General features: G+C 66.9%; 56 protein-coding genes and 6 pseudogenes. 36 read left to right on the top strand and 26 right to left on the bottom strand.

Annotation, left to right across the window (positions count from 1 at the left end; translation table 11 throughout):
- Nucleotides 1-101: 101 nt before the first annotated feature.
- From EV644_RS30275 to EV644_RS30285, 3 genes are all read right to left on the bottom strand, one after another.
- Nucleotides 102-1,019: an NADP-dependent oxidoreductase gene (locus tag EV644_RS30275; protein WP_132192392.1), complete on the bottom strand. Its 918-nt coding sequence runs from the start codon at nt 1,017-1,019 to the stop codon at nt 102-104.
- A gap of 224 nt (nt 1,020-1,243) precedes the next feature.
- Nucleotides 1,244-2,086 (bottom strand): 3-oxoadipate enol-lactonase, encoded by an 843-nt coding sequence (gene pcaD, locus EV644_RS30280; protein WP_132192393.1) that lies wholly within the window; start codon nt 2,084-2,086, stop codon nt 1,244-1,246.
- A 5-nt stretch (nt 2,087-2,091) separates the two neighbouring features.
- A complete protein-coding gene (locus tag EV644_RS30285; RefSeq protein ID WP_132192395.1) occupies nt 2,092-2,943 on the bottom strand; it encodes an IclR family transcriptional regulator domain-containing protein in 852 nt (283 codons plus the stop codon).
- A 118-nt stretch (nt 2,944-3,061) separates the two neighbouring features.
- On the opposite strand from EV644_RS30285, the gene EV644_RS30290 reads away from it, so the two are divergent.
- From EV644_RS30290 to EV644_RS30350, 13 genes are all read left to right on the top strand, one after another.
- Nucleotides 3,062-3,640: a flavin reductase family protein gene (locus tag EV644_RS30290; protein WP_132192397.1), complete on the top strand. Its 579-nt coding sequence runs from the start codon at nt 3,062-3,064 to the stop codon at nt 3,638-3,640.
- Nucleotides 3,637-5,235 carry a 4-hydroxyphenylacetate 3-hydroxylase family protein gene (locus tag EV644_RS30295; RefSeq protein WP_132192399.1) on the top strand — a complete coding sequence of 533 codons (1,599 nt, stop codon included), beginning with the start codon at nt 3,637-3,639 and terminating at the stop codon, nt 5,233-5,235. The genes EV644_RS30290 and EV644_RS30295 overlap by 4 nt, the downstream gene beginning before the upstream one ends.
- A gap of 22 nt (nt 5,236-5,257) precedes the next feature.
- Nucleotides 5,258-6,109 carry a catechol 1,2-dioxygenase gene (gene catA / locus EV644_RS30300; protein ID WP_132192401.1) on the top strand — a complete coding sequence of 284 codons (852 nt, stop codon included), beginning with the start codon at nt 5,258-5,260 and terminating at the stop codon, nt 6,107-6,109.
- The gene (locus EV644_RS30305) at nt 6,106-7,260 is read left to right on the top strand and encodes a muconate/chloromuconate family cycloisomerase (protein ID WP_199240069.1); all 1,155 of its coding nucleotides are present in this window, start codon (nt 6,106-6,108) and stop codon (nt 7,258-7,260) included. The genes catA and EV644_RS30305 overlap by 4 nt, the downstream gene beginning before the upstream one ends.
- A 4-nt stretch (nt 7,261-7,264) precedes the next feature.
- Nucleotides 7,265-7,546 carry a muconolactone Delta-isomerase gene (gene catC, locus EV644_RS30310; RefSeq protein ID WP_132192405.1) on the top strand — a complete coding sequence of 94 codons (282 nt, stop codon included), beginning with the start codon at nt 7,265-7,267 and terminating at the stop codon, nt 7,544-7,546.
- Between the two features lie 181 nt (nt 7,547-7,727).
- Nucleotides 7,728-8,225: a Dps family protein gene (locus tag EV644_RS30315; protein ID WP_158292964.1), complete on the top strand. Its 498-nt coding sequence runs from the start codon at nt 7,728-7,730 to the stop codon at nt 8,223-8,225.
- Entirely contained in the window at nt 8,225-8,824 is a 600-nt protein-coding gene (locus tag EV644_RS30320; protein ID WP_241999004.1) for a sulfite oxidase-like oxidoreductase, read from the top strand. Before EV644_RS30315 ends, EV644_RS30320 begins: the two co-directional genes overlap by 1 nt.
- Before the next feature lie 373 nt (nt 8,825-9,197).
- Nucleotides 9,198-9,971: an SDR family NAD(P)-dependent oxidoreductase gene (locus EV644_RS30325; RefSeq protein WP_132192409.1), complete on the top strand. Its 774-nt coding sequence runs from the start codon at nt 9,198-9,200 to the stop codon at nt 9,969-9,971.
- Nucleotides 9,972-10,112: 141 nt separating this feature from the next.
- Nucleotides 10,113-11,057 (top strand): NADP-dependent oxidoreductase, encoded by a 945-nt coding sequence (locus tag EV644_RS30330; RefSeq protein WP_132192411.1) that lies wholly within the window; start codon nt 10,113-10,115, stop codon nt 11,055-11,057.
- A 256-nt stretch (nt 11,058-11,313) separates the two neighbouring features.
- Nucleotides 11,314-12,753 carry an NAD(P)/FAD-dependent oxidoreductase gene (locus EV644_RS30335; protein WP_132192413.1) on the top strand — a complete coding sequence of 480 codons (1,440 nt, stop codon included), beginning with the start codon at nt 11,314-11,316 and terminating at the stop codon, nt 12,751-12,753.
- Nucleotides 12,754-12,952: 199 nt separating this feature from the next.
- On the top strand, nt 12,953-13,588 hold the full coding sequence (locus EV644_RS30340; protein WP_199240070.1) for a TetR/AcrR family transcriptional regulator: 636 nt from the start codon (nt 12,953-12,955) through the stop codon (nt 13,586-13,588).
- A gap of 186 nt (nt 13,589-13,774) precedes the next feature.
- A complete protein-coding gene (locus EV644_RS30345) occupies nt 13,775-14,551 on the top strand; it encodes an SDR family NAD(P)-dependent oxidoreductase (protein ID WP_158292965.1) in 777 nt (258 codons plus the stop codon).
- 213 nt (nt 14,552-14,764) lie between these two features.
- The gene (locus EV644_RS30350) at nt 14,765-15,628 is read left to right on the top strand and encodes an alpha/beta fold hydrolase (protein WP_132192417.1); all 864 of its coding nucleotides are present in this window, start codon (nt 14,765-14,767) and stop codon (nt 15,626-15,628) included.
- A gap of 902 nt (nt 15,629-16,530) precedes the next feature.
- Here EV644_RS30350 and EV644_RS30355 read toward each other — a convergent pair.
- Entirely contained in the window at nt 16,531-17,199 is a 669-nt protein-coding gene (locus tag EV644_RS30355) for a sigma-70 family RNA polymerase sigma factor (RefSeq protein ID WP_199240071.1), read from the bottom strand.
- A 562-nt stretch (nt 17,200-17,761) separates the two neighbouring features.
- Between EV644_RS30355 and EV644_RS30360 the strand changes: the two genes are divergently transcribed.
- Both EV644_RS30360 and EV644_RS30365 read left to right on the top strand, forming a co-directional pair.
- Nucleotides 17,762-18,352: a uracil-DNA glycosylase family protein gene (locus tag EV644_RS30360; RefSeq protein WP_199240072.1), complete on the top strand. Its 591-nt coding sequence runs from the start codon at nt 17,762-17,764 to the stop codon at nt 18,350-18,352.
- Between the two features lie 226 nt (nt 18,353-18,578).
- Nucleotides 18,579-19,577 carry a GNAT family N-acetyltransferase gene (locus tag EV644_RS30365; protein WP_132192419.1) on the top strand — a complete coding sequence of 333 codons (999 nt, stop codon included), beginning with the start codon at nt 18,579-18,581 and terminating at the stop codon, nt 19,575-19,577.
- Nucleotides 19,578-19,777: 200 nt separating this feature from the next.
- Here EV644_RS30365 and EV644_RS47890 read toward each other — a convergent pair whose 3' ends face one another.
- The 3 genes and pseudogenes from EV644_RS47890 to EV644_RS30380 all read right to left on the bottom strand — a co-directional run bounded on the left by EV644_RS47890 (nt 19,778) and on the right by EV644_RS30380 (nt 21,023).
- The gene (locus EV644_RS47890; protein ID WP_132192421.1) at nt 19,778-19,945 is read right to left on the bottom strand and encodes an RpiB/LacA/LacB family sugar-phosphate isomerase; all 168 of its coding nucleotides are present in this window, start codon (nt 19,943-19,945) and stop codon (nt 19,778-19,780) included.
- A gap of 9 nt (nt 19,946-19,954) precedes the next feature.
- Nucleotides 19,955-20,103: pseudogene (locus EV644_RS48185) on the bottom strand (IS256 family transposase); the annotation flags it as partial.
- A gap of 233 nt (nt 20,104-20,336) precedes the next feature.
- Nucleotides 20,337-21,023 (bottom strand): TetR/AcrR family transcriptional regulator, encoded by a 687-nt coding sequence (locus EV644_RS30380; RefSeq protein WP_132192423.1) that lies wholly within the window; start codon nt 21,021-21,023, stop codon nt 20,337-20,339.
- Nucleotides 21,024-21,160: 137 nt separating this feature from the next.
- Between EV644_RS30380 and EV644_RS47895 the strand changes: the two genes are divergently transcribed.
- On the top strand, nt 21,161-22,156 hold the full coding sequence (locus EV644_RS47895; protein ID WP_132192425.1) for an NAD-dependent epimerase/dehydratase family protein: 996 nt from the start codon (nt 21,161-21,163) through the stop codon (nt 22,154-22,156).
- Nucleotides 22,157-22,193: 37 nt separating this feature from the next.
- Here EV644_RS47895 and EV644_RS30390 read toward each other — a convergent pair whose 3' ends face one another.
- From EV644_RS30390 to EV644_RS30400, 3 genes are all read right to left on the bottom strand, one after another.
- Nucleotides 22,194-22,946, bottom strand: a complete 753-nt coding sequence (locus EV644_RS30390) for an aminoglycoside phosphotransferase family protein (protein ID WP_132192427.1) — start codon at nt 22,944-22,946, stop codon at nt 22,194-22,196.
- Nucleotides 22,947-22,962: 16 nt separating this feature from the next.
- A complete protein-coding gene (locus tag EV644_RS45555) occupies nt 22,963-23,229 on the bottom strand; it encodes a hypothetical protein (protein ID WP_199240073.1) in 267 nt (88 codons plus the stop codon).
- 255 nt (nt 23,230-23,484) lie between these two features.
- On the bottom strand, nt 23,485-24,207 hold the full coding sequence (locus EV644_RS30400) for a hypothetical protein (RefSeq protein WP_132192429.1): 723 nt from the start codon (nt 24,205-24,207) through the stop codon (nt 23,485-23,487).
- Nucleotides 24,208-24,760: 553 nt separating this feature from the next.
- Here EV644_RS30400 and EV644_RS30405 point away from each other — a divergent pair.
- From EV644_RS30405 to EV644_RS47270, 6 genes are all read left to right on the top strand, one after another.
- Entirely contained in the window at nt 24,761-25,036 is a 276-nt protein-coding gene (locus tag EV644_RS30405) for a helix-turn-helix domain-containing protein (protein WP_255511371.1), read from the top strand.
- A gap of 68 nt (nt 25,037-25,104) precedes the next feature.
- Nucleotides 25,105-25,686, top strand: coding sequence for a dihydrofolate reductase family protein (locus EV644_RS30410; protein WP_132192431.1), 582 nt, complete (start codon nt 25,105-25,107; stop codon nt 25,684-25,686).
- Between the two features lie 411 nt (nt 25,687-26,097).
- Nucleotides 26,098-26,529: an ATP-dependent DNA ligase gene (locus EV644_RS30415; RefSeq protein ID WP_132192433.1), complete on the top strand. Its 432-nt coding sequence runs from the start codon at nt 26,098-26,100 to the stop codon at nt 26,527-26,529.
- A gap of 304 nt (nt 26,530-26,833) precedes the next feature.
- A complete protein-coding gene (locus EV644_RS30425; RefSeq protein WP_199240074.1) occupies nt 26,834-27,784 on the top strand; it encodes a GNAT family N-acetyltransferase in 951 nt (316 codons plus the stop codon).
- Nucleotides 27,785-28,244: 460 nt separating this feature from the next.
- Entirely contained in the window at nt 28,245-28,838 is a 594-nt protein-coding gene (locus tag EV644_RS30430) for a hypothetical protein (RefSeq protein ID WP_132192435.1), read from the top strand.
- A gap of 802 nt (nt 28,839-29,640) precedes the next feature.
- Nucleotides 29,641-29,775, top strand: a complete 135-nt coding sequence (locus EV644_RS47270; protein WP_255511368.1) for a hypothetical protein — start codon at nt 29,641-29,643, stop codon at nt 29,773-29,775.
- An 8-nt stretch (nt 29,776-29,783) separates the two neighbouring features.
- On the opposite strand, the gene EV644_RS30435 is transcribed toward EV644_RS47270, so the two are convergent.
- Genes EV644_RS30435 through EV644_RS30445 form a run of 3 tightly spaced genes read right to left on the bottom strand, consistent with a single transcriptional unit; the run spans nt 29,784 to nt 33,720 of the window.
- Nucleotides 29,784-32,522, bottom strand: coding sequence for a helix-turn-helix transcriptional regulator (locus EV644_RS30435; RefSeq protein WP_132192437.1), 2,739 nt, complete (start codon nt 32,520-32,522; stop codon nt 29,784-29,786).
- 59 nt (nt 32,523-32,581) lie between these two features.
- The gene (locus tag EV644_RS30440) at nt 32,582-33,286 is read right to left on the bottom strand and encodes an alpha/beta fold hydrolase (RefSeq protein ID WP_132192439.1); all 705 of its coding nucleotides are present in this window, start codon (nt 33,284-33,286) and stop codon (nt 32,582-32,584) included.
- 5 nt (nt 33,287-33,291) lie between these two features.
- Nucleotides 33,292-33,720 (bottom strand): tautomerase family protein, encoded by a 429-nt coding sequence (locus EV644_RS30445; RefSeq protein WP_132192441.1) that lies wholly within the window; start codon nt 33,718-33,720, stop codon nt 33,292-33,294.
- A 105-nt stretch (nt 33,721-33,825) separates the two neighbouring features.
- Between EV644_RS30445 and EV644_RS30450 the strand changes: the two genes are divergently transcribed.
- The 3 genes from EV644_RS30450 (at nt 33,826) to EV644_RS30460 (ending at nt 36,010) form a co-directional block, all read left to right on the top strand.
- A complete protein-coding gene (locus EV644_RS30450) occupies nt 33,826-34,212 on the top strand; it encodes an alpha/beta hydrolase family protein (RefSeq protein ID WP_132192443.1) in 387 nt (128 codons plus the stop codon).
- Between the two features lie 169 nt (nt 34,213-34,381).
- Nucleotides 34,382-34,702 (top strand): helix-turn-helix domain-containing protein, encoded by a 321-nt coding sequence (locus EV644_RS30455; RefSeq protein ID WP_132192445.1) that lies wholly within the window; start codon nt 34,382-34,384, stop codon nt 34,700-34,702.
- Nucleotides 34,703-34,738: 36 nt separating this feature from the next.
- On the top strand, nt 34,739-36,010 hold the full coding sequence (locus tag EV644_RS30460) for an NAD(P)/FAD-dependent oxidoreductase (RefSeq protein ID WP_132192447.1): 1,272 nt from the start codon (nt 34,739-34,741) through the stop codon (nt 36,008-36,010).
- A 189-nt stretch (nt 36,011-36,199) separates the two neighbouring features.
- Here the strand turns inward: EV644_RS30460 and EV644_RS30465 are convergent, their stop codons facing one another.
- Together EV644_RS30465 and EV644_RS47275 are read right to left on the bottom strand one after the other, a co-directional pair.
- On the bottom strand, nt 36,200-36,421 hold the full coding sequence (locus tag EV644_RS30465; RefSeq protein WP_132192449.1) for an ester cyclase: 222 nt from the start codon (nt 36,419-36,421) through the stop codon (nt 36,200-36,202).
- Nucleotides 36,408-36,530: a hypothetical protein gene (locus tag EV644_RS47275; protein ID WP_255511369.1), complete on the bottom strand. Its 123-nt coding sequence runs from the start codon at nt 36,528-36,530 to the stop codon at nt 36,408-36,410. The genes EV644_RS30465 and EV644_RS47275 overlap by 14 nt, the downstream gene beginning before the upstream one ends.
- Before the next feature lie 123 nt (nt 36,531-36,653).
- Here EV644_RS47275 and EV644_RS30470 point away from each other — a divergent pair, with 123 nt between their 5' ends.
- Nucleotides 36,654-37,505: an alpha/beta fold hydrolase gene (locus tag EV644_RS30470; RefSeq protein WP_132192451.1), complete on the top strand. Its 852-nt coding sequence runs from the start codon at nt 36,654-36,656 to the stop codon at nt 37,503-37,505.
- 423 nt (nt 37,506-37,928) lie between these two features.
- Here the strand turns inward: EV644_RS30470 and EV644_RS30475 are convergent, their stop codons facing one another.
- Nucleotides 37,929-38,897: a GlxA family transcriptional regulator gene (locus tag EV644_RS30475; protein WP_132192453.1), complete on the bottom strand. Its 969-nt coding sequence runs from the start codon at nt 38,895-38,897 to the stop codon at nt 37,929-37,931.
- Between the two features lie 70 nt (nt 38,898-38,967).
- Here EV644_RS30475 and EV644_RS30480 point away from each other — a divergent pair, with 70 nt between their 5' ends.
- The gene (locus tag EV644_RS30480) at nt 38,968-39,552 is read left to right on the top strand and encodes an HD domain-containing protein (RefSeq protein WP_132192455.1); all 585 of its coding nucleotides are present in this window, start codon (nt 38,968-38,970) and stop codon (nt 39,550-39,552) included.
- Nucleotides 39,553-39,726: 174 nt separating this feature from the next.
- Nucleotides 39,727-40,000 (top strand): annotated as a pseudogene (locus tag EV644_RS46645) (IS1380 family transposase); the annotation flags it as partial.
- Nucleotides 40,001-40,138: 138 nt separating this feature from the next.
- On the opposite strand, the pseudogene EV644_RS46650 reads toward EV644_RS46645, so the two are convergent.
- The 6 genes and pseudogenes from EV644_RS46650 to EV644_RS30510 all read right to left on the bottom strand — a co-directional run.
- Nucleotides 40,139-40,657: pseudogene (locus EV644_RS46650) on the bottom strand (helix-turn-helix domain-containing protein); the annotation flags it as partial.
- A 181-nt stretch (nt 40,658-40,838) separates the two neighbouring features.
- Nucleotides 40,839-41,213: pseudogene (locus EV644_RS48190) on the bottom strand (hypothetical protein); the annotation flags it as partial.
- A 163-nt stretch (nt 41,214-41,376) separates the two neighbouring features.
- Entirely contained in the window at nt 41,377-41,778 is a 402-nt protein-coding gene (locus EV644_RS45560; protein ID WP_199240075.1) for a hypothetical protein, read from the bottom strand.
- A 35-nt stretch (nt 41,779-41,813) separates the two neighbouring features.
- Nucleotides 41,814-42,158: an MFS transporter gene (locus EV644_RS45565; RefSeq protein WP_199240076.1), complete on the bottom strand. Its 345-nt coding sequence runs from the start codon at nt 42,156-42,158 to the stop codon at nt 41,814-41,816.
- A gap of 170 nt (nt 42,159-42,328) precedes the next feature.
- A pseudogene (locus EV644_RS30505) lies at nt 42,329-42,687 on the bottom strand (Na+/galactose cotransporter); the annotation flags it as partial.
- A 292-nt stretch (nt 42,688-42,979) separates the two neighbouring features.
- Nucleotides 42,980-44,434 carry a hypothetical protein gene (locus tag EV644_RS30510; protein ID WP_132192461.1) on the bottom strand — a complete coding sequence of 485 codons (1,455 nt, stop codon included), beginning with the start codon at nt 44,432-44,434 and terminating at the stop codon, nt 42,980-42,982.
- A gap of 292 nt (nt 44,435-44,726) precedes the next feature.
- Between EV644_RS30510 and EV644_RS30515 the strand changes: the two genes are divergently transcribed.
- The 6 genes and pseudogenes from EV644_RS30515 (at nt 44,727) to EV644_RS30540 (ending at nt 49,442) form a co-directional block, all read left to right on the top strand.
- Nucleotides 44,727-45,701, top strand: a complete 975-nt coding sequence (locus EV644_RS30515) for a hypothetical protein (protein WP_132192463.1) — start codon at nt 44,727-44,729, stop codon at nt 45,699-45,701.
- 321 nt (nt 45,702-46,022) lie between these two features.
- A pseudogene (locus tag EV644_RS30520) lies at nt 46,023-46,244 on the top strand (pyridoxal-phosphate dependent enzyme); the annotation flags it as partial.
- Nucleotides 46,241-46,588, top strand: a complete 348-nt coding sequence (locus EV644_RS30525) for a RidA family protein (protein WP_132192467.1) — start codon at nt 46,241-46,243, stop codon at nt 46,586-46,588. The pseudogene EV644_RS30520 and the gene EV644_RS30525, both read left to right, overlap by 4 nt.
- Nucleotides 46,585-47,367, top strand: coding sequence for a cysteate racemase (cuyB, locus tag EV644_RS30530; protein WP_132192469.1), 783 nt, complete (start codon nt 46,585-46,587; stop codon nt 47,365-47,367). The genes EV644_RS30525 and cuyB overlap by 4 nt, the downstream gene beginning before the upstream one ends.
- 68 nt (nt 47,368-47,435) lie before the next feature.
- Nucleotides 47,436-47,828, top strand: coding sequence for a hypothetical protein (locus EV644_RS30535; RefSeq protein WP_132192471.1), 393 nt, complete (start codon nt 47,436-47,438; stop codon nt 47,826-47,828).
- Between the two features lie 51 nt (nt 47,829-47,879).
- Nucleotides 47,880-49,442, top strand: a complete 1,563-nt coding sequence (locus tag EV644_RS30540) for an ATP-binding protein (RefSeq protein ID WP_199240077.1) — start codon at nt 47,880-47,882, stop codon at nt 49,440-49,442.
- 45 nt (nt 49,443-49,487) lie between these two features.
- Here EV644_RS30540 and EV644_RS30545 read toward each other — a convergent pair whose 3' ends face one another.
- From EV644_RS30545 to EV644_RS30560, 4 genes are all read right to left on the bottom strand, one after another.
- Nucleotides 49,488-50,243 carry a hypothetical protein gene (locus EV644_RS30545; RefSeq protein WP_132192473.1) on the bottom strand — a complete coding sequence of 252 codons (756 nt, stop codon included), beginning with the start codon at nt 50,241-50,243 and terminating at the stop codon, nt 49,488-49,490.
- A 406-nt stretch (nt 50,244-50,649) separates the two neighbouring features.
- Nucleotides 50,650-51,768 carry a hypothetical protein gene (locus EV644_RS30550; protein ID WP_199240078.1) on the bottom strand — a complete coding sequence of 373 codons (1,119 nt, stop codon included), beginning with the start codon at nt 51,766-51,768 and terminating at the stop codon, nt 50,650-50,652.
- Between the two features lie 65 nt (nt 51,769-51,833).
- Complete coding sequence (locus EV644_RS30555) at nt 51,834-52,109, bottom strand: hypothetical protein (protein WP_132192475.1); 276 nt, start codon at nt 52,107-52,109, stop codon at nt 51,834-51,836.
- Nucleotides 52,110-52,266: 157 nt separating this feature from the next.
- Complete coding sequence (locus EV644_RS30560) at nt 52,267-53,109, bottom strand: SDR family oxidoreductase (protein ID WP_132192477.1); 843 nt, start codon at nt 53,107-53,109, stop codon at nt 52,267-52,269.
- A 150-nt stretch (nt 53,110-53,259) separates the two neighbouring features.
- Here EV644_RS30560 and EV644_RS30565 point away from each other — a divergent pair, with 150 nt between their 5' ends.
- Together EV644_RS30565 and EV644_RS46655 are read left to right on the top strand one after the other, a co-directional pair.
- A complete protein-coding gene (locus EV644_RS30565; RefSeq protein WP_132192479.1) occupies nt 53,260-53,556 on the top strand; it encodes a hypothetical protein in 297 nt (98 codons plus the stop codon).
- Nucleotides 53,557-53,904: 348 nt separating this feature from the next.
- A complete protein-coding gene (locus EV644_RS46655) occupies nt 53,905-55,299 on the top strand; it encodes a replication initiator (RefSeq protein WP_241999030.1) in 1,395 nt (464 codons plus the stop codon).
- Nucleotides 55,300-55,342 lie beyond the last annotated feature (43 nt).

Below are 55,342 nucleotides of genomic sequence, written 5' to 3' on the forward strand. Positions count from 1 at the left end.
GCAGCAACGCCAGGCGATCACCCACGCCCACCCTCCCAAGCAGTACCGTCAACGAGATCCACGAACCACAATCTGCCCATCGGTGGATCGAGGCTAAGTCGTCACGGACGAACGCGGATGACCGTCTTCCCCTTGACTCGCTCGGTCGGGTTGAAGGCGGCGACGGCGTCGTCGAGGGTAGCGACTTGGCCGATGTTCGTCCGCAGTCGTCCGTCCCGCACCCGCCGGGCGATCTCACCCAGTTGGCGGCGATCAGATTCGACAACGAAGTCGATCGCTAGTCCGTCGGCGGGCCGCGCCTCGGGTGGGCCGGCGATGGTCACCAGCGTTCCGCCGGCCCGAACCAGACCCGCGGAGCGCTGCCCGATGTCGCCACCGAAGACGTCGAAAACCAGATCGACTCTGCCGACGTCTTCCAGAGAGTCGTTCTCGAGGTCGACGAACTCCTGCGTCCCGAAGCCGAGCGCCGTCTCACGGTCGCCCGCACGCCCGGTGCCGATGACGTAGGCGCCCGCCTCCCGGGCGAGCTGCGTCACCATCGATCCCACTCCACCGGCCGCGCCGTGCACGAGGACGCTCTGCCCCGCCCGGAGGCGGCCGTGCTCGAACAGCCCCTGCCACGCGGTCAGACCCGAGATCGGCAGGCTCGCGCCCACCGTGAAGTCGAGGTCGCCCGGCAGCGGCGCAAGGTTGCGCGCCTCGACGGCCACGTACTCCGCCAAAGTGCCGTCGCGAGTCCAGTCCGTGAGGCCGAACACCCGCTGCCCCACCGACAGCCCCGTCGTGCCATACCCGAGAGCGCTGACCACCCCGGCCAGCTCGTGCCCGGGGATCGACGGCGTCCGGTCACGGCCGAGGCGATCGGTCCAGTTCGAGGGCCATGACAGCTCACCCGGGGTGAATCCCGACGCATGAACCTCAACGAGGACATCGTTCCCCGCCGCCTCCGGCTCGGGCCGCTCCACCAGCGTCATCCCGGCCGTCCCCGCGGCCTGATCCGTCACCACAATCGCCTTCATCCGGCACCTCCCTGTATCAATTCTCGCCTCTATGATCTTTTCGGTTCACCAGTGTTTGTGGCACCAGATCTCGGCGTCTTACCCACGCTGATCAGTAGCTGTTGTGATCCAATGCCAACGTCGTTGACAGCTGGTCCAGGTTGCCATCCCCGCCGGGCCCGTCCGCCACTCCTAAGATCGTCTCTCCCCGTACGCCACGAGAGCCGCCATCCATGTCGGTGGGGCTAGGGCCTCGGCGCGGCTTGGTGTCGCCGCGCGGTGTGGCTCAGAGCAGTATCTCCAGGGCCTCGCGCAGCGGGGTGAAGGCACGGACCCCGCAGGTGGGCGAGGAGGGCCTCGATGATGATCTCGGGCTGTTCGTCGTTGGCGAGATGCGCAGACTGCGGTACGACGAGGAGCTGACCGTCCTGCACTGATTCGGCAATCGCCTGAAGGTGGGGGACCGGCGTCGCGGGGTCATCGGCGCCTGCGATGGCCAGAGTCGGGGTGCTGATCGAGGGCAGGTCGGCTCGCAGATCCATGGTCGCGATCACCTCGCAGCACGCCGCATAGGCGTCCGCTGGGGTTGCGGCCACGGTTTCGACCGCGGCTTGGATCCGTTCGGGTTCACGGTCGTGGAAACCTTCCGTGTACCAGCGACGGACGACCGCTTCGGCGACTGCACCCGTTCCTTCGGCGCGCACCACCGTCGCGCGCTCGCGCCAGGCCTTCGCCGGCGGCAAATGTGCCGAGGTGCAGAGCACCGCGAGCCGATCGACGCGATCAGGATGCGTCGCCGCTAGCCGGAGTCCCGTCATTCCGCCCAGCGAGAGTCCGATGAAATGAACCCGACCGAGCCCGAGGGTGTCTAGCAAGGTGACGACATCGCCGACAAGATCGTCGATGGTGTCCGGACGAGTTGAGGGCACCGAGAGCCCATGGCCGCGCAGGTCGTAGCGGAGTACGGAGAAGTGCTCGGCCAGTGCGTCGACCTGACGCTCCCACATGCTGAGCGTCGAACCGAGCGAGTTGGACAGGACGACAGTCGGTGCGCCCTCGGGGCCAGGGATGAGTTCGTGGTGAATCATCGCGGTCAGAAGAAGCCGTCGCGCGGTACGGATCGGGTGCCCGCAACACGATGCTCGACCAGGTCCGCCGAGATCCCGTCGGCTGCTTCGAGCATGAGTGGGACGACTTCGCCGGTCACCTGGGCCAGCGTGCGCCGGCCGACCGAGGTCGAGTAGGCAAGGGCGGCGACGACAGTTCCGTCGGAATCCCGCACCGGCACGGCCGCGGAGAGCAATCCTTCTTCGAGCTCTGACTCGACCACGGCGTACCCGCGTTGCCGCACCTCGTGCAGCGAATCGCGGAGCCGCACCGGATCGGTGATGGTCTTCGCGGTCAGCGGATGGAGCCCGGCTTCCACCACTCGTTCCACGATCGACGGCGACGCCCAGGCGAGGAGCACTCGCCCCATCGAGGTGGCGTGGGCGGGCACTCTGGATCCGACGTCGATGCTGATGCTCATCACCCGGCGCACCTGGACGCGGGCGACGTACACGACATCGGTGCCGTCGAGTTGGGCCAGTGACGCGGACTCGTGGGTGGCCTCGGTCAGCCGCAAGAGGTGCGGCTGGGAGATCTCCACCACGCCGTGGGTGGCGGCGAAATGCTGGCCGATGGTCAGTACCCGCGGGGTCAGACTCCATCGCCCTCCGGAGCTGGTCAGATAGCCGAGCCGCTGCAGCGTGAGCAGGATTCTCCGTACCGCGGGGCGTGAAAGGCCTGTCCTGGCAGCGACTTCGGCGAGTGAACCGCTCGGCAGGTCGGCATCGAAGGCGAGCAGTACGGCGAATCCGCGCTCGATGCTCTGGATGTAGTCCCGCTCGTTCTCGCCGGACTCCGCCGGGCCATCGCCGGATCCGTCTCTCGCCGTCGCGCTCATGATCCTCATCCTTACCACCGACCTCTTGACAGCCTCCGATGCCGCACCGCACAGTGGCCTGAACGCACAGCGTACCAAATGTACGCACAGCGTACAAGCAGATTCGGAGGTGACGGTGATGGACCCTCGCGAACTTCGCAACGCGTTCGGACGTTTCGCCACCGGCGTGACCGTGGTGACGTGCCGCAACGCGACCGGTGACCCGCACGGCGCGACGGTGAACGCCTTCACGGCCGTCTCGCTCGAACCGGCGCTGGCCCAGGTGACGCTGGCCCGGACCTCGAAGGCCTGCCAGTTCCTCGACGGGCGGCCGTTCGGGATCAACATCCTCGCCGCGGACCAAGGACACGTCGCCTGGCACTTCGCCGGCCGCCCGGCAGACCAGCCGCCGGCCTGGCTCGAAGGCCCGACAGCACCACTCGTCGAAGGGGCGGCGGCGACGATCTCCTGCCGTCCTTGGCGTACCTACGACGGCGGTGACCACCTGATCGTCATCGGCGAGGTCGCGAGCGTGGACATCACCGACGTCGACCCATTGCTCTTCCACTGCGGCACGTTCCGCCACCTCCGGCCGCTCGAGACCGGCGCTCACTGGTTCGGTTCCGCGGACTGCCCCGAGCGCGGCTGGTTCGACGCGGCCACTACGTTCGCTCCCTTCTCTCCTCGTGCACGACAAACCACCAAGGAGTTCGCATGACCACTCAGGAAGCGCCTGTCGCAGCGACTGCCGGCCAGGTCCCGGCCGCTCCCATCGAGGCGACCGCGAGCCAGCCGATGACCGGCGCGGAGTACCTCGAGTCCATCCGCGACGACCGCGAGGTCTGGATCTACGGCGAACGTGTCAAGGACGTGACCGAGCACCCGGCGTTCCGCAACCCGGCCCGGATGGTGGCCCGGCTCTACGACTCCCTGCACGACCCGGAGAACAAGATCACCGTTCCCACCGACACCGGCAACGGCGGGTTCACCCATCCGTTCTTCCGAACCCCGCACAGCTCGGCGGATCTGCTGCAGGACAAGGCCGCGATCGAGAACTGGGCCCGGCAGACCTGGGGCTGGATGGGCCGCAGCCCGGACTACAAGGCCAGCTTCCTCGGGACGCTGGGCGGCAACAGCGAGTTCTACGCGCCGTACGAGGAGAACGCGAAGCGCTGGTACAAGGAGAGCCAGGAGAAGGTTCTCTACTGGAACCACGCGATCATCAACCCGCCGGTGGATCGCAACCTGCCGCCGGACGAGGCCGGCGACGTCTTCATGCGGGTGGAGAAGGAGACCGACGCCGGGGTGATCGTCTCCGGCGCCAAGGTGGTCGCGACCGGCTCGGCCATCACCAACTACAACTTCATCGCGCACTACGGACTCCCGATCAAGAAGAAGGAGTACGCGATCATCTGTACGGTGCCGATGGACTCACCGGGCGTCAAGCTGATCTGTCGGCCGTCGTACGCGATGCAGGCTGACGTGATGGGCAGCCCGTTCGACTACCCGCTGTCGAGCCGGCTGGACGAGAACGACACCATCTTCGTCTTCGACAAGGTGCTGGTGCCGTGGGAGAACATCTTCCTGTACGGCGATGTCGACCGGATCAACGGGTTCTTCCCGCAGTCCGGGTTCATCCCGCGGTTCACCTTCCACGGCTGCATCCGGCTCTCGGTCAAGCTGGACTTCATCGCCGGCCTGCTGATCAAGGCGCTGGAATGCACCGGCAGTAAGGACTTTCGCGGTGTCCAGACCCGGGTCGGCGAGGTGATCGGCTGGCGCAACCTGTTCCGCGCCCTGTCCGACGCGATGGCGATGAACCCCGACGAGGGACCTAACGGCAGCGTGCTGCCCAAGCTCGACTACGGCCTGGTCTACCGCCAGTTCATGATCCAGGGATATCCGCGGGTCAAGGAGATCATCGAGCAGGACGTCGCGTCCGGACTGATCTACCTCAACTCCAACGCCGTCGATTTCAAGACGCCCGAGGTACGGCCGTACCTCGACCGCTTCGTCCGCGGCTCCAACGGCTACGACGCGGTCGAGCGGACGAAGCTGATGAAGGCCTTGTGGGACGCGGTCGGCAGCGAGTTCGGTGGCCGGCACGAACTGTACGAGCGCAACTACTCGGGCAACCACGAGAACGTCAAGGCCGAGATCCTGTTCGCCGCCGAGGCCCAGGGCCAGGTGGACCAGATGAAGGGGTTCGCCGAGTCGATGCTGAACGAGTACGACCTCGACGGCTGGACCGTTCCCGACCTGATCAACCCCACTGACGTCAGCCGCATCGCCAACCGCGTCGTCGACCTCTGACCCAGAGCAGGAGGAGCCAATCATGACCACCACCCAGGATTCACCCACGGCCGCTGGTTCAGGTGCCAGCGCCAGTGATGCCTTCAAGGCCAGCAAGGAACGCCGCGGTGACGCGGCCGTCGCACCCGAGCGTGTCGATGCTGTCGTCTCGGCCATCCTCAAAGGCGTGCACGACACCATCCGCGAGCACCAGGTCAGCTATCCCGAGTTCCAGGCCGCCAAGGCGTGGCTGATGGAGGTCGGCGAGACGGGCGAGTGGCCGCTGTTCATGGACGTCTTCGTCGAGCACGTCATCGAGGAGGTCGCTGCCGAGCAGCAGCAGGGCACCAAGGGCTCCATCGAAGGCCCGTACTACCTGCCTGGCCAGGCGAAACTCGGCTCGGCCTGCACCCTTCCCTGTCGCGACGACGAGAAGGGGGACCCGTTGGTATTCGAGGGACAGGTTCGCGCCCTCGACGGTACTCCGCTTGGCGGTGCCGAGGTCGACATCTGGCATGCCGATGCCGACGGCTACTACTCCGGCTTCGCGCCCCACCTGCCGGAAGGCAATCTCCGTGGTGTCGTGATCACTGATGGGGACGGGCGATTCACGATCTCGACCGTGCAGCCCGCGCCGTACCAGATCCCGACCGACGGTCCGACCGGCAAGCTCATCGAGGCCGCGGGCTGGCACCCGTGGCGCCCGGCGCACCTGCACGTGATGGTGCGGGCCGAGGGATATCGCACCGTGACGACGCAGCTGTACTTCGCCGGCGGTGAATGGCTCGACTCCGACGTCGCCGAGGCGACCAAGCCCGAACTCATCCTCGACCCGGTCGACGACGGCACCGGAACCCGCCGTTCGTCGTACGACTTCAACCTCGAGGCGCTGTGACCGATCTGGCCCGGGCTGACGAGTTGGTCGTCGAGAGGATCGAGACCGTCATCCTCGACGTCCCGCTGCGGCGGCCGCACAAGTTCGCCCGGGTCACCACTGATGTGCAGCCGATCCTGCTCGTCTTCGTCCACACCGGTGGCGGCGTCACCGGTGTCGGCGAGGGTGTCGTGCCGGGTGGGCCTTGGTGGGGAGGCGAATCGGTGGAGTCGATGAAGGTGACCATCGACACCTATATGACTCCACAGGTGCTCGGCCGCCAGGTCAATGACATCGAGAACATCTGGCGAGACATCTGCGATCAGGTCAACGCCAACCTCTACGCCAAGACCGCCGTCGAGGTCGCCCTCCATGACGCGTGGGCGCGGTCCCTCGGCGTACCGGTCCACACCCTCCTCGGCGGTCTGTCCCGCGACAGCATCGACGTCACCTGGGCACTCGGCGCCGAACGGGAGGAGGTGGTGATCGAGGAGATGCAGCGAATCCTCGAGGCCGGGACCCACAGCAGCTTCAAGCTGAAGATGGGTGCGCTGGACCCGGTCGCTGATACTCAGCGGATCGCGGCCATCGCCGAGAAGATGGCCGATGCCGCGAGCTTGCGAGTGGATCTCAACGCCCGTTGGGATCTCGAGACCTCGCGCGAGTTGCTCCCACGGCTGGCCGCAGCCGGCATCGCGCTGATCGAACAGCCTGTACCTGGGGAGCAGTACGAGGCACTCGCCGAACTCAACGCCTTGCTCCCGATCCCTGTCATGGCTGACGAATCTCTGCGTACTCCGGTCGATGCCGAACGCCTGATCCGGCTGCGGGCCGCCGACGTCTGGTCGATGAAGCTGACCAAGGTCGGCGGCTTCCGCCGCGCCCGCGACATCGTCGCCATCGGCGCGGCCGCCGGGATCCCCAGCCACGGCGGCACGTCGATCGAGAGCACCATCGGCACCGCCGCTTCCCTGCAATTGGCCTGCGCAGCTCCCGGGGTGACCTGGGGGAGCGAGCTGTTCGGGCCGCTGCTGCTCGCTGAGGAGGTTGCACTAATCCCGCTGTCGTACTCCGGGGGCCGGCTACTGCTACCCGACGGCCCCGGCATCGGCGTCGAACCAGACCCAGCCGTCGTCTCCGCGTTGCGCCGACGACACCTCACCAGGGACTGATCGGATGTTGTTCCACGTCAGAATGGACGTCACGATCCCACCCGAGCTCGACCCCGACGTCCGCACCCGCCTGGTCGCCGAAGAGCGCGAACGCGCCCTGGACCTGCAACGCTCAGGCGTCTGGCCACAGCTGTGGCGCATCGTCGGCAAGTACTCCAACATCAGCATCTTCGACGTCACGACCGGCGACGAACTCCACACCCTCCTGAGCTCGCTACCCCTCTTCCCGTACATGACCATCGAGGTCACCGCCCTGGCCACCCACCCCTCCAAGCTGATGCCCTAGGGATGGCTGGAGCGGCAGCGGGCGGCCTAGCGGATCAGCCCCCTCGGTTCCGAGGGCCCACGCGGTAGACAACGACGGGTGGTCGCGGGCGAGGCATCGAGATCGGCTCTGCGTCTGGTGGGCGCATGCGTCGCCTGGAGGAAAGGTTCGGTGGCAACGGCGACACAGGGGTGGTATGTCGATGGAATCTGTTGCTAACTCGGTACAACTACCGCCACTGGACAACCCGCACGAGCGGCAGGCGGTGGGTGGTGAACTAGAGGTTGTGTTGCAGGAGCTGATCGGTCTGTCGCTGATCGGGAAGCAGTTGCACTGGAGCGTGATCGGGCCGGCCGCGCGCAGTGTGCACCTGTTCCTGGACGAACTGGTGGGGGAGTGGCGCGAGCTGGCGGATGTCGTCGCCGAACGCGCGGTGACGCTCGGGTTTGTCCCGGACGGTCAGGCCTCGGCGGTGTCGGACGGGTCGCGGGTCGAGCCGGTGCCGGTGCGTTCGGTGGTCGATCACGCGGTGATCTGGGAACTGGCTCGGCGGGTCGCGGCGGCAGCCGAACGGGTCCGGGAACGGCTGGCCCGAATCGGGGCGGCAGATCTGGTGACGCAGGACGTTCTGGTGGACGTGGTCCGCAAGCTCGAGCAGCAGCAGTGGTTGCTGCGCGTGCAGCTTGGGGACAGGGCCTGATGGCTGTCACGAGAGGCTTCCAGGGCCGAGGCGCCGGGGTGGATCCGTCGCGGGTGCCGCCTGGACAGTACGTGACGAAGGACTTCCCGGTGCTGTCGGCCGGGCCGACACCGCAGGCGTCGCTGGATTCGTGGGAGTTCACGATCCGGGACGCTGTGGACGAGCCGGTCTCATGGTCGTGGGCGGAGTTCCGGGCGTTGCCGCGGGAGACGTTCACTGTCGACATTCACTGTGTGACGAAGTGGACGAAGGTCGATACCACGTGGTCCGGCGTATCGCTCGACACTTTGCTCGCGGCGGTCGGCACGGCAGCGTCGTACGCGATGGCGTTCGCGGACGGTGGCTACACCGCGAACGTGCCGCTCGACGATCTGCGCGGTGGGCGGGCGTGGGTGGTTGACGAGTACGACGGAAAGCCGCTGGCGCCTGAGCACGGCGGACCGGCCCGGCTGCTGGTGCCGCACCTGTACTTCTGGAAGAGCGCGAAGTGGGTGCGGGGGCTGGAGTTGCGTCCGTTCGACCAGGCCGGTTTCTGGGAGATGTTCGGCTATCACAACTACGGAGACCCGTGGAAAGAACAGCGCTACAGCGGCGACTGACGTGGCAGACGGGCATGGTGGTCGACACGGTGCAAGAGACGCCGCGGGCCAGGCCGGTTGTATTGCCGTGAGCCCGATCTCTTATGGACTATTACGTCCGGAGATGAGGTCTTGTCGCGCGCGCTGGGGTGCCGCGTTGCGCTAGAATTCTTGGCGTATGCCGCCTCCGAGGTTGCTAGTCCGATCCAAAAAGTGGACTTGACCGACCAGTTCTGCGCGACTAGGTTCGGGGCGTCCGACTGGGACGCGTCTGCTGGCGACGAACTGTCCGACTTGGACCAGCCGGCGCCGAGTTCCACGGACGTCGAGCCAGTCCCGGGGAACCGGCTTCTGTCAACACAAAATCGCGATTCGGTGGGAAGGAACAACTGTCATGAGTGAGAGCTTCGAGGGCCGCAAGGTGGTGGTCGTCGGCGGCAGCAGCGGTATGGGTCTCGCCACAGCCCAGCAGGTGGTCGCCGCGGGCGGCACCGCCGTGATCACGGGCCGAGACCAGGACAAGGTCCGGGCCGCGGTTGAATCGTTGTCGCAGAACGGAAAGGCGTGGGGCATCACCGCGGAGCTGACCGACCGTGACCAGGTCCCCGAGGTCCGAAAGCAGCTCGCTGCCGAGCACGCTGACGCGACTCTGCTCGTCAACGCCGCGGGTTTCTTCATCCCGAAGGCGTTCAGCGAGTACGACGAATCCTTCTATGACTCGTACAACGAACTGAACCGCGCGCTGTTCTTCATCACGCAGACCGTCGTCGCGAGTATGGTCGCCGGGGGCCAGGGTGGCGCCATCGTCAACATCGGCTCGATGTGGGCGCACCAGGGCATTGCGGCGACGCCGCACGCCGGCTATTCCGTGCAGAAGGGCGGCATCCACTCGCTCACCAAGGCGCTCGCGGTCGAGCTGGCGCCGCACGGTATCCGGGTCAACGCGGTCGCGCCCGCGGTCGTGAAGACACCCTTGTACCGGGGCTTCGTCCCAGCGAACAAGTTCGATGAAACCGTCGACAGCTTCGACAGCTTCCACCCGCTGGGCCGGGTCGGCAGCCCGGAAGACATCGCGAATGCGGTGTCGTTCCTGCTGTCGGACAAGTCGAGCTGGATGACCGGCGCCATCGTCGACGTCGACGGCGGCATCATGGCCGGCCGCAACTGACCCTCGAAAGCGTAACGCCCGAATTGCATCGGCGGGGCTGCGGACCTGACCGTACGCGTCTGTAGCCCTGCCCGCGGGGAAACCAATGCCGGTGAACCGAACATGCTGTGCAGGCGAGGATTGGATACCTGGAGGTGCCAGATGAAGGCGATTGTGGTGACGGATCGGGCCGCGGGGACGGCCGGGATGACGCTGGTGGAGCGGCCTGAGCCGGATGCGGCGAGGCTCGCCAGCCTTGAGGGCGCGAACTACGGCGACGTCGTCGTGGAAGTTCATGCGTCGGGATTTACCGGGAATGAGCTGGAGTGGCCCTCGACCTGGACCGATCGCCTCGGCCGTGACCGGACGCCGTCGATCCCCGGACATGAGCTGGCCGGAGTGGTCACTGCGCTCAGCTATGGAGCGACGGGGCTGTCGGTGGGGCAGCGGGTGTTCGGCCTCACGGATTGGACTCGCGACGGCACGCTCGCGGAGTACGCAGCCGTCGAGGCGCGTAACCTCGCGCCGCTGCCGGGCGACGTTGATTTCACGGTGGGCGCGGGCGTCGCGATGACGGGTCTGACCGCGTGGCAGGGGCTGTTCGAGCATGGCCGCCTCCGGGCGGGGCAGAGCGTCCTCGTGCACGGCGCGGCAGGCGCAGTCGGTTCGATGGTGACGCAGCTCGCGCGGGAGGCCGGCGCCTACGTCATCGGCACCGGGCGCGCTGCTCACCGGCAGCCGGCGCTCGACTTCGGGACGCAGGAGTTCGTCGACCTCGAGAACGACGCGCTGGAAGACGTCGGCGGAGTCGATCTGGTTTTCGACGTCTTCGGTGGCGACATCGGGAGGCGGTCCGCGGGTCTGGTTCGGGCCGGCGGAACGTTGGTGACCGTCGCCGGGCCGCCCGAGGCGCGGCCCGCTGATGGCCTGGCGATCGACTTCGTTGTCATGTCGGATCGTGCCCAACTGGGTGAGATCGCCCGGCGGGTGCGGGACGGACGACTGCGGGCGAACATCGGCCAAGTCGCCACCCTCGACGACGCCGTCGCCGCCTTCAACCCGACTGCGCGGATCCAGGGAAAGACGGTCATCCGCGTTCGTCCGTGAGAACTCGGGGACAGCGAGCGGTCCTGCCCTCCTTGTGGACCGGCGTCAGCCGCGTGGCCAGGTCGGGCGACTCACACCGGCAGACGTCATCGGACTGGTCCGCTACCGACTCTCGAAACGTATTGCCGGAATCATGCCGCCGGCATGGGGACGTTCCTGGGTCCGCAGCCCCGCGCCCGCGGGGAAAACTACCGGGCAATGTCGGCGAGACCGTGGCTCGGCCGACCCGTACGCAGTCGTGCTCGAGGAGGCAGTGATGCGAAAGATCCTGGTCGTGGGCGGCGGCTATGCCGGCTTCTACACCGCTTGGAAGTTGGAGAAGAAGCTGCGGACCGACGAGGCGTCGGTGACGCTCGTCGATCCGCGGCCGTACATGACCTACCAACCGTTCCTGCCCGAGGTGACGGCCGGCTCCATCGAAGCCCGGCACGTCGCAGTCTCGTTGCGCCGGCACCTGCCGCACACGCACCTGATCGTCGGCAGCGTCGTCCACATCGACCACGCGGACCGGATTGCCACCGTCCGGCCCGCCGACGGCCCTGAGCAGGAGCTGCCCTACGACACCATCGTCATCACCGCCGGAGCAGTGACCCGGACCTTTCCCATCCCGGGTGTCGCCGACGATGCCATCGGGATCAAGTACGTCGAAGAGGCCGTGGCGACCCGCGACCGGCTGCTGACGGCGTTCGAGCGGGCGGCCACGCTGCCGCCCGGCCCGGAGCGGCGCAAGCTGCTGACGGTGACCGTCGTCGGCGGCGGTTTCACCGGCGTCGAGGTCATCGGCGAGATGCTCTCGCTGGCCACGGCCCTGCTCAAGCACTACGCCGAGCTGAGCGTGGACGAACTCGACTTCCATCTGGTCGAGCTGCGCGACCGGATCCTGCCCGACGTCGCCGCCGAGCCCGCGCGATGGGTGGTCCGGCACCTGGAGAAGCGCGGGGCCCGGGTCCACCTCGGCGCGAGCCTGGTATCCGCCAAGAACGATCACATCGTGCTGTCCGACGGCACGGAGTACGACAACCACGTGCTCGTCTGGGTCGCCGGCAACCAGAGCAACCCCGTCGTCGCCCGGCACACCGACCTGCCAGTCGACCGTGCCGGCCTGTTCCGGGTCCGCACCGACCTGCGCATCGGCACCCCAGACGCCGCCATCCCGGATGCCTGGGCGGCCGGCGACAACGCTGCTGTCCCCGATCTCGCCTCAGACATCCCCGGCGGCTCGTTCGCCGTCCCCAACGCCCAGCACGCGGTCCGGCAGGGCAAGCGGCTGGCCAAGAACATCGTCGCCGACCTACGAGGCCGGAAGGTGAAGCCGTACAAGCACCACAGTCTCGGCACCGTCGCCACACTCGGCCTCGGCAAGGGGATATTCCAGTACCGCCGGATCGTCATCAAGGGCCCGCTCGCCTGGCTCATGCACCGCGGCTACCACGTGCTGGCGATCCCGACGTGGGAGCGCAAGGTGCGGGTGGCACTCGTCTGGGCGGCGGCGCTGTTCTACGGGCGCGACATCGTGTCGCTACTGTCGGTACAACACCCGCGGGCCGAGTTCGTCGCCGCCAGCCTCGGCGCCCGTCAGCGGAGGGAGGCCGGCGAGCCCACCGAGCCCTTGGCGGCGGGCGCACCAGCGCAGTCGGCTGCGTCGTCCGGTACCGACAAGGCGACCGCCGCGGCACCGCGAGAACGATCGGGGTGACTAGCCGCCGCGTATTCCCCGCCCAGGTACCTGACGCGCATGAGCTGACCGGCGATCACATCGCTGGCGCCCGGAGTCATCCGGGCTAGAAGGAGTGTGTCCTTCCGGCTGTTCGACAGCGGGACGTCGCCGTTGCGCGACTGCGTGGCTGGGACCTGATCCACCGCCAACTGTGGGGCGCACCGATAAGCTCTCCCCCGTGCCCGAGACACAGAACGAGCTCGACCGCCGCCTGACTGCCCGCGGCGCGGTCACCCGAGCCCGGATTGTCGCAGCCGCGGACGAGTTGATGTCCCTCAAGGGTGCCGCAGCCACCACCCTCGACGAGGTGACCGCAGGGAGCGGGACGAGCAAGTCCCAGTTCTACCGCCATTTCAGTGACAAGAGCGCGTTGGTGCAGGCGGTCATCGCGCTCCGCGGCAGTCGCGTCATGGAGCGAGAGGAGCAGTATCTCCGCCGCGTCGACTCGCTCCGCGGCCTGGACAGATGGCGCCGAGCCGTCATCCAGCGGGTCACGGTGCGCCGAGGCGCACTGGGGTGCGAGCTCGGGTCGCTGTCGACTGAGCTGTCCGATCGGGACGAAGACGCCCGGATCGACCTCGACGCTCATCTGACCGCCTGGATTTCGTTGCTGGCCGACGCCCTGGAGCGAATGCGGGCCAACGGTACCCTCCGACCAGAGGCAGACGCGCAGGCACTGGCAACGGGCATCATGGCCGCACTCCAAGGCGGCTATGTCCTCGCTCAGGCGGCCCGCGATCCGGGTCCAATGGAGATCGCGCTCGAGCTGGCAATGGCTTCAGTCCAGGCACAGGCCACTCGATCCAACATATGAGGTCGTACGCCGACACGCGGCATCGTTCAGGTCTGTCGATTGGATCCCGCATCGAGGTTCATCGCAGTGTTGTGGGATCTGCCAGCAACATTGCATCGATGACTGCCTGATATCTCCCCCCAGATTGACCGTTCGCTCGAGTAAGAGACGGCGATCGTGCTGACTCCAACAAATATGCTCGCGCTCTTGAATCTCCCGAAGCCTCTCGCGGGCCGAGTTGCCCTGGTGACAGGCGCCGGGGGTGGGATCGGGCGGGCGATTGCCGAGGAACTGGGGGCAGCTGGTGCAGCGGTCGCCGTTGTCGTGAGGCCGGAGGCCGACGCCGGCGCCACGGTGAATGCTATTCGGACGGCTGGTGGCCGCGCCGTACAGTTCAGTGCTGACCTGTACGACCTCGGTTCGGTGCCGCCTCTCATCCACGGAATCGAGCGCGAGCTCGGCGAGGTTGACGTTCTGGTGAACAATGCCGCGACAGTCATGCCGCTAGGCCCGGTGACCGGGGTGCGCCCGGAGGCGGTGCTCCGTGCTCTCACCATCAATGTGGGCAGCGTGATGACACTCTCGGGTGCCGTGATCCCGGCGATGGGCCGGCGCGGCTGGGGACGGATTACCAACATCTCCGGCGTCTTCGGCAACTTGGCCTCGATACCTGGTGGCAACGTATACGCTGCGTGCGTAGCCGCGCTGGAGACTCACACCTTGAACCTGGCAGCGGAGCTGGCTGGGACTGGCGTGACAGTCAACGCGTTGCGCGTGCAGAGGATCTGTACATCCCTGCGTGCCTGGCTCAAAACCATTGATCAGGATCAAATCGAAGACCCGCTGATCCGTCGCTTCGTCAACAGTCAGATCGACGTCGCTGTGATCGACTCGGTAGGCCTTGCCAGGACACTGCTCACACAGGTTCTCGGCACGGAGTCCGGCCATATCTGGGACACGATCCATCCCGATCCGGTGCAGTAGTCCGATCCGTCTCGGTCTCACTGCAGGCCGGACCATGACGGCGTCAACCGGTCGGTTTGGTACGAAAACCCCCGCTCCGACGTAAGACGCCGGAGACTCCGGGAGGCTAACTCGATACGAGTGCCAACATCAGACCGGATTCCGGTCGTCCCGGCTGAAGCGCCGGCGAACAGACGCTCACCCCAGACCTTTGAAGATGAGCATGGAGTGCCCATGACGAGATTTCGTACTGTGTTCGCCGGTGGGTTGGAGGTCTTCTATCGCGAGGCGGGCGAGCCCGGCGCGCCGAAGCTCCTGCTGCTGGGTGGATTCCCATCGTCGTCGCACCAATTCCGGAACCTGATGCCGGCCCTCGCCAACCGATTTCACCTCGTCTCGTTTGACTATCCGGGGTTCGGGAACACCGAGATGCCGGATCCGCGAGAGTGGGACTACACCTTCGACCACCTCGCCGAGATCGTCGACGAGGCACTGCTGGCGATCGACTTCACCGGCCCGATGGGACTGTACATGCAGGATTACGGAGGCCCGGTCGGCAACCGGCTGATATCCCTCCACCCGGACTGGCTGCGGTGGCAGATCATCCAGAACGCCAACACGTACGAGGAGGGGTTCACCGAAGCGTGGGACAGCATCCGTCATGTCCTCTGGTCGAACCGCACTGCCGACACCGAGGCTCTGGTGGAGGCATTCCTGGAACCCGAGACGGTGAAGGCGATCTACCTGTACGGTCACTCAGACCCGACAAGGATCAGCCCTGACAACTGGAACATAGATCTGCACTTCCTGGCCCGACCGAACGCGCATCGGGTGCAACTGGACCTCTTCTACGACTACCGCACGAACGCCGAGCGGTATGTGACATGGCAGGCGCGGCTGCGACGCGACCAACCGAAGACGCTGATCTTCTGGGGCCAGGGCGACATGCTCTTCAGCCCTGCCGGCGGTGAGGCGTACCTCCGTGATCTCCCTGACGCCAAGCTCGTGCCGTTGGCTTCAGGGCACTTCGCGCTAGAAGACTGCCTCGCCGATATCGTTGCCGGCATCAACAGTTTCTACGATGAGAACGTCAAATAGCGAACCAGCCAAGCAGATACTTGTCCATCACCCCGGGCCGCGGTGGCAGCTGTATGAGATGACGACGCACTTCCTCGGATCCGAGCACGCGTACAACCCCGTGCCTCTGGTGAAAGAAGTGGGCCGAACACCGTAGCGACCTTCGTCGTCGATCGTGCACACCGGCTGACCTTGCTGGACCGGACCGCAACCGGACAGACGGCCACCTGCAGGGATCGTTGCTGACGGCACCCGGTCCTATGTCTCCAACGCCGGTAGTGGCTCACTCTCCGGCTTCGTGGCGACCCGCGCTGGTGGTCCTGTCGCGCTGGGCGACACATCGGCAGGGCCGTCGTTTCGCTTCCAATGGTCCACCGCGCCCGAGGCAAGGCCGACGCTGGTCACCGACACAGAGGACAGCAAAGGCAATCGACGCCGCATGGTGCTATCCGGCGCCCAAGCGATCCGCCATCGAAACCGTCGGGCATGGCTTCACCGGCTACATTGCTTTCGACACAGACCGGATCACCGTCTCCTGACCCGGGCAGAATCTGCGTTATCAGTCGAACCCTCACTGCCCCAAGATCCAGTCGTAGTCCTACTCTCACGGGAGGGAGTGCGAAGGTTGTGGTAGCCGAGGTCCCAGCCGAGTCCCGCAGATACGGTCACATCTCTGCGACCGCGCAGCCGACCTGCGGGGAATACAGATGTGACGAGGAGCCCGCCGATTCGTCGTGCAGAACGCCCAGGTCCTTGGCTCCCGTGTTGATGCACGGCCTAGCTGTCACAATCACCAATATCCTCGCAGACCAGCGTGCTTGCGCAACGATGGCACCGCGAGTTACGTGGTCGGCACACACGTCGGTTCCCATCACCGCGCCGCAAACGCGGTCGAGTAGATCTGTGCTGAGGAAGGTCCTAATTCAGCTGACCTTCCGTCCCGGAAGGTAGCCGGCGTCGACCAGCGCAGTTCGCAACTTCCGGCGTGCGTCGAACATCACCTTGTAGATCGCGTTATGTGTTGCGCCCATCTGGTCTGCCAAGACGTCCGTCGGCATCCCATTCAGCAGAGCAACGAAGACGAACCGTTGCTTCTCTGTCAGCTTTTCGTCGACTGCACGGTGCACTGCATCCATCAGATCTCGTCCCTCGGCGTGGGTCTCGGGCTCGAGACCACATGCTGCCGGTAGACGATCCCAGTCTTCCTCCTCGAACGCGATGCTGGCGCCGGCGCGCTGCCAGAAGTGACGACTGACCTTCGCGGTGACGTCGAAGACGACGAACTTGTACGCCCACGTCGTGAACTTGCAGTCCCCGCGGAATGTCTGAACCTTGCGACAGATCGTCAGCAGTGCGTCGGCAGCGGCCTGGTGCGCGATGTCATCCAACTCTGGGCCAGCCAGTCGCAAGCGTGAGGCCCGCCGCGCCACCTCCGCCCTCGCCGCCCGGAGCAGAATTTCATGCAGCCTACGACTTGCTGTTTCGCCACGAGCGCCACCGACACTCAAGTCGTGAACCCAGGCACGATTCTCTACCGCCACCTCCGTGGAGACTCGCACCTGCGAGCAGGGCTCGAAAGCATCGCCGTCCACAGGATCTCCCCGCGATCAATTGCGCTGAAGTCATCGCTCTCCCGATGACAATGACCAGGGGCCTGGCACCTCCGTGTCGACCCGGTGAGGCAGTCTACATGGACGATATCGTCCATTATCTGGTCGAGTCCAATCGGCTGAACCTGCGGCACAACGCAGTGGGTGGCACAACATATCGCTCGTCGCCTCACGATGCCCTTGAGTCTGTACTGATCTATATCGTCCTCTTCTCCGTCTCGAGTATGCGTCGGCAAGACCAGGCGCGCGATCGGCCACTGTCTGTTATGGCGCAACAGACGCTTGCCGCCTCGGGCCGCTGTCGGCCATCCCACTCCACGCAAGCACCCCGAGTACGAGTCAATCGTCGATTCCACCAGGCCGGAAGGCGACGCGGGCCGGCTCGATCAGTCAGCCGTCGCCGGTCTCAGCAGAACTTGATGCGAAGGTGGTAGCCGCATCCGGACGCACTCCGGCCGGTTGCCCCTACTGACGTAAGAGCGACGATGTGTCGGCGCACCAACGTCGTACAACGATCAGACTTAGAGAACGGATCGGGCCGAGTGTGGACGAACTCACCGCGATTCACGATGAAGTAGTCCACGACGCGGCGAATGCCTGGGCGACCGAACGTGGGTACGAGCCTGTCTACTCCGTGTCGCCACGATCCAGGATCGTGATCATTGGCCAAGCACCCGGCAAGCTCGCGCAGGATAGCCAGATCCCTTGGAATGATCCAAGCGGAACCAAGCTACGGCGATGGCTCGGTGTCACTGAGGAGCAGTTCTACGACCCGGACATGCTCGCGCTACTGCCGATGGACTTCTACTACCCGGGCAAAGGTGCCCATGGCGACCTTCCCCCACGACCTGACTTCGCACCTACGTGGCACCCGCGCATCCTGAAACAACTGACAGAACTGCGCCTGATGATCCTCATCGGAAGCTACGCGCAGAAGCACTACCTCGAGGCCGCCGCCAAGCAGACCTTGACCGAGACGGTACGCGCCTACCGTGACTATTTGCCCGAGCGGATTCCACTGGTGCACCCCTCGCCTCTGAACTTTCGATGGCAGTCCAGGAATCCATGGTTTCAGGCAGAGGTGATTCCAGCGCTCCGGCTACTCGTCCAGGCAGCGATCGCAGGATCCAACTGATTGCGGATCCACCACCAGACCTCAGGCCGAGGATCACGTCGTTGACAGGTCAGAGGTGCCCTGAGGTTCCCGGACAGCGACTCAACTTCCTCACAACCACGAGGGACTTGACCTGGAGGACTGAATCTCGGCGACAGGCGCTTGGATGGACCGAGGTAAGAACCTCCCCGGCCGACGGCACTGAACCACGGTACGGTCACCCTCGGCGTGCAAGGAGCTCTGCCAAATGACTATCCTGATGGACGACCAAGACGGCCAAGTTCTCGTCGTCGAGGACTCTGACCTGGCCTATTACGAGCTTCGGCTCGAAGGCGCGGCAGTCGGCACACTGGACTTCCGAGACATCGAGGGTCGCAGAGTCCTTGGGTTGACCGAGATTCGCCCTGACCTTCGTGGCCGCGGTCTGGCCACGACGTTGATCCACGTTGTTCTTGACGACCTGCTGAGGCGAGGCATCCAGATCAGCAACTACTGCCCCGCGGTCGACCGATTCCTCCGGACGCACTCGGAGTACAACGTGGTGGTCGACCCCGCAAGGCCAGGGATGACAGACAGCCGGACGCTGCACAAGGCCGGTCCAGCTGAATCCGCGTTAGACGCCGCGATGCGCTCGGAACATGCGAGGCTGCGCGATTTGGTCGACGAGTCTCGGACTGGCGAGACTCCGCTCACACGCCGCAGGCACGACGCCGACTTGTTCTCGGCCTACGCGGCACAGCATTTGGCCGCGGCGACGGAACTCCTCCTCAGACACGCCAGCAGTTGGCCGGCCGACGACGTATCCGCCTACCTGGGCAACACAAAACAGCTCGAAAAATCTCTCCGCGTGCTCAAAGGACGCCAGTACGGTGACAGCCGATACCTCCATCTTCGATTTGGCGAAGTCTGGGAGGTCGTGATCCGGCTGCTGTCCGAGCACGAGGAACTCGAGAATCGCGTGACGGCTCGGATCCAGGACGAGTTCGATCAGGGCATCATCAAGTCCCTGGCCGAAGAGCTCCTGCTGAAGCAGGACAAGTCACCAACTCGTAGCCATCCATCGTCGCCGCACATGGGAGTCATCGGCAACGTCGCACGCCGGCTCTGGCGCATCGCCGATACCACGACGGACGACCTCGAAGGTCGCCTCGTTCCGACGCGCTATCACCGGCATCCCAAACGTGACTCCTCGTTCTCCCATTACCTTCGCGGCACCCCGATCGATGGTGACGACGCGGCGACATGATCTGACTCCGGCGCTGTCGGTCAGCATTATCAGCTAGCAACGGGCGCGATCGATCACAGGTGCGAGCGCCGGGAACAGCAGACCTTGTGGCTCCGTGACGTGCCAGGACAGCCCGATGCGTGCGTAGTTGTCGGGGTCATCGATGCGGGTCTGATCGACGAGTTGCGTGCGCAGGTTCCGCTGACGACCTCCAGCATGTCCTACCTCCCCGAGCAGATCGTCAGCGCTGCCTTCTGGACGCGGTGCGCGACGATCGCCACGCCGAGACCGGTCCCACAGATCAGCAGGCCCCGGTCCGCGCGGCCCTCTGCAATCAGCCGGGCTGGCCTCACCGCGATGTGGGGATAGGCAAGGTTTCCAGCTGCCAACTAGAGATTTGACTCGATCGGGTTGGCGGTGCGCAGGTGGATCCAGTGCTCGGTGGGTAGTCGTAGAACGCGCTCAGTAGGTGGAGGTCGTCGACAATCTTGGCCACTGCCTTGTGCCACTTCGCCCCGTACTCGGTCGCGAAGGTGTGGGCGGCCACCGCGACGAGGCCTGTTCAAGATCCACTGAAATGGCAAGTGACACCGAACGGATTCCCGCCCTTGCGGCCGAACCACCTGACACCCCGCAGCTCACCCCGGCCTCACACTCGCCGACTGCTCGCGGGGCAGACACCGCGCCCTTGCACGACGTCCGACGCCTGGGTGACGTTCCCAGCACGCGGTAGGCGACTGCGTAGAGGAGACGTGGTTGCGCGGCGAGGTGCCTGGTCCGTCACTGTGGAAGGCCGGTGAGGTCGGCCATGAGGGCCATGTGGTGGTCGAAGTACTCGGTGCGGGCTTCGATCATGTCGTTGAGGCGCCCGAAGACTTCGAAGTTGAGTACCCCGTAGAGGTGGGTCCACGCGACGAGGACGCGGTCGAGGCGTTCCTCCGGGAGGTCGCCCTGACGCTCATTGATGAGGCGGCGGAGGTCGGCGCGGAGGGGGAGCGCGATCGGGGAGGCCGTCAGTGGTTTGAGTCGGTCGCCGGCGTCGATGACGACGCCGGCGAGCAGCATGATGACCTTCGACGCCGGCTCGACGGTGTCGGGCGGGGCGGCATAGTCGGGGACCGGGGCGCCGTAGATGAGGCCGTACTCGGCGGGGTGCGCGAGGGCCCAGGTGCGTACGGCGCGGCAGACGGCCAGCCAGCGGCCGCGGAGATCGTCGCGTGGTACGGCGGCGTCCGCCTCGGCGGCGGCCGCGGCCAGGGCGTCGTACGCGTCGATGATCAGGGCGCTGAGCAGGGCGTCGCGGCTCGGGAAGTAGCGGTAGAGGGCCGAGGCGACGATGTCCATGTCCCGGGCGACGGCGCGCAGGGACAGGTTCGCGCCGTCCGTGGCGAGGCGCCGGCGAGCGACGGCCTTGATTTCCTGGCTCATCTCCGAGCGGACCCGGGCGCGGAGTGACGGTGCGGACATGCCCTCAGTCTGACACAGACTCGAGAACACTGACACGTGGCGAGAACAGTGTTCTTGACTGCCGAGTCGCGTACTGCGTACAGTGAACCTATTCGAGAACACTGTTCTCGCCAAATCTGAAAGAGGAGTCACCCGCCATGTCCCTGCACGTCATCGTCGGAGCCGGCCCGGTCGGCTCGGCCACCGCGCGGCTACTCGCCGCCCACGGCGAACAGGTCCGCCTGATCACCCGCAGCGGCAGCGGCCCCCAGTCGGGCGTCGGCGGATCCAGGCCGAGCGACGGTGGCTTCGCGCGGGGCGGCGGGGAGGCTGGCGTTGGGGGCATCGAGTGTGTTGCTGCGGATGCCAGTGACGCCGAGGTGTTGTCTCGACACACCGAGGGCGCCGTGGCGCTCTACTCGTGTGCGGGGCCGGCTTATCACCGGTGGCCTACTGACTGGCCTCCCATGGGAGCGGCGTTGGTGCGGACGGCTGAGGTAAGCGGAGCCGTGCTGGTGACTACCGCGAACCTCTACGGCTATGGCGAGGTCGACGGGCCGATGACGGAGGAGACCCCCTTGCGGCCCAACTCGGTCAAGGGTCAGGTTCGGGCCAAGCTGTGGGAGGACGCGCTGGCGGCCCATGAGGCGGGGCGGATTCGGACTGCGGAGGTGCGCGGGTCGGATTATCTGGGTGCGCGGACGGTCTCGCCGTTCAGTGTCATGGTGTTGCCGAAGGTGCTGACTGGCGGACGGGGTTCGATGCCGGCCGACTTGGATGCGCCGCACAGTTGGACATACGTCGGTGATGTCGCGCGGACACTGATCGCGGTTGCCGCCGATGAGAGCACGTGGGGTCGGCCGTGGCACGTGCCCACCCCCGAGGCGATGTCCGTCCGCGCGCTGGCCACACGCGCCGCCGAGCTTGCGGGAGCGCCGGTCGCGCGCGTCAGCAAGATGCCGGCGGTCGCCTTGCGTCTCGCCGGTCTGTTCAACCGGGATGCGCGCGAGATGATCGAGACGCAGTACCAGCGGCAGCGCCCGTTCGTCCTCGACTCTACCGCCGCAACCGTTGCCCTCGGCATCGAACCGACCTCCACCGACGAGGCTCTGCGCGAGACCATCGACGGCATCCGCACCCAAAGCGCCACCTGAAGCCTGGCCGCGCGCTGCCGCTAGCATGCCGTGCGCCCTACAACGCTCGACGCAGAGCCGGCGTGATCGAGTCCAGCCGCCGCAGCTCACCGGCGAGGAACTCCAGCGAGCCGGCAGCTCCGGCCGCGTCGATCGGCCAGTGCTGCACCTGCTCGACCATCTTCAACTTCGCCTGCTGCAGCGCGGGGATGATCGTCGGCCGGTCGGTGAGTCCGTAGGCGTCGACAAACACCCGGAGCCGGTGGGGCACGTCGGGCAGCGGATCGAAGCCGGTCTCGGCGAGCTGACGGTCGGACTCCAGCGGCAGGAAGGCCCAGGCTGCGGATGCGAGATCGAGCAGCGGGTCGATCGGCCCGGCTGCATCCCAGTCGATGAAGGCGACCGGCACACCAGCTCGATAGACGGTGTTGCACGGGCCCAGGTCGCCGTGCGACACGATCTCGCCGGGATTGGGCGCGTGGGGATGGAAGCGGTAGCCGGTGTGCTGCGGCTGGAAGCTGCGGGACGCCTCGTGCAGGTCGCGAAGCAGGTGCCCTACGGCGGTCAGTGCATCGTCTGTCCGGGCGTACGCCGGGAGTGGGTTACCGCGCCCCGGCTCCCACTCCGGATCCGCGAGTATGTCGCCTTCGAGGAACGTCAGCACCTCATGGTCGCCCTCGATGCCGACGACCCGGGGTGCTCCGTGGAAGCCGACTGACTCGAGGTGCTTCAAGTACTCGTGCACGGCCGGCATCCACGGGCCGACCGGGCGGAGCAGGTCGGAGCCGCGGCGCTCGAGACCGCTCGTCATCCGGCCTCCCAGGAGCTCATCCAAGACTCGGTGGCCCCAGCTTGATGCGGGAGGTCGCGAGCGCTGCAGCAGTCGCCACCCAGCCGACCGTGTGGGCGTCGGCGAAGTCACCGAAGTTCGGGATGTTGATCGAGAATCGCATCGTCGCGCCCAACCGTAGTAGGACGAACTGGATCGTGTCGCCCGGGAGCAGGTCCGTCTCCACTTCGACGAATCCGTGCCAGCTGCTCGGCGTACTCGAGTTGGTCGACCAGGTCGACTTCGATGGCGGGAGCGTATCCATGCCAGGACCGCAGGCCCGGCCGCCGGCGGGGCCAACTCATCGGTGCCTAATCGCTCGGCTTACCAGTTACGCGGAATAGTGCAGATTCCAATAACGCCTACTCCCACCGTCTCGAGCGGAACTACTGCCGGAGGACGTTCCGCCAGCGGTTAGGGAGACCTGCCGCCACGTCTCCCATCTACCTCATCTAGTACAGCCGGCAGGCTCCGCGCACATCGGCGTAGAGCACGGCGAAGGTGCCGCTGTGGTGACCGATCAGCCAGCGGCCTTGAGGAGATCCTGCTGGAGGTTCGAAATGGTGGCGGCCAGCCGGGTGTCGGGGCGGAGGCCGTCGAGGGTCTGGCTTGACTCGGTCACCGTCACCTGGGCGAGGACGTTGCCGACGACAAAATTCACGTTCGCACCTGCCGTGAAGCGCGTGGGAGACGACTTCTTTGTCAGTCCTGAGTCCGTCCAGGTGCGCGAGATGCCCCGGACCGTGAACGTGTCGCCGTGCTCGTACTGTCCCCAGAAACGGTTCTGGAGCGTCACAGCGCCCTGATGAGAACGGAACCGGTACAGGCAGACAACCAGTCGTCGGTCGTCGGACGACATGCGGATGCTGACGTACCCGCGGACGAATCCGGTCCGGGCGAGCAGTTGGCGATCCTCCTGCGGGGTCCCGGACAACTTGCCGACGAACCGCTCCACGTCGAACGCACCGACCCGTTGCCGATCCCAGTCCCGGGACGACGTTCGAGTGAAGGTGGCGGATCGGACCACCAGCCGCGCGAGATCGGCCTGCCGTGGCGTGGCAGTCGGCGCGGTCGGCCGCGGCGATACGGCTCGTGACGGTGTCGCCGCAGGAGCCGACGCCCGTGGTGCGGGAGTCACCGAAGCTGTCGCCGATACCGTCGGTGGCGGCGCGCTCAGCTCGGAGGAGCCGCCGCAGCTGACCAGCAGTGGCACAGCAAGCAGGGCAAAACCGGCGCGCATCATCTTGTGTTCCTTCCTCTCCGCCGGACTCGCTCGCCCGGCCGAAAGCAGACCCTACCCAGAGACAGGGTGCTTGTGCGCACTCGCGCGACGCGGGTAGTGGAGCCGGAACCAGGTGGAGGCGTAGAGCGCCGGACCCCGCTCGACGATCCTCAGCAGCGCGACCAGGCGCCACTCGGTCTCAGCGTCATCCTCCGATCCCTCCGCCCGGTGTATCGCTCACCGGGGCGCCGCCATTGCCGCAGTACAGGTACGGACCGGCACGAGCGGGCTCGAACTTCGCTCCTGGCAGGCTTAGCGCAATGCAGTCCCCGACCGTCAGCCCGCACTCGCTGGGATCGCGACCGGGTGCCGCCGACGATCGGATCTCGACCGCGTAGGCTGCCGAGATCCTCGGCGTCGACCGGGACAAGGTGTACCGGTTGATGGCAAAGGGCCGGCTCCGCACGCATGGGCAGCCGCACATGTTCAACCAGCTTCGAGGTGGTGACGTCGAAGAGCACCGGGATCGCGGCGAACCGATCGCGCTGGCTGTGGCAGCCCGGATCCCACTCATCTGGCACAGCGGTTCAAGGAGCTCATCGGCGTCACGCCGAAGCGGCTGGCCCGCACCTGCCGCTTCGCCGCCACCGTGTTCGCGATCAACCCCGCCGGACCGATCGACTGGGGCGACCTCGCCGCTGGCGCAGGCTACTTCGACCAGGCCCACTTCGGGCACGAGTTCCGGGCGTTCACCGGGCTCACCCCGACCCGGTACGTCGAAGTCCGGCGGCGGTTCCTGCGCGAACATCCCGGCCACGCGCTGGACAGCTGGCCGCTGCCGGCCGATTGATTTCTTACAAGAGCGACAGCTCACGACACGCTAATTTGGGGGGGCACCCCAGAGCAAAGGAGAGCCCCGTGGGCAAGGTAGTCATGTACAGCTCGGTGTCGGTGGACGGCTTCGTCGCGGACAAGAACGATCAGCCCGGACCGCTGTTCGATTGGTTGTCCAACGGTGACGTCCCATTGGACGAGAGCGGAGAGCTAAAGGTGTCGCAGGTGTCCTACGACTACACCCGGGCGTACTGGGACCAGATCGGGGTGACACTCGTCGGCCGCCACGTCTTCGACATGACCGACGGCTGGGACGGGAAGCCTCCGGGCGGGATCGACCACGTGGTCGTCGTGACACACCGGCCGAAGCCCGAGGGCTGGGACCCAGAGGCGCCGTTTCACTTCGTCGACGGCGTCGAGGCAGCCATGGCCAAAGCGCAGGAGCTTGCCGGTGACCGCATAGTCGAGGTCGCCGCTGGCGAGGTCGGTGGCCAGGTGCTTGCCGCAGGTCTGGTCGACGAAGTGCGCATGGACGTCGTACCCGTCGTGTTCGGGTCCGGCAAGCGCTACTTCGGGTCAGTCGACGCGCAGCACCTGTTGGAGGAACCTGACGTGGTGATTCAGGGCAACCGGGTGCTTCACCTGCGCTATCGGGTGCGCCGTTGACCGATCTGAGCGGGTACGCGAAGAAGTCCACTGCGAACGGTGACACAAGATCGGGCCTCCGGCTGCGTTTGCGCATCGCCGTCCCTGGTCGGGCAGCCGACGCCGATCCACCCCAGCACCTCACCTGCGGCAAGTTCAACTCAAGATCACTGGTTGCCGGTTTCCGTCGTATCTTGGCCGACCCCTCCCCGAGGCTTGAGCTCGCCGAGCCAGGCGCGGTCCTTGGCTTCGACGAGTCGCGCCTCGGCGTTGCTGGTCATGTCCTCGACGGGAGAACACGCGCCACCGCAGCCCCCACCTGAACTCCAGCACCCGGCCCAGATCCACTAACGACACCGGCACACCCTCTCCAGCCACACACTGGCGCGCCACCCGGCGCGCTGAAGAGTTCAGTCAACTAGTCGCTGCACCATCGTTCGGCGCGGTGACCAAGCGAGGCTGTGGTCACGGCAGCGCAAAGACCTGACCGATCGGTTCCCCGACGTCGAGGCCGCCGCCGCACGGCAACTGCCCGACGGCGTCGTACTGGACGGCGAGTTGTTGATGCTGGTCGACGGCCGGCTGTCCTTCGACGCTTTGCAGCGCCGCATGGTCACAGCACCGGCCAAAGCGAGGGAGCTGGTCGCCGCCGCACCGGCGTCGTACGTCGCGTTCGACCTGCTCGCGGTGGCCGGGGTCGAGCTGCGCACCCAGCGGTGGATCGTACGCCGCGGCCGATTGGAGCAGCTCGCCACCAGCTTCTCGCCCCCGCTGCAGCTGACACCGGTCACCGCGGACCTCGAGGAAGCCCGGGAGTGGTTCGACGTATTGCCCGCGGCGAAGGCGTCGAGGGTCTGGTCGTGAAGGGCGCGGCCACCGGTACGTCGGCGGCCGCCGCGAGTGGCTGAAGGTGAATTCTGTCGGGGTCGGCGGTGTCCGCCAGCTGGCCTGCGCACTAACCGGCCTGGTCAGGCGCTGGATTGTGGTGGTTCGCACGTGCACGACACTTGTCGTCGATGACAGGTCGACGCGCACTCAGACAAGCCCTTAGAGCCTGTTCAGAAGTTGGTCGGGCAGATCGATCCGGCCGTACCTGGCGGTGGCACGCAGCCAGGCGCGGCGGTGAATGCGGAAGCGGTACGCCCGGAATGGGGCCTAGCATCTGGCCATGGATCATGAGTTCATCGGCGAGGTCATCGAGTGGCGTGGTCCTGCGCCGTACTACTTCGTCTCCGTGCCGGAGCAGGAAAGTGTCGCGCTGCGGGCCACGGCCTCCGCCGCCAGCTACGGGTGGGGGATGCTCCCGATCCGCGCTCGGATCGGCAACACCGAGTGGAAGACGTCGCTGTGGCCGAAGGACGGCGGCTACCTGCTCCCGCTGAAGGATGCCGTGCGCAAGCCCGAAGGACTGGACGCAGGCGACACGGTGGACGTTCGGCTCACGTTCGACGCGCTGCCCCGTAAGCAGAAGCAGCAGAAGCTGCCTTCGGTCAAGGGGGTTCCCGTTCCCCGCCCAACGGGCTCGCGGGACCCGGTCACCGCCGAGCGGCTCACGATCGTTCCGGCCAACCAGGCGGCTTGGGAGGACCTGCGGGCGGTCTTCGGCACATCCGGCGACACCGCACGGTGTTGGTGCCAGCGGTTCCGGATGCTGCCCAAAGAGTCCTGGGCGTCTGAAGGTCCCGAGGAGCTCGCTGCCCGTCTTCGCGACCAGACCGCCTGCGGAAACCGAAAGGCACGGGCGACGAGCGGCCTGGTCGCGTATCTCGACGGTGAGCCCGTCGGCTGGTGCGCCGTCGCGCCGCGGGCGGATCACCCGAGGCTGCTCCGCGACTACCGCGTCCCCTGGCTGGGCCGCAACGAGGACAAGGCCGACACCACTGTCTGGGCCGTGACCTGCTTCGTCACCCGCGTCGGCTACCGGCGCCGAGGGGTCAGCCGCGCACTCGCCCGCGCCGCCGTCGGGTTCGCCCGTGAACGCGGCGCCCGCGCGGTGGAGGGCTACCCAGACGTCGTGGACGGCGGGTCCGTCGGCACTCTCGCGATGTTCGCCGATGCCGAGTTCGTCGAGGTGAGCCGGCCGGGCAAACGCCGCGCCGTCATGCGTATCGACTTCTGACCCTTCTGCGCTCTGTTCGTCCACGACCCGCCGCAGGCGTTGCTTCCGGAGCGGCACCGCCCACTCTGCGCTAGCCCGCGGCAGGGACGAATCCTCGCCCGTTCTGGAGGGACCAACTGCAGCGATCGGTCGGCCGGGCCGTTGAGCTGGGTCATCAACTCGCGATTGGCCGCGCGGTGGCGGTGCGTTCCTCGAGTTGACGGCATAGCTCGAGGACTGTTGCTGATGTCGTGCACGGGTCGATGACCTGCCCCAGCACGACAGTCTTCCTGGTGGGCGCCCGGGGCGTTGTAGCGTTGCGCGCGGTGGTGCGGCGTTGATTGGGGAGGCTCGAGTGCCTGAGCGGTTTGTGGGTCGGTTGGTTACGGCCGGAGTCCTGTGCGTTGTGCTGGTTGCTTGTTCCGGTGGGGAGCGTGCGGAGCCGGTGCCATCGCCGCGGTCGACTGTTTCTGGTTCGGCTGTGGACAAGGCCGCGGTGGCGCAGGCGTTCTCCTCGTACCGTGAGGCCCTGCTGGCGAAGGACGGCAGGACGGTGGCGGCGTTGCTGACGGCGGAGAGCATCGAGTACTACGCAGGGATGAAGAAGCTGGCCTTGACCGCGCCGGAGTCCTATCTCAGGCGAGCCAGGATGAGCGACCAACTGGCCGTGATCCTCCTGCGAGCGACGGTTCCGGCCGAGAACATCCGGAGCTGGTCGACGACTCAGTTTGTCATTGATGCGGTGCGGCGGGGGCAACAACGGAACTGGAATTTTGGGGCGAACCTCAAGGCCGCGGCCGTGGAGCGGATGTCCGCGGGCACGGTCGAGGTGTCCGGCGACGTCGGCACAGTGCTGGTGAAGCTGGACGGCAAGGAGAGCCCGGTCTCGTTCACCTTCTACCGAGAAAACGGACGGTGGAAGTTCCGCTTGATACCGCTGCTCGACGCAACCGAAGGCGCCTTCCGGGCACGCGTCCAGGAACAACACATCACCGAACGCCGCTTGGTCGACGAGTCCCTAGCTGCAACCCTGTCCCCCGAAGATATCCGCGCCGCCTGGCTCCCGGTCGGCTGACACCTCAGTGCGCCGTACTGGCTACGAAGCCGGAGGCCCGCGGGCGACGTACGAGCGAGTCGCGTTCATCAACATCCGCGGGTGCAAAACCAGCGTGCCCTCCGTTAGTTCGAGGGGACCAGGCAGTCCGACGTCACGCCGCTCGGGCGGCCCAGACCGCTAATGCTTGCAGCCCTCTCGCGGTTCGGCAGACACTTCGTGACAGAACACTTCTTGGAAGGACTCCACCGCCTTGTTATAAGCCCGCCAATCAACATGCCCAGCCTCGTACGCGGCGATGTCGGCGCGCATCACCTTCGCGAGTTCGATGTGTCGCTTCCAGCGTCCTCGCTGCCATAGACGAAGAGAAGGTCCACCTGGCTCCGCCAAGCTGCTTCGACTGTCGCCAAGGCCGCCGCTGGGTCGGCGCCCGCGCGAGCTGTTGGCCGCGGTCGTTGAGGGCGGTGGCGACGGCTTTGCGGAAGGCGTGGGAGGTGATCCAGGTGAGGGTGTCTGCGGGTACTGGCTCGGCGGCTTGGTCTACCTGGGCGAGGAGCGCGTCGGTGGTTTCTAGGGTGGGGTTGTAGGTCCAGAGGAGGGTGGTGGACATAGTCCGGTCGACCTTGATGCGGCCGGATTCGATGAGCTCGATTCTGTTCTTGGGCCAGTTGAGGGTCTTCGTGATTGATGGTTGCCGGTAGCACGCGATGTTGCCGGTGACCTGCGATCCCGCCAGGCGGCGGGAATGCTGTCGCCGAAGGCGACGTCTTCCTTGCTTGGGAAGTACCGGGGGAATTAGGAAGACACCGAGCACGCCTCCGGGATGGTCCTTCGCGCCCGGGCCATCGTCAACACCGCGCTGAGCTGCATCGAGGTCGCTCTGATGCGACGGACGGAAAACGACCGGTCGCTCACCGACCTCCTCCACCAGGTCTTCACGATCGTGCAGATCCCCTGACTGGTCTCTCAGCCGTCCGGCTCGCGCGTCTCTCCGGGGTGGGCGTTGAGGGTGTTGGCGAGTTGGACGCGGGATTGGATGCCGAGTTTGGCGAAGACGGCGCGGAGGTGGGTGCCGACGGTGTTGATGGAGATGCCGAGGGTCGAGGCGGCCGATTTGTTGGTGTGGCCGGCGGCGATGAGTTTCGCGACGCGTTGCTCGGCGTCGGTGAGGGCTTCCCAGCCGGTGGCAGGGCGGGCGGTCGACTGGTCCCACTTGGTACGGCGGGCACCGGCGCGGCGCATCGTAGCCTCGACACCGTTGCGGCTGTCCAGCGAGCCCATCGCGTGGTAGACGTCCCAGGCCCGGTCCAGCTGGACCATCCCGGCGTCGCGATCGCCCGCGGCTAGCAGCGCCCGTCCGTAGCTTGCGGCGCCGACCGCTAGGAGCGCTGGTCGCGGGCTCGAGGCGAGCACCTCGGCCGACCGGGCCACGAGGGCGAGGTCGTCCTCGGCGCGGCCGCGCAGGTTCAGAGCGAGTCCTTCGAAGCTGATGACCCCAGGGTTGCGCTCGGCGCCGAGCTCGGCGAGGTCGACCGCCTGCCGGGCGAACTTCGGCTCGCCGGCGGCGGTCCCGATCTCGTAGAACACCGCCGTCCAACCGGGCCACCACGGCCAGAACGTGCGTGATTCGGCCGCAGTGTCGAGCAGTGGGCGGAGGATCGCGGTCGCCCGATCCAGGTCGCCTCGGGTCGCGGCCAGCCAGCCTCGCATCAGCGGTACGGCGGGCTCGCGGATGTTCTCGTCCGCGTCGGTGAGCCTCGCCGCCGCCTCGACCTGGCGGTCCGCGGCTTCGTACTCGCCGCGGGCCAGCTGGACCGCGGCGTGGATCATCATCGCCTCGAGCGCGTGCACGCTGGTGCCGAGCTGCCGGCCCAGCTCGATCAGGCCGAGTGCGCCCGCGCCGGCGTCGTCGAGCCGGCCCAGATTGAAGTCCTGCCACACCTGCGCGTAGGCGAGTGCGGGCAACGCGCCCTCGACGGCCGACTCGCTGTCCTTGCGGGCTTGGTCCAGCAGGGTCTGCGCGTGCTCGTAGCGGTCGAGGAGCTGCAGCGCGATGATCTCTTCGGCCAGGTACGACGTTCCGAGCAGCGGCCGCAGGTCGCGGAAGTACCCCAGACTCGCCCGATGCCGGCCCTCGTTCTTGGCAGCCTCCCCGCACGCTTGCAGCGCCAACGTGATCGCCTCCTGGTCGCCCGCCGCCTGAGCTGTCGCCAAGGCCATCCGGGCGCCGTCGGCCGCCTGCGCTCCGGGGATCATCCGGGTCTGCGCGAGTGCCCGGGCCGCGGTGAGCCGCGCTGCGATCGCCGGAGCCAGTCCAGGCAACCGCAGGACGCGATCGCAGCGCTCAGTGAGCTCGGCGACCTGGCCGCCCAGCCACAGGGCACGAGCCGTCACGGTCTCGACCTGCCCGATCACCTCGGCCTCGTCGGCGCGGGCGAGCAGTTGATCGGCGACCGTCAGTGTCTCCGCGACGTGCTGTGTGCGGGCCAGGACCGCCAGGCAGCGTTGGCCGATCTCGAACCACCGGTCGTGACTGGGCCGCAGGGTCCCGAATGCGAGCATCGCGAGCTCGCTGGCATCGTCGGGGCTGATCGACGTCAACTGCTCCGCGGCGGAGGTGAGAATGAGGGCGCTTCCGAGATCGCCTGGGATCGTCGCGGCCTTGACGTGCGATGCCGCGAGCAACTCTTGGCCGGCGACTCGCAGCAGATGATCTGCGATGCGCAGATGAAGCCCGCGGACGGTGCGTCCGGCGATCGTGGCAGACACCGTCTCGCGAATCAGGTCGTGCCGGAACGACAGCGTTCCCGACGTCTCGGCGACCAGGCCGCTGAGTATTGCGTCGCCGACGAGCTCCGGTGTGAGCTCGGGCTGGAGTAGGACGAGGTCGTCGATCGGCAGTGTTCGCCCGGCGACTGCGAGCAGTTCGACGGCCCACCGTACCGTCGGATCGAGCTCGGACAGACGGCGATGGATCGCAGCGGTGAACTCGGCCGGAACCGCGTCCTCCCGGCCCGCCGTCCGCGCGATCCCGTCGATGATCTGCACCGCGAGGAACGGGTTGCCGTCGGATGCCGCCAGGAGTTGCTGGGTGTGCCGGCTCGGTACGCCACCCAAGCGGTCGTGTGCCATCGCGGCGAGGTCCGGAGCGGTCAGCGGCGTGAGCAGCAGGTGGTGGAACCGGACGTGATCCACGCTCTCCAGCTCGGATTTGAGCCGCCGGTCACGGCTGGTGAGCACCCACAGGACCGGCAGGCCGATCAGCCGCGGGATGAGCGAGCGCAGCAGGAACAGGCTGACCCGGTCGGCCCAGTGCAGGTCGTCGATCGCGATCACCAGCGGCCCGCCCGCGGCCGCCTTCTCCAGGTACGTCGCGATCCGGTCGGCCAGGACCAGCGGCTCGATCTGCCCGAGGTGCTCGTAGTCGTCGGCCGAGATTAGGGGATCCCGGCCCGAGCGCAGTACGGCGATGACCGGCGCGCCGGGCGAGACCTGTTCGATCTCGTCGCACTTGGTCCGGGCGACGCGGAAGCGCTGGACCGCGGCCTGGCGGCAGATCTCGGTGAGCACGGCCGTCTTGCCGATCCCGGGCGCGCCGGTGACGAGTACGACGCCGGACGCGCCGATCGCACGGACCCGGCGTACCGCACTGAGCGCCAGGCCCAGCTGCTCACTGCGTCCGCGCAGCGGCCGGCTCTCGACCATCGTCGTCTCCGCTCATCTCCGGCCCCATCGAAGCAGACCGGACAAGCGCAGGACAGCAGTCATCCCGCGAGCGCACGCCGGATGAACCCGGCGACCGCGACGGGCCGGGCGATGAACACTGTGTGCGAACCGGCGATCGTCGCGGTCGTGGCCCGCATCCGCTCGGCCATGAACCGTTGGGCGGCCGGCGCGATCGCGTTGTCGTGGTCGGGGATCAGGGACCAGGACGGTGTGGTGTTCCAGCCGGCCGCGGTCGCGCTCTCGGTGAGGGCCGCCAGGGTCAGCGGTCGCTGGGTGGCGAACATCGCCGCCGCGACGTCGACCGGGGCGTCGGCGCAGAACGTCTCTCGGAACTGGGCCTCGGTGATGTAGAGATCGGGTCCGCCCGGCCCGCCGGGAGCGTCGTACGGCGTCGGGGCGGACGTCTTGGCCAGCAGGGTCGGTGGGAACGGCTCGTGGACACTCGCGCAGCTCTCGCCCACGTCGATCCCGAATCCGGCGAGGTAGACCAGGCCGACCACGTTGTCGAGCTCGGCCGAGGCCTGCGTGATCACTGCGCCACCGTACGAATGGCCGGCGAGCAGGACCGGGCCGTCGATCGCCTCGACCATCGTGGCGATGCCGGCGGCGTCGGATGCGAGACTGCGGAGCGGGTTGGGTGGGGCGATCACGGTGATGCCCGCGGTCTGGAGTTCGCGGATCACGCCGGCGAAGCCGGACGCGTCCGCGAACGCGCCGTGCACGAGAACGACCGCGGGTTCCATGTCTGTCAGCTTCCGATCTCGGCGATCTGGGCTCTGGCCGCGGCGACCAGCTCTTCGTTGGTGTTGGCGTGGCCCGCGAGGCCCCAGCCGCCGTCCGGTGCCTCGGTGAGCAAGACCCAGGTGCGGTCGGCCAGGATCGGATCGCCGGCCGCCTCGGCCACGATGCTGGTGAGCTCGGCGACGACCGCGAGCTGCTTCTTGCGGTCGAGCGCTCCGTGGTTCGTGAGCACCTGGACGCGGACGTAGGTGTTCTCACCGTCGACGTTCGCGAGGCCGGCTGTGTCGAGTTCATGGACGAAGGCCGCGGTGTTCTGCCGAAACATCGGGATGTCCGGCACCTCCTCGATCTTCATCAGCGTCGTCGCGAGGTCGACCGCGAGCTGATGCTTGTCGCCGAACGTGCCGGCTACCGCATAGACGTCGATCATCGGCATGGCAGTGCTCCTTCAGGTCGCTGATGTGCCAGAGCCAAGCACCTGACGGCCGGGACGATCCATCACCTGATCGGGTGATGGCGTCCACCCGGGCGGTCGCGTTGGATGGCAGCCGCCGAATCGGTCGACTTCGCCGTACTCGGGTACGCGATCACCTCGATGGAGACCGAGATCTACCGGCCGTCCAGGATCATCCTGCTCGGGGAGGACGCGTCGCCCGAGGCACGCCGGTCGACGTCACTCGACGTGCTCGTGTCACCTTCGCCGCCGCCGTTCTTTCTCTGGCACACCGCGGAGGACGTCCGGGTGCCTCCGGAGCACAGCTATCGGTTCGCGGCGACGCTGGCCAGGTACGACGCACCACGCACGGTGCACGTGTTCGCGCACGGCCCGCACAACCTCGGGCTGGCCGAGGGTGCCGGTGATGCGTCCGGTTGGACGGCGCTCGCGGAGGCCTGGATGTCCGAGCAGCTCAGATCAGGAAGGCGTTGACGTCGGCGGCGAATTCAGCGTGGTGCTGGACGAGGAAGCCGTCGGCGGAGTCGGGAGTGGGGGATCAGGCCGGCCAGGAGGTACGAGTAGTGGGGGAGGATCATCGGGTCGCTGTCGCCGTTCGCGACGAAACGGGGACCTTGATCGCGCTCACCCGTTCGAGGAGTGCGTGGTCGGGAACTCCCCAGTCACAGACGGCGTCGTACTGCGCCAGCCGGGTCGCCCACGTGGTTTCGACGAGCTCGGCGTACCCCGGTGGGAGGAACGAACCCGCGACGAAGCCGGCCGCGTCGGTCTGTACCCGACGACGAGCACACTGACCGAGACCGAACGCCGGGTCGCCGAGCTCGTCGCAGTCGGCCGGTCGAACCAAGAAGCAGCCGCGGAACAGTTCATATCCGTCAAAGCAGTAGAAGCCAACCTGACCCGCATCTACCGCGAACTCTCCGTCCGCTCGAGAACGGAACTCGCCAATCACCTGAACAGGTGATTGGAATCGGCCGTTGCGCACCATCTACTGATCGCGATGAGTACCGTAACTTCGGGGCCGGCGTCGTTGGTGCGCGTCTTCGGCCGGCCGATGGATCCTGCGTCCTATGTACTGCGTGACTTCTTGAGCCGCAGCGTCGCGCAGTACACGTGGACCGAACTGGCCACCGACCACGACTGTATCCGAGCGCTGGGCGTTCCACTCGACGGCGTCGAGTTGCCAGTTGTCCAACTGCCCGGTGGGGAACGACTGGAGGCGCCGGATCCGGAGACACTTGCCAAGCATCTCGGCTGGGTCGTTCGGCCTTCGACCGACGTGTACGACCTCTCGATCTACGGGGCTGGTCCTGCTGGACTTTCCGCTGCCGTCTATGCCGCGTCGGAGGGGCTTCGCGTGGCGGTGATCGAAAGGAACGCCGTCGGCGGGCAGGCGGGCTCGAGCAGCCTCATCGAGAATTACCTCGGGTTCCCGACCGGAATCTCGGGTGCCGAGTTGGCCGAGCGAGCCCGGCAGCAGGCGGTACGGTTCGGCGCCGAGCTGCTCCAGATGCGCGCTGGACTCGAGGGAGCCTTCACTGACGGACTCCTTCGGGTGAACCTCTCCGACGGCTCGGTCATGGCGTCGCGGTCCAACATCTGCGCGACGGGTGTGCGTTGGCGTCGGCTCGGCCTGGATGACGAAGAGAAGTTCTTCGGCGCGGGGCTGTACTACGGCTCGGGGATCGGCGAGGCGCCGCAGTGCGCAGGCCAGCAAGTCGTGGTCGTCGGTGGAGCGAACTCCGCGGGCCAGACCACCATGAATCTGTCGCAGTACGCCGAGAAGGTGACGCTGCTCGTGCGGGGCCTGGAGCTCTCCAGGAACATGTCGGCGTACCTGGTCGATCGGATCGCGGCCCAGCCCAACGTGGAGGTCAGGACCGGAACCACGATCAGGCGTCTGGTGGGCGGCCGGGAGATCATGGCGATCGACCTACAAACAGGGGACAGGGCCACGGTCGAAGTCCCGGCCACGAGGGTGTTCGTGTGCATCGGCGGCGAGGCCAACACCGAGTGGGCGGAGGACTCCGATCTGATTCTCGACGAGCACGGTCTGTTCCTGACCGGAAACGATCTTTCGCCCGCGATGCTCGAGGGCACCTGGTGGCTGGATCGGCGGCCGTTCGACCTCGAGACGAACGTGCCCGGCTTCTTCGCCATCGGCGACGTCCGCAAGGGCTCCATCAAGCGCGTCGCATCCGCGGTGGGCGAAGGTGCGCTGGCGGTCAGCTACGTCCACCGCTTTCTTGCCGGGACCGACTCAGCGACCTGACAGTTCAAGTCATCAGCTCTCGCTGCAGGATGATGGCCGTGCCACCAGCCCCATGGCTCCTACGAGCGCGGTCACGATCCCGAACCTCACGGCGACGTTTCGCACGCCGGCGGCCGAGGACACGAACATCCCCGCCACGATCGCGGGACCCCGAAGGAAGGAGCCAACGCGACATCGGCGCGACGCCTGTCAGGCTCGGAGTTGCTCTAGCGCCGTCGACCAGTTCTCGATGTGGTAGACCGTGGCAAGCTTTCCGTCGCGGACGGTGAACAGGTCGATGGCCATTGTCCGGAAGGACCTGCCGGTCGGCGCAGCTCTCCAGAACTCGGCCATCGGCGTACCTGTCGCCTCACCGCGCACGATCATCAGGTCGTCGACCACGTGGATGTCGACGACTTCACGCCTCGGCAAGCAGCGCTGACACGTCCTTCTCGGCCGGCCTGTTCAGTGCCTCGTAGAGCGGAGCGGAGATCTTCCGTGCCTGCTCCACCGTCATCACCGATTCGTCGCTCTTGGTCATAGCAGCTGAGCCTGCCCGAGCCGCCGCTGAAGGAGCATCACACGTTCGCGTGATGTCGCCGCATCGCCGGACGCAGGAAAGTCGCGCTGTACGAGGCGTGGTGATTTGAGGAAAGGCAAGCAGATGAGTGTTCCAGAAGCCGTATCGATCCAGACCTACTTTCGGGTCTGCGACGGAGTACGCGTGCGCTACGCGGATACCAGGGCAGAGTCCGGCACAACCGTGCTGATGCTCGCGCCGTGGCCGGAAAGTCTCTTGGCCTTTCGCCGGATCTGGGGCAAGGTAACCCCGCTGGGGCGGGTTGTCGCCATCGACATGCCGGGCTTCGGTCATTCCGACCAGCACCGCCCGGAGCTCATCGCTCCCGACGCCATGGGAGGGTTTCTGGCGCGGTTGATCGACGAGTGGGGGCTCGGCGCACCCCACGTGGTCGGTCCCGACGTCGGGGCCGCGGCAGCGCTCTTCCTCGCGGCCACAGCCCCGGACCGTGTCACGAGCCTGACCGTCGGCGGCGGAGCCGTCCGGTACCCGATCGATGCCGGAGGGGCCCTCAAGGACGTCATCGAGGCGCCCGACCTGGACGTCATACGCGCGTTGGACGCAAGGACCAACATCGGCTACGCGGTCCAGGCGGGTGCGGGTTCCGACAGCGAGCCGGAGGTCCACGAGGACTACGTCAGCGCCTACGACCTCGGGCGGTTCGCCGAGTCGGCCCGGTTCGTGCGGCACTACCCCGAGCAGAACCCGGTACTGCGTGATCTCCTGCCAACCATCACCACGCCGGTCCAGATCCTCGCCGGAAAGGGCGACGACCTCGTGCCCTGGTCGAACAACCAGTTCCTGGCCGACAACCTGCCGCACAACGAGGCCCATCCGCTCGATGCCGGCCACTTCGCTTGGGAAGAAGCGTCCGACGAGTACGCACGGCTGCTCGTGAACTGGATCAGCGGCGGCTACCAGCGCGTTGGAGCCTAGGACCCGCATACTTAATGCAGCAAAAGTATCTTCGGCGTGCCTGACGGGCATGGAAGCGTCATGCGGTGGTTCAGTGGAGGTTTCAGGTGCGCCGGGATCGGCTGCGGCCGACGGATTCGGCTGGAACGGCGTCGTGGTGTACGACCCCCCAGCAGGCAGATCTGCCAGTCGGCCGCGGTCCGTACATGTGGGACGGTGCCGCAGGCACCTGGTTCTGGGTCGACCCTGAACATGATCTGCAGTACACCGGCTTGATCCAGTTGCTGTCGCGCAGCGCGCCTCCACTTCACGCCATCGCCCAGCGCGTGATGGCTGACGCGATCGTTCGTTAGGCAGGAGCATCTCGCGTAGACGTGGGGCACGCTGCTCGCAACTGCTCAGCGGAGTCCGCCCTGCTTCGAACTGCCGCAACTGCCGCAACTGCTAGTACGTCACCTTTTGCCGGAACAGGCTGCGGTACTCCTGGGGCGAGGTGCCAACGCGTCGGTGGAAGGCTGCGCGCACGGATGCCGGATTACCGAGACCTGTGAGACGTCCGATGCGCTCGACCGGCTCTGTTGTGGTCTCCAAGAGCTCGCGTGCGCGGTCGATCCGTGCGTCGTTCAGCCAAGCCATGGCGGAGGTGCCGGTGTCGTCTCGGAAGCGGCGGATCAAAGTGCGACGTGACATGTGGACGCGTGCGGCGAGCACATCGATGGTTATCGGCTCTGCAAGGTTGTCGAGCATCCATTCACGAACGCCGGCGAGCTCGTGACCGGTCGGCTGGCTGCGTAGGCGTTCGACGTACTGCGCTTGGTCGCCGGCTCGTCGCGGTGGCGCCACAAGTCCTCGGGCGGCGGTGTTGGCGGCAGCCGCGCCGTGGTCGATGCGGATGAGGTGGAGGCAGAGGTCAATGCCTGCAGTCACGCCCGCCGACGTCAGGACGTCGCCATCATCGACGAAGATACGGTCCGGCTGTACGTCGATGAGGGGGTATAGCTTTCGAAGTCGATCAGCGACCTGCCAGTGGGTTGTAGCGGGTCTTCCATCGAGCAGACCCGCTGCTGCCAAGACGAAAGCTCCGGAGCAGATGGACACCATCCGTGAGCCGCGTTCGTGTGCGGCGCGGACGGCGGTCAGCACCTTGTTCGAGATTGCGGCATCGAGATCCTCGTATCCCGGGACGAAAACGGTGTCTGCGCGCTCGAGAGCGTCGAGGCCCTCAGTTCCGGTGAGGGCGAATGTTTGGTGGGCTGTCGGTTCGACCCGCCCCTGGGTCGCGACCACCAGCTCGTACTTCGGATTCATCGAGAAGATCTGTGCCGCGATGCCGAGTTCGAGGGGTAATACGCCGGGCAGACACAGGACGACAACGCGATGGCGCACGAGCTCGGAGTGAACGGCAGACGTCATGGCCCGATTCTAGCGGTTGAAGTCCCTCGGGCCACTGTCGCAGGCGGCAGCGATTACATAGCCTCGGACCGTGAACAACTATCTTTCATTGCCAACTGGCACTCTCGCGGAGGCGGCTCTCTCAATCGTGCGGGACACGGTGAGCAAGCCGATCGTCGACCACAGCCTCCGTAGCTTCTACTTCGCGCGGCTGACGGCCGAGCACGAAGACTCCCTGACCGATGCGGCGTACGACGAGGGCCTGCTGTTTGCGGCCGCCATCATGCACGACCTCGGGCTGGGATCGCTGGCCCAAGGAAAGGCTCGCTTCGAGGTCGAAGGAGCGGACTTGGCTGCAACCTTGCTGACCGAGCACGGGGTCCCTGCCGCTGACGTGGGCCGGGTCTGGGAAGCGATCGCCCTGCACAGCTCCGTCGGGCTAGCCGACCGTCTGGGCCTTCTGACCTACTTGACTCACAAGGGTGTCTTCACTGACGGTGGCCGCGTTGCGGAGCTTCCCGCCGACGCGCTGGAGCCCGTCCGTGTCGCTTACCCGCGGCCGGTCGACGACCGCTCGCTCCGGGATGCCATCGTCGAGCATGCGCGCAGGTCTCCGGCCGCAGCACCCCCGTTCTCGATCGCGGCTGAGCTCCTCAGACAGAGCGCTCAACGCTGAGCAAGTCGGCGGCCCGTGTTCGGGTTGCTGTGGCTCGCCGCCAAGATTTCGTACCGTCGGGATACCCGATCGGTGACGTGGCTAAGTCCTTGGTGGAGCTCCCGTCGAACGTGGGTAGCGGTCATCGTCCGCCGAGAGTCGAGACTTCGCTGTTGTGCGATTCTTCCGGCGATGCGAGTGATCGTGCGCCGCGAACATCCACACCCCGGCGCGCCCTCGTCGCTGTTCGAGCAAGATCACGGGCTGCGCTGCCAGTGCTTCGCCACCGACACGCGTTGCGGGCAGCTGGCCCACCTGGGGGCCCGGCACCGCGCCCACGCCCGGGTCGAAGACCGGATCAGTAGCCAAGGACACCGGCCTGGGCCGGTTCCCGTCCAGACTGTTCGCGATCAACGCCGCCTGGCTGGAACTCGCCCTGACCGCGGCCGATCTGATCGCCTGGACCCAGACCACCCGTCGTTGTCGAGGACGGTGGCGGTGGTTTGCGGAAGGCGTGGGAAGTGATCCAGGCCAGGGTGTCTGAGGGTGCTGGCCCGGCGGCCTCGTCGACCAGCGCGAGGAGAGCTGTGGACGTCTCGAGTTGGATGCCGTAGGCGCGCAGGAGGGTAGTAGCCACCTCTCGGTCGACCTTGGTGCGGCCGGTCTCGATGAGCTCGATCCTGGTCAGGGGCCATTCCAGCGTCTGGGCGACGTCCTTGCGAGTGATGCCTGATTCGCGGCGGGCGGCTCGGAGCGAGAGGCCGAGGTCCCGACGAGCGGTGCTGCCGACAGGGGAGAGGGCCTCGCGTAGGGAGCGGCGCACGTTGGAGGGGTCTCGGAATCCGCCGAGTGTGTCGGCGAAGATCGGGTTCGTCGAGGCGGATGCCGGCGGCGAAGCGGACCCGGAGGATGGCGAGTGGCCAGTCGGGCAGGCCGAGTTCGCGTTGACCTGCTCTTGATTTGGTGGTCTTGCGGAGCAGGCCATCGCCTTTGACGCGCACGATCGTGTGGGTGATCTTGACCTTGCCGGTGTCGAGGTCGGCCTCGGACCAGAGGACAGCCAGGGCTTCGCCGATCCGTACGCCGGTTCCGAGCATGAAGGTGACCAGGTCAGGTAGGCCGGCATGTACCGCTCGCTCGTCGGTTCTGAGGTGCTTCCTGAGCAGCTGAACCTCCTCTGCGGTGAGGGCTCGGGGAAGCTTCTTGGCGTTGTGTTCGATGCGGTCGACTTCTCGCACGGGGATGACGGTGAGAGCGCCGTAGCGGACGGCGAGGCCCATCACGCCGGAGATGATGCTGCGGCAGGTCCGGGCTGTCGGGGCGCTGGCGCGCTTCTTGATCTCGGAGATCACGCTGTCGATCCGAGGCATGGTGGCTTCACCGATGCGGACCTCGCCGAGGGCGGGGAGGACGTGGTTCCGGATGGAGCGCCGATAGGTGTCGAGAGAGCTCGGAGACCGCTGACCTCCGGCGACGAGTTCCGCGAACTTTCCTCCCAGATTTCGATCGCCTGCCGGATGCGGTGCATTGCGGTCAGCTCGCTCGCTTGACTGGCCCGGGCTCGGTCCTTGAGCTTCTTCAGCAGGTTGGTCTCGGCGGCCGTCGTGCTCTTGCCGAACGCAGACACGGGCCGGGTCTTGCCATCGTCGGGCTACGCAACCGTGGACCGAATCAGCAAGCATGGCTTCCTCAACGGCACGATCAACGTCATCGGATTCCACCGCGTGTATGCGGTCGTCACACCGACACCCTGATCCAAGTCACCATCGCTGGTCGCCACCGACATGCCGCAACAGGAGCGCCGTGGTCACCAGCCGGCAATGGTCGCGGTCAGGCCTGCCACGGTCAGCAGGCGGCCGACCCTTTTGACACCAGGCGGCCCGCGATCGCCGCGGAGATCGCGACCCCGATCGCGAACGGAGTCAGCGCCAGGCCCGAATGCAGCGGCGAGTAGCCGACGCCGTCCTGGAAGAACAGCGCGAGCACGAGCCAGATACCGGTGAAACCGATGAAGTAGACCAAGCCGATGACTGAGCCGGCCGCGAAGCCGGAGGTGTGCGCCAGCCGTGGGTCAAGCACTGGCTCCCGTGCCCGGCGTACGGTCCGGAGCTCCCACCGGGCGAACGCGGTGAGCAGCACAACAGCTGCGACGAGCAGCCACCAATCCTGGCCGAAACCGTTGCTCTCGGCATCCACCACCGGCAGCAGCAGGCAAAGCACGCCCTGGAGTCCTGCTGGCAGAAGCATGCCGCCGGCGACGCCTTGCAGCAGCCGGGCGGCAATCAGCAGAGCAATGGTTGGCGCGGCACCGGTGAAGCGCTGGTCAGCACGAACGCTCCCAAGGCGATCAGGAACATGCGGCGTCGCCCCAGCACGTCGCCGAGTCTGCCGGCCGGGCCGAGCGCCAGCCCGAAGCTCAGCGCATAGCCGGACACAACCCACAGCGCGGTTCCTGCCGACACACCGAGCCCTCGTTCGATCGATGGCAGCGCCACGTCGACGATGCTGACGTCGAGCAATGCCATGAACGCGGCGAGCTGGCTGACCGCCAACGTCCGCCAGCGCATCGGATTGCACGTTGCAGCAGAGCTCCCGATCCGCCTTGCAGAGCGCTCCACGGCGCTCATCCGGCCGTCTCCTGCCAAGTGGGGCCCTACGGCGCGAACACCTCGTGCAGCAGGCGGTCACTCTCCTCGTCATACCGCACCGTGTAGACGGCGGTCTGGCGCATTTGCTGAATGGTCAGCGCGACGCCCGCTGTGCGAGCGACGTGGATTTCGACGGCCCTGTGCATCGCCACGATCGTGGCCGCGGCGAGCAGGGCGACCCACAACGGCCAGCCAACCGGGGACCTCGCGCGGGAGTACGGCTTCAGCAGGGCGTTGACCACGGTGGCGAGCAGGTACAGGTTGATGCCGGCGATGAGTATCTGGGCGAAGGCGAAGCTGAGCGCTTTGACCAGGGTGCCAGGGCCCGATGCGCCGAAGCATGCACTCGGAACGCTGCGCACCTTGGACCCGAGGTTGGCCGAGATGAACGCGAGCCCGGTGATCCAGGCGGGCAAGGATCTTCCTGACAGGAAGAGGCGTGACTGCCGTAGACCCGGCGGCGAGCTGGCCAGCCGATCAGCACCACGACAGCGAAGTAGACGAGCATCACTGTGTCGTCGAGGACATCGGCGCTGAGTTGCAGTCCATTCTCCACACTGACCACGATTGCTGGCGGGGCGGCTGGCGGCGTGGCTGTCGGGCGTCGCGACCAGCAGCCATCTGCATCGCTCTCGAGGAGGTAGCCCACACCTTTGCTAGCTGGTGGGGCCTGGTCGGGCTCAAGGACCCGTTCCCGTCAGCGGCAGCATCCAGCCGCCGATCCCGACGAGTCACCGATGACACCTGGGTCGGCGGACTCTCGCCGCCGACCCAGGGTGTTCGGTGAAGGTGCCTTCGGATTACGGCTGGCTGGAGTCGCTGTAGCGGCCGCCGTTGTTGTTGCTCCAGACCCGGCGGTTGGACATCTCGGAGTCATAGTCGATGTGGGCCTGCAGTGGCCAGGAGAGCTGGTTCCAGCTGCCGATGAGGTAGGTCATGTTGTATGGCCCCTCGCCCGGAGAGTCGAGGAACGTCGGAGCGACCGCCTTGTAGTAGTCGTCCACCTCGGTCGGGAGTGTGCTGTTGCTGTCGGTCGTGACGAGCATCGGCGCGTGGAAGCCGAGGTGCGACAGCGGCGCCGACGCGACCGCGCCCTGCCAGTTGCTCACGTTCACCAGGGTGAAGCCGTGCCCCGGGCCCAGGATGCCCCACCCGACCTGGCCGGCCGGATCGTGCATCTTGGCGAAGGCGACGCTGATGTTCTCGGGCGTCGTCGTTGCCGGCGTGTTGAAGGCCACCGGGTCGTCGGCGGTGATCCGCTGTACGGCGCCGTAATGGCTCAACTGCTGGACCACCGAAGCCGAGACCTGGTTGGGACCGCCGAAGACGTAGATCAGGGCGTGGCCGTTGCGGCGCTTCAACGCGTCGACGGTCGCCGACGGAAGGCTGTTCCGGTGGCTCCAGAGCATCCCGGTCGGCATGTGCGACGCCCAGTGCGTGGCCGGCAGATAGTACTGCCAGTCGTTCCCGTCCGCCGAGCCGACGAACACGTTCTGCATACCGTTGCCGCTCGAGCTCGCGCTGCCGCCCATCTGCGGTACGCCGAGGTCCGGGTTCTGTATGCTGCCGTACAGCTTGTCCACGTTGTCGGCCAGGCTGAAGACATCGCTGCCGGTGACCGTCTTGTACTTGATGCCGATGGCGGTGAGCTGACTTTCCACCTTGGCATTGGCGGCGGCGCCGACCAGGAACACGTCCGCGTTGCTCATTGGCGGACGAACGATTCCGGTGTCGCCGAGCCGCTTGATTTCATTGAGGGTGACGTCCGGAACGCCGTTGTTGTTCACGAACAGGACCGGGGCGTCGTCCGGGAAATGGATCAGCGGCACCGCACTGATTCCGCTGAGCGGGTCGTCGGGCGTGATCAAGGTGATGCCCCACGGCCGGTCGGGGACGTTGTTGGTCTCGTTCGGAGCGTTCTCGGGCAGGGCGGCCGGCCAGATGTGCTGGGTGACCGAGACCGCTTCCTCGTACGGGTTCGAGCCGTAGATCCGGGTCGTCGTCTTGGTCGTGTACGTCGGCGACAGCGTCGGTTCCTGCGGTGGCGCAGGGACTTTCACCGCGACGCCCCCGGTAGGCGCACCGAACGGATAGAGATTCGGATCAGTTGCACTCGGCACCGAAGCCGACGAACTGGGGGACGGGCTGGCGGTGGGAGCCGCGGCGCCGGCGGTGGCCGACGTGACGGCGATCCCGCCCAGGCCGAGTACGGCAAGGACCGCCATTCCGCGGGCCACCCGGTGGGACTTGGACATTTTGCTCCTCGGTAGGGGTGTTCTGAACAGTCAGCACCGGAGTCCGCTGTTCTCGCCTACGAAGCGAGAAACGACTTTGCGGCGAACCGGGGCGACTTTCCAAGAGTCCCCGCAGAAGAGCGAGACGTCGCCGTTGCCAGCAGCAAGTCATGACCCCCGAGGGCATGAAGCCTCCGCTGCAGGCTACCCGGAATGCGGATGGGTGTTTGCCAGGTGGCACCGGCCGACCGCCGCACGAACGATGGTCCGGGGGTGGTCCAACGTTCGATACATCTGTGGCAAGGGAAAGATCATGAGTACAGCCCTCACTACGCGCCCACGCCGTCGCGGCGCGCAGGCCGTCGTCGCGCTGGTGGCCCGCTGTCGCCGTGTCACCCGGCGAGACCTCCAGCTGGTTCTCGGCGTGCTGTGGTTGCTCGACGGCGTCCTTCAGGCGCAACCGTTCATGTTCACTCGCGGCTTCGCCGAACAGGTGGTCGGGCATACCGGCGAGGGCCAGCCAGGTGTGGTCTCGGATCCGGTTCACATCGCGGCGATGATCATCGCCGCACAGCCGTTCTGGTGGAACCTGTTCTTCGCGACTGTCCAGCTCCTGCTCGGCGTCGGACTGCTTGCGCGCCGGACTGCTCGAGTCGCGGTGATCGCGTCGATCGGTTGGGCGTTCGGCCTCTGGTATCTGGGTGAGGGCCTGTCCGGGCTGGCCAGCGGGCATGCAAGCCTGCTCACCGGCGCTCCGGGCTCGGCGATGCTCTACGCGGTCATCGCTGCGGCTGCATGGCCAAGTGGCAGAGGCGACCGGGCGCCCGCGCCTTGGCTGGTATGGGGTTGGGCCTTTTTGTGGGTTGGCAGCGCCGTTCTGCAGTTGCTTCCGGGCCAGAACACTGGCCAGGGCCTGTCGAGTCTTCTGAGCACCAGCGCCGGGCAGGCTCCGCACTGGCTGGCGAGGCTTGATCTGTCCGCGGCGATCTGGGCGAACCACCACGGAACGCTGGCCGTGTACGGCCTCGTGGCCGTGGAGTTCCTCGTGGGCATCGGGGCACTGACACGCAAAGGCCGGGTCTGGGCGCTCGTGATCGGGTTCTTGTTGATCATCGCCATCTGGGCCGTCGGCCAGGGATTCGGCCTGCTGTTCAGCGGGCAGGCTACCGATCCGAACAGCGGGCCGTTGGTCGCCTTGATGGCCATCGCCCTGCTGGCCCCTGCATCCCGGATCCGACGCCGCACGACGACCTGCCCGCCAAGCTTGCTGAGGCCGACATCTCGGTGACGGCGACCGCGGCCGCCGTACCGGTCGTAGCGGCCGACGAGGTGCGGGCTGCTCGAGCGCAGGCCGGCGGTCGGCCACCGTTCGTGCTTGACGTAGGGATGCCGTCCTGGCCCGGCTCAGCCTCGGCCACACGGCCGCAGACGGGCAACGGTTCGATCGGTCAGTGACACAGGTGCGGTGTTGGCCAGTGCATCATCGAGTGAACCGCGATGGCGCGATCACGGCTTGGAAGTGCGGACCTGCTCAACAGTCGTCTTCACCTGCCGCTGGCCAGGCGGTCGAGGACGGTGAAGACCGCGGCGATGTCGCGCTGGTCGTTTCGTTCGCCGCTACGTGGACGAGATCGTGACCGTTACCGATGCGCAGATTCTCGCGGCCGTGCGGTATCTGGCAGTCGAAGGCCGGCTTGTCGCCGAGCCCGCTGGGGCGACCGCGGTCGCGGCATGCCTCAACGACAAGGTGCCCGTTGGCCCAGGCGCCGCGGCGATCGTCTCCGGTGGGTCGATCGATCCGAAACTTCTGTCCTCGGTGCTCGAGTCATGAGCGGAACCGAGGCGCATCCCTACAGCGACGCGGTGGTCGCGGGCGGGCTGGTGTTCGTGTCCGGATCGCTGGCGCTGCGACCCGATGGCGTCGTCGGCGGCCGGGCCGAGGCACTCGCGGAGGCCATGGAGACGGTACGGCGCCGGCTCGCGACCGTGAACGCCCGGATCGAGGACGTCATCAAGGCGACCTACTACCTGACCGACATCACCTTGCGGGACGAGGCGAACGCCCAGTTCTGCGAGGTGTGGACCGCGCCCCGACCGGCCCGGACCGTGGTCGAGGTGGCCGACCTGCCGTACGGGTCGGTCGTCGAGATCGACATCGTGGCGCTGGCCCGATGACCACAGCGGCCGGCCGACGGATCGGCGTACTGGGCGGAATGGGGCCTGCGGCAACCGTCGACTTCTACACGAAGCTGATCCAGGAGACACCGGCCGGCCGCGACCAGGACCATCTCCCCGTCGTGATCTGGGCCGACCCGCGAGTTCCTGTTCGCAGCGCGAATCTGTTGGATGGCGTAGCAGCCGATCCGACGCCGTGGTTGCGGCGGGGGATCGAGGTGCTCAGACACTCAGGCTGTGACGTGCTCGCCGTACCGTGCAACACGGCACACGCGTTCGTGCCCGCGCTGGCGGCGGACGCCGGACTGGAACTCGTGAGCATCGTCGACGTGACGGCGGCGGCGATCGCGGCGGACGGTGCGCGGACGGTCGGATTGCTGGCCACCACCGGCACGCTCCGCTCCGGCCTGTACTCGGCTGCCCTGGGGGAGCGGGGCGTTGCCATGATCACGCCGGGCACTGGCGATCAGCAGCAGGTGATGAACACGATCGCAGCCGTGAAGGGCGGCCGAGCCGGACCGGCCGAGGCTCATGCGCTGACGTCTGTCGCCCGTCGGCTCACCGCTCGCGGGGCCGAGCAGGTCGTTGCCCCCTGCACCGAACTCGTGCTGGCCGTCCACGCGGGCGAGCTCGGCCTTCCACTCGTCGACCCCGCGCGCTTGCTGGCCCGCACGATCGTCGAGCTCGTCGCCATGGAGCCGATCCCGTCTTCCTGCTGGCTGGAAGACCGATTGGAGGCTGGCCAGGGCGATGTGCGCCCGCTCGGTGCGCGATGCTGACCTTTCGTAGTCTGCTGGACCGGAGGATGAAGATGAAGCGTGGGCAAAGTCGCGCTGACCGTCGGCGCTTGTTAGCTTTCCTGACGCGCGTCAGGGTGCTGCTGGCCGCTGGACTCGGTGTCGCCTGGCTCATCCCGCTGCTGATCCGTGGTCAGCACCCCGCGCTTCGCATGGCGTCCGCCGTGCCGCTCGTCGCGATCATCGGCTACGCGGCCCTGGACGGCACGAGGGCGGTACAGCGGTCGGTGCGGAATCGGCGCCTCACAGCCATGGTGGAGCCGGCCGGTCCGCCGATCGAGGAGATCGCGGCGTCGCTTCGGCAATTGCTCTGGGACCATGACGAGATGCTGCGGTCCCGCGAAAAGGTCGGGCCCGCGGGGCGGCTGCTGCACGAGTTGGCATCCGCCGGGCTGGTTCTTCCGCGCTCCGTCGTACTGCTCGCGCCGGACAACCTGCTCTGACGATGTTGTCTTGGCGTTGTGCGCCGAGAAGTGCGGTGGGAGGCTCGACGGGTGGTGAGACGTGCCGCCGAAGCCTGGTCGGGTTCCACGGGCGGTCGACCCGACGAACCGCGCGGGGTCACCCCGAGATGGGGCCTGGGTCGCGAGCGGTTCCTGCTGCACTGCGCCGTCGCGCTGCCTGCCGGAGTCGTTGCGTTCGTGCTGGCCGCTGTTGTGTGTTCGGTGGCCCGCGACCGGGTGCCGGCTGTGGTTGTCGGCGTACTCCTGCTCGTCGTTGTCCTCGGCATCGCCCGGCTCGGCGGGATCATGTACGCCCTCCCGGTCGGCGTCGTCGTGATTCTGGCGTTCGACTGGTACTTCCTGCCTCCACTGCGTGACCTGGATGCGGCCACTGTGCTGCTGCTCGTCTTGTTCCTGGTGATGTCGGTGATCGTCGCCGCGGTGACCACCGAGGCGGGCCGCCGTGCGGTCGAGGCCGAGAGGGCGCGGGGCGATCTGGCCGACACGCAGGCGTCGCTGCGCCGACTGGCGATGCTGGTCGCGGCGGCCAAACCTCCGGAGGTGGTGTTCGCGGCGGTGACGACGGAGGTGGCGCGGCACTTCGGTGGCGACACGGCGCGGATGATCCGCTTCGAGCCCGGTGGTTCCGCGACGCTGGTCGCGAGCGAGGGTACGACGGGACCGCATGTGCGGATCGGTGCGCCATGGGAGGGCTATCCGCCGACCGGCCTGACTTCGACCGTACTGCGCACCGGGCAGGCTGCCCGGGTTGACGACTACGCGACGGTCCCGGGCGGCGAGCCCTACCTGCGCGAGGGTCTGCGTGCGGCGGTGGCGATGCCGGTTCACGTCGACGACCGGGTCTGGGGGCTGATCGCACTCGGGTCCGGGCAGGGTCCATTGCCGTCCGGCACCGAACAGCGGTTGACAGACTTCACGGATCTGGTCGCGATGGCGGTGGCGAACGCGCAGAGCCGGGCCGAGCTGATGACCTCGAGGGCACGGCTGGTGACTGCGTCGGACGAGGCCCGTCGCCGGATCGAGCGGGACCTGCACGACGGCGCTCAGCAGCGTCTGGTCTCGCTGGCGCTTGGTCTGCGGTCGGCGGCGACCGGCTTCACCGGACCGGAGGAGACCCGTGCCGAGATCGAGCAGATCGCCACCGAGCTCATCGAGATGATCGACGAACTCCGGGAGATCTCTCGCGGGATTCACCCGGCGATCCTGTCCGAGTCGGGACTGGGCCCGGCGCTTCGCGCGCTGGCGCGCAGGTCGATCGTCCAGGTGGACCTCGACGCCCGGATCGACGGCCGCCTCCCCGAGGCACTCGAGGTGGCGGCATACTACGTCGTCTCGGAGATGCTCACGAACGCCGCCAAGCATGGGCAGGCGACCGTCGTCGAGGTGACGGCCGACGTCTCCGGCGGCAAACTCCGGCTGACCGTGCGCGACGACGGCCTCGGCGGCGCCGATCCGGCTCTGGGCACAGGCCTCGTCGGCTTGAAGGATCGCGTCGACGCCATGGGCGGCACCTTCACCCTCGACAGCCCACCCGGCCGCGGCACGACAGCGACCTGTGAGCTCCCGATCACCGTCGCCGGAAACACTGGCTGACCGCCCCAGCCCGAGATCGCCACCAGCCAATGCTTCAAGCAACCGTCATCGACGGCCCAAGTGAAACCGGTGGAAGCCCACCCAGCTGCCGTCCGCGTGGACCAAGACCACAGCCAGGGCGACCGCTGAGACGGCCATGGCGGCTAGCAGAAGCCAGCGGGTCCAGGATCCGGGTACTGCGGCGGCAGCGCGACCGGGTGCCATTGTGATGCGGAGCGCCGGGACGATGCGGCCCAGGAGGTGCAGTCCGGTCGCAGCTCCCCAGACCGCGAAGGCCGCCTGGTGAACAGTCAGCCAGTCGATGCGGAAGCCGAGCACATCAAGCAATGACCCGTGGGCACGAGTGGGACCTAGTAGCACGAGCAACACTCCCGAGCCGAGCAGTCCCAGCGTCGAGACCACCACGAGCGGTCCAAGCAGCCGCAGCAGCATCGGCGGCGGCCCGGCCTTCACGTAGGGCTGGTTCCTGGTGTAGTAGCGGATCATTCGCCACCCGGTGCTCGCGGTCTTCATCAAGGCCGGCGGCACGAGCAGGGCCCCGATGGCCACGTGCCACGAGATGAGGCCGTTGACGTTGAACAGCGTGAGCAGTTCGGCCACCGAGCCGACGAGCAGGACGAGAGCGGTCCATGCGGTCAGCAGTGCGTTGCCGGCGGGGCCGCCCGTACGCGCGAGAACCGGGTCGGCCCGGACTTTGTGGCCGGCTGCTTCGGAGACCGCATCGGCGACAGCCCCGGCGACAGCCCCGGCGACAGCAGCACCGAACCTGCCGCCACGACGCTCGTCTTGAGGGATGTGCATCGTTCTCCTTCTCGAACGGAGGGCAGTGCGGAAACTCCCCCAAGGCGGCAAGCGGTCCGACTGGCGCGATCGGCTGGGGTTGCTCTTCACTATGACGTGGAACGGTCTGGTCAGTCATTGCGGCAGGCGCCCAACCCGACATCTGGGTAGCCGGTAGCGGTCTCAGATTGAGCCGTTCGGCGTCGCCCGCGTGGTCGCGGTCGTCGGTCCGCGAGTAGATCCGCTGGAGCGTCTTCTGGCCGGCCGCGCGGCTGGCCTCCGAGGGTGCGTCCGCCCGCGAAGCCGGCCCAACCACCAGGTCGCCTCACGGCGCTTGGGCCCTCACCGATCCCGCACCACGTGTCGAGGCTCCCCTGCCGGCTACGCCGGACAACGTCCCGCGAGGATTGCCCGCTACGGTGCGGACCTATGGGCGCGGGCGTCCTCGTGGTGGGCGGATGGGAGCGATGGCGGGCCCGTGGTGCCGCCGTGGGCCCGACCAGAGGGCCGGTACGGCGTCGACCGCGGCGGCTACCGCGTAGGCGGCCTCTTCGTAGGTGACCCGCCAGCCGACGAAGTCCGGCCAGGCGTCGGCTGGGTCGCGCTCGATCGGAAAGTCGACTGCTCGCATCCGGGTCACGGCGTCGAGGAACTCCTGATAGCTGAGGCTGATCCGGCCGGTCGGGTCGGGCTCATCGGGGAGCCGGATCCCCATCGTCTGCGCGATCCGCCGGAAGCAGAGGAACCCGGCGCGCAGGCAGAGGCGGGCCGGTACGACCGGCGCGGACTTCGGGGCGAGCGCCAGAAACAGCGCGGCGGAGTCCAGCACGGCCAGTAGTGCCGTCACCCAGGACGACAGTGGCCTGGGTGAGCGGAAGCGGACGAGCGGCAGATACGTGGTGTGGCTTTCTGTGACGTCGGCGGCCCAGCGCTCCCACCGCGTGTACAGGTCAGGGAGCGTGTCGATCGTCGAGACTCCTGATCCAAGTGCGTAGTGGGTGCGGGCCAGCAGTTCAGGACCCCAAGTGGGTACGCCGGCCCGCGCATTCAGCAGCGCCACCTCGGTCTCCCTTCGGTTGAACGCTGCGTACAGGGTCGGCAGGTAGGCGATCTGCAGGGTGACGATCGCCAGTCCGGTCGCCGCCGCGGCGAACACGATCGCAGATGGTACGGCGCCGTCCGGCTCCGCGAATCCCAGGGTGAACAGAGCGGACCCGGCGGCGGTGAAAGCGGGAGCCAGGCCGTCGACGAACGGCCATAGCAGGAGACCATATCCAATGCAGGACAGCCCCAGCCAGGCGGCCAACTGCCCAAGCAGAATTGCCGCTGCTTGACCCGCCAGCACCCGGTCGCGGCGTTGGTAGTCGGTGATGATGCCGGTCGCCAACGAGAACGCGCCGTTGAGGCTCCCGTCCACCCAGCGGGCGAGCCAGCCCCTGACCGGACGAGGCACAATCAGCTTGCCGATGACACTGGCCGCCACCGTGAGCACGAGCGCGACCCCGCCGAACGCGGCGACCGAACGGCCGATGAGCAGAAGCATCATGACGCCTCCTTTGTGGGGGGCCGATCAACCGGCCGGCGAAAAGAGAACCAGCTGAGGGCAGCGGGTCACCGAGGCGCCTCGGCCGGCTGATACGTGATGCCGAACGGTGCGAACACCTCGTGGAGCTCACGGTCGTTCTCCTCGTCGTACGTCACGGTGTAGACCGCCGCATCGCGAAGTTGCCGGATCGTCAGTGTGACGCCGGCCTTCTCGGCGATGTGCATCTCGACGGCCTTCTGCATCGCTACGACGGTCCGCATTGCCGACGCCTGCTGAGCAGACTGCCAGACCCTCAGCCAGACCGGCCGGGTCGTTGCCTCGCGCATCATCGAGTAACCCACCGCACACCCGCCTTCATGACGTGGATGGCAGGCCATGGTTTCTCGGCCGCCTCTGGACACGTGGCGTCATCCTTGAGAAAAGCCGGGTCGGCTGGGCAACGGATCGGCGTAGCAATGGTCACGCAGTCGAGCATGGTCCCGCCACAGCTGTCCCCTTCTACTCGGCCCTGCCCTGAGCGGCGGCGGCCACCGGCTGCCACTCGCGCCAGGAAGCCAGCCGGGACTCGTAGTCCGCTGCCGCGATGCCGAACGGCGCCTCGCCGAGGAACAGGCGAAGTGGTGGCTTGGGGCTGTCGACAAGTTGAAGAATGGCGTCACGCGTCGCGGACGGGTCGCCGTACGTCGTGAAGCGCTGGGAGCGCGCCTCCACCGCCTGCTGGCGGACGTGTTCGTAGGCGGGCAATGGTGTCGCGCGCTTGGCCGACGATCCGGCCCAGTCCGTCGAGTAGCCACTCGGCTCGATCAGCGTGACCTTGACGCCGAAGACCGCGACCTCCTGAGCGACGCTCTGGCTCATGCCTTCCAAGGCCCACTTCGAAGCGTGGTATGCGCCGGTGTTCATGAACGCCGAGATCCCGCCGATCGACGAAACTTGCAGGATGTGCCCGCTGTGCTGTTCACGTAGGTACGGCAAAGCGGCCTGGGTGACCCACAGTGCGCCGAGCAGGTTCGTCTCCAGCTGCGCGCGGATCTCCCGTTCACTGATCTCCTCGACCATGCCGAACTGGCCGTACCCGGCGTTGTTCACAACGACGTCGAGCCGTCCGAAGTGCTCGTATGCCTGCTTCACAGCGGCGAAGTCCGCGTCGCGGTCGGTGACGTCCAGCCGGATGGGCAGGATCGCATCGCCGTACTTGGCCGCCAGGTCGTCGAGGCTGGCGATGTCGCGGGCGGTCGCCGCCACGTTGTCGCCGCGTTCGAGCGCCGCGATCGCCCATTCGCGGCCGAAGCCACGCGAAGTTCCGGTGATGAACCAGGTCTTGATCGCCGGGATGCTCATTGAGTGCTCCTTTCGTTTCGCACAGAACCAGCCTCGCGACTCGCCTGTGAGACGACATCGTCGCTAGCGGCCGAAGCGAGCTGGTGCCAGCAGCAATCCCGGCGTACCGGTCAACGGGTAGACGGGGACCGGCGCACCGTGTTCGACTCAATGGACGACAAGAAGCGTGTCGACGGCGACTGCCCATCGGACGACTTAGCGCCCGATCCGGTTGAACAGCGGCTTGTTTGGTCCATCGCGAGATTGATCGGCCTGCTGGACGAGGCGATTGACTCGGCGGGCGCTCAGCTAGCGCGGTCAGCAGGTCTGTGGGACGACACCGTACAAGACAAGCCGGCGCGCAGCACGACCCGCCAACTGCGACGCAAGCCACAGGGATTCGAGGCGTCGACCACCGAGTCCTCATTCGAGCACGGGCCAGTTGAGCGCGAGTTCGAACTGACCTGAATACCGGGTCGCCGCCGAACACCTCGGCGACCACGACTGGTGCCCCACCGTCCTCGAACCCGGCGACGACTACACCGCTGTCGTCCTCGGCGAGACCACCATCGGCCGCTACTGCATCGGCTGCGGCTACCACCTGTTCGGCACCCCAGAACTCGAACCCGCCCCGGCCCGCACCGCCTGACACGTAACCGTCAAAACCGGCTCAAGCATGCGGCTGACCCCGGCCTTTGGGGGGAGGCGCGAGGTCAGCCCGACTGGCTCCGTATGTGGGTTCGGGAACGATGCCAGCCGGTTTACCGGTACCCCGGTGGCCGGAAACGGAATCCGCGGCACGAAAGGAGGCCTTTCATGACCGTCACCAGCACCGGCCGGATCATCTCCACCCGCCACACCGACGACATGCCCGATGGGGCCATCTACAAGGCCTGCGGCAACCGCCGCGCAGCTGTCTGCCCGTCCTGCGCCGAGGTCTACCGGGGCGATACCTACCAACTCATCCTGGCCGGCCTCACCGGCGGCAAGGGCATCCCCGCCACCGTTCAACAGCACCCGTGCGCGTTCGTCACCTTCACCGCACCCTCCTTCGGCCCGGTCCACTCCGCCCGCAAGGCCCGAGGATACGACGGGCAACTCCGCAACCAGATCTGCCGACCGCGGCGCAAACCGGAGTATTGCCCGCACGGCATCGACCTGCGTTGCCACCAAACCCACCACGACGGCGAGAAGGTCCTCGGTACGCCGTTGTGCCTGGACTGTTACGACCACGACCACCAGGTCGTCTGGAACGCCCTGTCAGGCGAGCTGTGGCGCCGCACCATGGACCGCGCCAAGGACACTCTCCGCCGCTGGGGCAAACGCCACGGCGTACAGATCAAGCTGTCCTACGGCAAGGTCGCCGAAATGCAGGCACGCGGCGTCGCCCACTTCCATGCCCTCGTCCGACTCGACGGTATCGACGCCTTCCAGCCCGACCAGTTGGCCGTCCCGCACCTGTCCGCCGATCACGCACTCCCGCACCACGCGATCCGGACAGCCGTCGAAGCGACCAGGTCCCGGTCCCTGCCCCACCCGGACAACCCGGACGGCTGGCTCATCGAGTGGGGCAGCCAACTCGACGTACGCCCCGTCCGCCAAGCCGTCGACGGCGTCATCACCGAAACCGCGGTCGCCGGGTACCTCGCCAAGTACGCCACCAAAGCCGCTGAGGCCACCGGGCACTCGTCCGCTCGGCTGACCAATGCCACCGTCCGCCGCTACGCCACCAGGCAGACACACGCCGGCCGATTGGTCGACGCCTGCTGGCGACTCGGTCGACCCGGATCGGATCTCGACCTCGAGGAAGCGGCCAAGAACTCCGGGCGGCTGTCGTACCGGCGACTGCAACGCTGGGCGCACATGCTGGGCTTCGGCGGTCACTTCTCCACCAAGTCCCGGCAATACTTCACGACTCTCAAGGCACTGCGAGAGGCCCGCGCCGAGTGGAGGCGTGAACGGCACCGGACGGCCGACCACACCGACGACGTCGAAACCACGCTCATCGTCGGCGACTTCACCTATGCCGCCACCGGCTGGCGAACCATCGGTGACGCATTGCTCGCCAACACCGCCGCTGCCAAGGCACGCGAGGCACCGGCGTACGGCGAAGGAAGAACTCGAACGACTCGCAAACGAAGGGATCGATGCATGACCGTGCTTCAGCGTGGTGGCGAAGTTCCGGTCCGGCGTCGTCGGCGTGGTCAGTGAGTTGTGCGCGGCCTGGCTTCTGGCCCAGGCCCGCCACTTGTCG

The sequence above is a fragment of the Kribbella orskensis genome, from assembly GCF_004342085.1.
GTDB lineage: Bacteria > Actinomycetota > Actinomycetes > Propionibacteriales > Kribbellaceae > Kribbella > Kribbella orskensis.

Excerpts from the sequence above, each read along its gene's own strand:
- EV644_RS30335 (WP_132192413.1), top strand. The coding sequence starts at position 11,314 with ATGCGAAAGATCCTGGTCGTGGGCGGCGGCTATGCCGGCTTCTACACC.
- EV644_RS30365 (WP_132192419.1), top strand. The coding sequence starts at position 18,579 with ATGACTATCCTGATGGACGACCAAGACGGCCAAGTTCTCGTCGTCGAG.
- pcaD (WP_132192393.1), bottom strand. The coding sequence starts at position 2,086 with ATGATTCACCACGAACTCATCCCTGGCCCCGAGGGCGCACCGACTGTC.
- EV644_RS30285 (WP_132192395.1), bottom strand. The coding sequence starts at position 2,943 with ATGAGCGCGACGGCGAGAGACGGATCCGGCGATGGCCCGGCGGAGTCC.
- EV644_RS30330 (WP_132192411.1), top strand. The coding sequence starts at position 10,113 with ATGAAGGCGATTGTGGTGACGGATCGGGCCGCGGGGACGGCCGGGATG.
- EV644_RS30425 (WP_199240074.1), top strand. The coding sequence starts at position 26,834 with ATGGATCATGAGTTCATCGGCGAGGTCATCGAGTGGCGTGGTCCTGCG.
- EV644_RS30550 (WP_199240078.1), bottom strand. The coding sequence starts at position 51,768 with ATGATGCTTCTGCTCATCGGCCGTTCGGTCGCCGCGTTCGGCGGGGTC.
- EV644_RS30560 (WP_132192477.1), bottom strand. The coding sequence starts at position 53,109 with ATGAGCATCCCGGCGATCAAGACCTGGTTCATCACCGGAACTTCGCGT.
- EV644_RS30525 (WP_132192467.1), top strand. The coding sequence starts at position 46,241 with ATGAGCGGAACCGAGGCGCATCCCTACAGCGACGCGGTGGTCGCGGGC.
- EV644_RS30440 (WP_132192439.1), bottom strand. The coding sequence starts at position 33,286 with ATGGAACCCGCGGTCGTTCTCGTGCACGGCGCGTTCGCGGACGCGTCC.
- EV644_RS46655 (WP_241999030.1), top strand. The coding sequence starts at position 53,905 with ATGACCGTCACCAGCACCGGCCGGATCATCTCCACCCGCCACACCGAC.
- EV644_RS30470 (WP_132192451.1), top strand. The coding sequence starts at position 36,654 with ATGAGTGTTCCAGAAGCCGTATCGATCCAGACCTACTTTCGGGTCTGC.
- EV644_RS30320 (WP_241999004.1), top strand. The coding sequence starts at position 8,225 with ATGGCTGTCACGAGAGGCTTCCAGGGCCGAGGCGCCGGGGTGGATCCG.
- EV644_RS30400 (WP_132192429.1), bottom strand. The coding sequence starts at position 24,207 with ATGATGCGCGCCGGTTTTGCCCTGCTTGCTGTGCCACTGCTGGTCAGC.
- EV644_RS30515 (WP_132192463.1), top strand. The coding sequence starts at position 44,727 with ATGAGTACAGCCCTCACTACGCGCCCACGCCGTCGCGGCGCGCAGGCC.
- catC (WP_132192405.1), top strand. The coding sequence starts at position 7,265 with ATGTTGTTCCACGTCAGAATGGACGTCACGATCCCACCCGAGCTCGAC.
- EV644_RS30460 (WP_132192447.1), top strand. The coding sequence starts at position 34,739 with ATGAGTACCGTAACTTCGGGGCCGGCGTCGTTGGTGCGCGTCTTCGGC.
- EV644_RS30510 (WP_132192461.1), bottom strand. The coding sequence starts at position 44,434 with ATGTCCAAGTCCCACCGGGTGGCCCGCGGAATGGCGGTCCTTGCCGTA.
- EV644_RS30295 (WP_132192399.1), top strand. The coding sequence starts at position 3,637 with ATGACCACTCAGGAAGCGCCTGTCGCAGCGACTGCCGGCCAGGTCCCG.
- EV644_RS30435 (WP_132192437.1), bottom strand. The coding sequence starts at position 32,522 with ATGGTCGAGAGCCGGCCGCTGCGCGGACGCAGTGAGCAGCTGGGCCTG.
- EV644_RS30445 (WP_132192441.1), bottom strand. The coding sequence starts at position 33,720 with ATGCCGATGATCGACGTCTATGCGGTAGCCGGCACGTTCGGCGACAAG.
- EV644_RS30380 (WP_132192423.1), bottom strand. The coding sequence starts at position 21,023 with ATGTCCGCACCGTCACTCCGCGCCCGGGTCCGCTCGGAGATGAGCCAG.
- EV644_RS30290 (WP_132192397.1), top strand. The coding sequence starts at position 3,062 with ATGGACCCTCGCGAACTTCGCAACGCGTTCGGACGTTTCGCCACCGGC.
- EV644_RS30475 (WP_132192453.1), bottom strand. The coding sequence starts at position 38,897 with ATGACGTCTGCCGTTCACTCCGAGCTCGTGCGCCATCGCGTTGTCGTC.
- EV644_RS30390 (WP_132192427.1), bottom strand. The coding sequence starts at position 22,946 with ATGACGAGCGGTCTCGAGCGCCGCGGCTCCGACCTGCTCCGCCCGGTC.
- EV644_RS30450 (WP_132192443.1), top strand. The coding sequence starts at position 33,826 with ATGGCAGCCGCCGAATCGGTCGACTTCGCCGTACTCGGGTACGCGATC.
- EV644_RS30350 (WP_132192417.1), top strand. The coding sequence starts at position 14,765 with ATGACGAGATTTCGTACTGTGTTCGCCGGTGGGTTGGAGGTCTTCTAT.
- cuyB (WP_132192469.1), top strand. The coding sequence starts at position 46,585 with ATGACCACAGCGGCCGGCCGACGGATCGGCGTACTGGGCGGAATGGGG.
- EV644_RS30325 (WP_132192409.1), top strand. The coding sequence starts at position 9,198 with ATGAGTGAGAGCTTCGAGGGCCGCAAGGTGGTGGTCGTCGGCGGCAGC.
- catA (WP_132192401.1), top strand. The coding sequence starts at position 5,258 with ATGACCACCACCCAGGATTCACCCACGGCCGCTGGTTCAGGTGCCAGC.
- EV644_RS30315 (WP_158292964.1), top strand. The coding sequence starts at position 7,728 with ATGGAATCTGTTGCTAACTCGGTACAACTACCGCCACTGGACAACCCG.
- EV644_RS45560 (WP_199240075.1), bottom strand. The coding sequence starts at position 41,778 with ATGCTTCTGCCAGCAGGACTCCAGGGCGTGCTTTGCCTGCTGCTGCCG.
- EV644_RS45565 (WP_199240076.1), bottom strand. The coding sequence starts at position 42,158 with ATGAGCGCCGTGGAGCGCTCTGCAAGGCGGATCGGGAGCTCTGCTGCA.
- EV644_RS45555 (WP_199240073.1), bottom strand. The coding sequence starts at position 23,229 with ATGGATACGCTCCCGCCATCGAAGTCGACCTGGTCGACCAACTCGAGT.
- EV644_RS47270 (WP_255511368.1), top strand. The coding sequence starts at position 29,641 with ATGGTCCTTCGCGCCCGGGCCATCGTCAACACCGCGCTGAGCTGCATC.
- EV644_RS30545 (WP_132192473.1), bottom strand. The coding sequence starts at position 50,243 with ATGCACATCCCTCAAGACGAGCGTCGTGGCGGCAGGTTCGGTGCTGCT.
- EV644_RS47895 (WP_132192425.1), top strand. The coding sequence starts at position 21,161 with ATGTCCCTGCACGTCATCGTCGGAGCCGGCCCGGTCGGCTCGGCCACC.
- EV644_RS30565 (WP_132192479.1), top strand. The coding sequence starts at position 53,260 with ATGGACGACAAGAAGCGTGTCGACGGCGACTGCCCATCGGACGACTTA.
- EV644_RS47275 (WP_255511369.1), bottom strand. The coding sequence starts at position 36,530 with ATGACCAAGAGCGACGAATCGGTGATGACGGTGGAGCAGGCACGGAAG.
- EV644_RS30275 (WP_132192392.1), bottom strand. The coding sequence starts at position 1,019 with ATGAAGGCGATTGTGGTGACGGATCAGGCCGCGGGGACGGCCGGGATG.